The sequence below is a fragment of the Candidatus Vicinibacter affinis genome (assembly GCA_016714365.1).
In the GTDB taxonomy this organism is placed as follows: Bacteria; Bacteroidota; Bacteroidia; order Chitinophagales; family Saprospiraceae; genus Vicinibacter; species Vicinibacter affinis.
The window spans coordinates 2685656-2743326 of sequence record JADJNH010000005.1 but is presented as its reverse complement, the minus strand read 5'-3'; the positions used below and the strand labels follow the sequence as shown (position 1 = coordinate 2743326).

General features: G+C 35.6%; 40 protein-coding genes and 1 CRISPR repeat array (2 of these 41 running past the window's edge). Of the genes, 6 read left to right on the top strand and 34 right to left on the bottom strand.

The annotated features are described in order from the left end of the window. From IPJ53_10820 to IPJ53_10740, 17 genes are all read right to left on the bottom strand, one after another. On the bottom strand, positions 1-506 hold the start of the coding sequence (locus IPJ53_10820) for a hypothetical protein (protein MBK7799599.1). It extends 730 nt beyond the left edge of the window; the window shows 506 of its 1236 coding nt (coding positions 1-506); it begins with the start codon at positions 504-506; the stop codon falls past the left edge of the window. A gap of 2 nt (positions 507-508) precedes the next feature. Continuing rightward, complete coding sequence (locus IPJ53_10815) at positions 509-1564, bottom strand: hypothetical protein (protein ID MBK7799598.1); 1056 nt, start codon at positions 1562-1564, stop codon at positions 509-511. A 9-nt stretch (positions 1565-1573) separates the two neighbouring features. Beyond that, entirely contained in the window at positions 1574-1978 is a 405-nt protein-coding gene (locus tag IPJ53_10810) for a hypothetical protein (protein ID MBK7799597.1), read from the bottom strand. 51 nt (positions 1979-2029) lie between these two features. Beyond that, a complete protein-coding gene (locus IPJ53_10805) occupies positions 2030-3355 on the bottom strand; it encodes a hypothetical protein (protein ID MBK7799596.1) in 1326 nt (441 codons plus the stop codon). 11 nt (positions 3356-3366) lie between these two features. Beyond that, positions 3367-4110 carry a hypothetical protein gene (locus IPJ53_10800; GenBank protein MBK7799595.1) on the bottom strand — a complete coding sequence of 248 codons (744 nt, stop codon included), beginning with the start codon at positions 4108-4110 and terminating at the stop codon, positions 3367-3369. 11 nt (positions 4111-4121) lie between these two features. Further along, positions 4122-4766 carry a hypothetical protein gene (locus IPJ53_10795; protein ID MBK7799594.1) on the bottom strand — a complete coding sequence of 215 codons (645 nt, stop codon included), beginning with the start codon at positions 4764-4766 and terminating at the stop codon, positions 4122-4124. Positions 4767-5168: 402 nt separating this feature from the next. After that, positions 5169-6908: a CRISPR direct-repeat array (repeat unit 31 nt; unit sequence GTCTTAACGGATTATCAAATCCTTATCTATT). Between the two features lie 118 nt (positions 6909-7026). Continuing rightward, positions 7027-7668: a hypothetical protein gene (locus IPJ53_10790; protein MBK7799593.1), complete on the bottom strand. Its 642-nt coding sequence runs from the start codon at positions 7666-7668 to the stop codon at positions 7027-7029. Between the two features lie 45 nt (positions 7669-7713). Beyond that, on the bottom strand, positions 7714-8544 hold the full coding sequence (locus tag IPJ53_10785) for a hypothetical protein (GenBank protein ID MBK7799592.1): 831 nt from the start codon (positions 8542-8544) through the stop codon (positions 7714-7716). A gap of 50 nt (positions 8545-8594) precedes the next feature. Continuing rightward, the gene (csm5, locus tag IPJ53_10780; GenBank protein ID MBK7799591.1) at positions 8595-9941 is read right to left on the bottom strand and encodes a type III-A CRISPR-associated RAMP protein Csm5; all 1347 of its coding nucleotides are present in this window, start codon (positions 9939-9941) and stop codon (positions 8595-8597) included. Then, positions 9931-10953 (bottom strand): hypothetical protein, encoded by a 1023-nt coding sequence (locus IPJ53_10775; protein MBK7799590.1) that lies wholly within the window; start codon positions 10951-10953, stop codon positions 9931-9933. The genes csm5 and IPJ53_10775 overlap by 11 nt, the downstream gene beginning before the upstream one ends. A 2-nt stretch (positions 10954-10955) precedes the next feature. Further along, positions 10956-11678: a type III-A CRISPR-associated RAMP protein Csm3 gene (gene csm3, locus IPJ53_10770; GenBank protein MBK7799589.1), complete on the bottom strand. Its 723-nt coding sequence runs from the start codon at positions 11676-11678 to the stop codon at positions 10956-10958. Between the two features lie 2 nt (positions 11679-11680). Further along, positions 11681-12091 (bottom strand): type III-A CRISPR-associated protein Csm2, encoded by a 411-nt coding sequence (csm2, locus tag IPJ53_10765; GenBank protein MBK7799588.1) that lies wholly within the window; start codon positions 12089-12091, stop codon positions 11681-11683. A gap of 7 nt (positions 12092-12098) precedes the next feature. After that, entirely contained in the window at positions 12099-13568 is a 1470-nt protein-coding gene (locus IPJ53_10760) for a hypothetical protein (GenBank protein ID MBK7799587.1), read from the bottom strand. Between the two features lie 239 nt (positions 13569-13807). After that, positions 13808-14299 (bottom strand): UpxY family transcription antiterminator, encoded by a 492-nt coding sequence (locus tag IPJ53_10755; protein MBK7799586.1) that lies wholly within the window; start codon positions 14297-14299, stop codon positions 13808-13810. Positions 14300-14486: 187 nt separating this feature from the next. Next, complete coding sequence (locus IPJ53_10750) at positions 14487-15944, bottom strand: DUF692 family protein (GenBank protein MBK7799585.1); 1458 nt, start codon at positions 15942-15944, stop codon at positions 14487-14489. 434 nt (positions 15945-16378) lie between these two features. Next, entirely contained in the window at positions 16379-18247 is a 1869-nt protein-coding gene (locus tag IPJ53_10745; protein ID MBK7799584.1) for a hypothetical protein, read from the bottom strand. Positions 18248-18604: 357 nt separating this feature from the next. Next, positions 18605-19096 carry a UpxY family transcription antiterminator gene (locus IPJ53_10740; GenBank protein MBK7799583.1) on the bottom strand — a complete coding sequence of 164 codons (492 nt, stop codon included), beginning with the start codon at positions 19094-19096 and terminating at the stop codon, positions 18605-18607. 1011 nt (positions 19097-20107) lie between these two features. Between IPJ53_10740 and IPJ53_10735 the strand changes: the two genes are divergently transcribed. From IPJ53_10735 to IPJ53_10725, 3 genes are all read left to right on the top strand, one after another. After that, positions 20108-20470, top strand: coding sequence for a hypothetical protein (locus IPJ53_10735; protein ID MBK7799582.1), 363 nt, complete (start codon positions 20108-20110; stop codon positions 20468-20470). A gap of 93 nt (positions 20471-20563) precedes the next feature. Then, positions 20564-21400 carry an AAA family ATPase gene (locus IPJ53_10730; GenBank protein ID MBK7799581.1) on the top strand — a complete coding sequence of 279 codons (837 nt, stop codon included), beginning with the start codon at positions 20564-20566 and terminating at the stop codon, positions 21398-21400. Continuing rightward, entirely contained in the window at positions 21381-22307 is a 927-nt protein-coding gene (locus tag IPJ53_10725; GenBank protein ID MBK7799580.1) for a DUF3871 family protein, read from the top strand. The genes IPJ53_10730 and IPJ53_10725 overlap by 20 nt, the downstream gene beginning before the upstream one ends. 178 nt (positions 22308-22485) lie before the next feature. On the opposite strand, the gene IPJ53_10720 is transcribed toward IPJ53_10725, so the two are convergent. The 3 genes from IPJ53_10720 to IPJ53_10710 form a co-directional block, all read right to left on the bottom strand. Continuing rightward, positions 22486-22968, bottom strand: coding sequence for a hypothetical protein (locus tag IPJ53_10720; GenBank protein MBK7799579.1), 483 nt, complete (start codon positions 22966-22968; stop codon positions 22486-22488). Positions 22969-23166: 198 nt separating this feature from the next. Beyond that, the gene (locus tag IPJ53_10715; protein ID MBK7799578.1) at positions 23167-24006 is read right to left on the bottom strand and encodes an IS3 family transposase; all 840 of its coding nucleotides are present in this window, start codon (positions 24004-24006) and stop codon (positions 23167-23169) included. Beyond that, positions 24003-24296: a transposase gene (locus IPJ53_10710; GenBank protein ID MBK7799577.1), complete on the bottom strand. Its 294-nt coding sequence runs from the start codon at positions 24294-24296 to the stop codon at positions 24003-24005. Before IPJ53_10710 ends, IPJ53_10715 begins: the two co-directional genes overlap by 4 nt. Before the next feature lie 480 nt (positions 24297-24776). Between IPJ53_10710 and IPJ53_10705 the strand changes: the two genes are divergently transcribed. Then, entirely contained in the window at positions 24777-26204 is a 1428-nt protein-coding gene (locus IPJ53_10705; GenBank protein MBK7799576.1) for a hypothetical protein, read from the top strand. Positions 26205-26665: 461 nt separating this feature from the next. Here the strand turns inward: IPJ53_10705 and IPJ53_10700 are convergent, their stop codons facing one another. Both IPJ53_10700 and IPJ53_10695 read right to left on the bottom strand, forming a co-directional pair. After that, on the bottom strand, positions 26666-28150 hold the full coding sequence (locus tag IPJ53_10700; GenBank protein ID MBK7799575.1) for a T9SS type A sorting domain-containing protein: 1485 nt from the start codon (positions 28148-28150) through the stop codon (positions 26666-26668). 353 nt (positions 28151-28503) lie between these two features. After that, complete coding sequence (locus tag IPJ53_10695; GenBank protein MBK7799574.1) at positions 28504-28932, bottom strand: TonB family protein; 429 nt, start codon at positions 28930-28932, stop codon at positions 28504-28506. 263 nt (positions 28933-29195) lie between these two features. Between IPJ53_10695 and IPJ53_10690 the strand changes: the two genes are divergently transcribed. Beyond that, entirely contained in the window at positions 29196-32678 is a 3483-nt protein-coding gene (locus tag IPJ53_10690) for a tetratricopeptide repeat protein (GenBank protein ID MBK7799573.1), read from the top strand. A 3-nt stretch (positions 32679-32681) separates the two neighbouring features. Beyond that, positions 32682-34895, top strand: a complete 2214-nt coding sequence (locus IPJ53_10685) for a caspase family protein (protein MBK7799572.1) — start codon at positions 32682-32684, stop codon at positions 34893-34895. A gap of 21 nt (positions 34896-34916) precedes the next feature. On the opposite strand, the gene IPJ53_10680 is transcribed toward IPJ53_10685, so the two are convergent. From IPJ53_10680 to IPJ53_10625, 12 genes are all read right to left on the bottom strand, one after another. After that, the gene (locus IPJ53_10680) at positions 34917-36305 is read right to left on the bottom strand and encodes a hypothetical protein (GenBank protein ID MBK7799571.1); all 1389 of its coding nucleotides are present in this window, start codon (positions 36303-36305) and stop codon (positions 34917-34919) included. Between the two features lie 47 nt (positions 36306-36352). Continuing rightward, positions 36353-36595 (bottom strand): hypothetical protein, encoded by a 243-nt coding sequence (locus IPJ53_10675; GenBank protein MBK7799570.1) that lies wholly within the window; start codon positions 36593-36595, stop codon positions 36353-36355. Positions 36596-36696: 101 nt separating this feature from the next. Continuing rightward, on the bottom strand, positions 36697-38376 hold the full coding sequence (locus tag IPJ53_10670; protein ID MBK7799569.1) for a hypothetical protein: 1680 nt from the start codon (positions 38374-38376) through the stop codon (positions 36697-36699). Between the two features lie 201 nt (positions 38377-38577). After that, complete coding sequence (locus tag IPJ53_10665; protein ID MBK7799568.1) at positions 38578-40572, bottom strand: caspase family protein; 1995 nt, start codon at positions 40570-40572, stop codon at positions 38578-38580. 201 nt (positions 40573-40773) lie between these two features. Continuing rightward, positions 40774-41169 carry a hypothetical protein gene (locus IPJ53_10660; GenBank protein MBK7799567.1) on the bottom strand — a complete coding sequence of 132 codons (396 nt, stop codon included), beginning with the start codon at positions 41167-41169 and terminating at the stop codon, positions 40774-40776. Positions 41170-41404: 235 nt separating this feature from the next. Beyond that, positions 41405-44488 carry a CHAT domain-containing protein gene (locus IPJ53_10655; GenBank protein MBK7799566.1) on the bottom strand — a complete coding sequence of 1028 codons (3084 nt, stop codon included), beginning with the start codon at positions 44486-44488 and terminating at the stop codon, positions 41405-41407. 454 nt (positions 44489-44942) lie between these two features. Further along, positions 44943-47612 (bottom strand): tetratricopeptide repeat protein, encoded by a 2670-nt coding sequence (locus tag IPJ53_10650; protein MBK7799565.1) that lies wholly within the window; start codon positions 47610-47612, stop codon positions 44943-44945. A gap of 54 nt (positions 47613-47666) precedes the next feature. Continuing rightward, positions 47667-48839 (bottom strand): ATP-binding protein, encoded by a 1173-nt coding sequence (locus IPJ53_10645; GenBank protein MBK7799564.1) that lies wholly within the window; start codon positions 48837-48839, stop codon positions 47667-47669. 85 nt (positions 48840-48924) lie between these two features. After that, positions 48925-51873 carry a tetratricopeptide repeat protein gene (locus tag IPJ53_10640; protein ID MBK7799563.1) on the bottom strand — a complete coding sequence of 983 codons (2949 nt, stop codon included), beginning with the start codon at positions 51871-51873 and terminating at the stop codon, positions 48925-48927. 61 nt (positions 51874-51934) lie between these two features. Further along, positions 51935-54526 (bottom strand): tetratricopeptide repeat protein, encoded by a 2592-nt coding sequence (locus tag IPJ53_10635; protein MBK7799562.1) that lies wholly within the window; start codon positions 54524-54526, stop codon positions 51935-51937. Positions 54527-54582: 56 nt separating this feature from the next. After that, positions 54583-57171: a tetratricopeptide repeat protein gene (locus tag IPJ53_10630; GenBank protein MBK7799561.1), complete on the bottom strand. Its 2589-nt coding sequence runs from the start codon at positions 57169-57171 to the stop codon at positions 54583-54585. An 11-nt stretch (positions 57172-57182) separates the two neighbouring features. Next, a protein-coding gene (locus tag IPJ53_10625; protein MBK7799560.1) for a tetratricopeptide repeat protein crosses the window boundary here: on the bottom strand, positions 57183-57671 show its 3' end. Its footprint extends 2262 nt past the window's final position; the window shows 489 of its 2751 coding nt (coding positions 2263-2751); the start codon falls outside the window, past its right edge; its stop codon occupies positions 57183-57185.

Sequence of the window (57671 nt, the reverse complement as noted above, 5' to 3'; positions counted from 1 at the left end):
AGTTTATAAAATGCAACAACGGATACAATGAAAAAAAATAAGCGACTCCAAAGAGGACAACATGAAATAATCCAAGTAAACAGCCAATAGTAAAAGAAAATTATAATGGAAATTAATAATAGAAGGCCAATAGAGCTCCTTCTGATAATACTAATATACTTATTTAATCTTTCTGAAGGCTCTTTTTTCCAAATAAGTTTATACATCCAGGAAATTGTATCTGACACACTTGGTTCCTTAATAAGGTGCGCCCAATAGTATTCATAGCAATCATATTGAACATTATTATGAAAACCAATTAATTTCCGTTGATCAAAACTGCCGGTAATTCTCTCAGGAGCGGAGTAAATACTTTTTGGGTTATCATCTTTATCTTTATTCTCTTCTATCTTAAAAAGATTATCAACAAAATCGGTAATTGTTTCCATAGGGTACTGATTACCCATACCGTGGATGACTACTATGGCTGTTTTGGAGCTTATAGTACTATCATTTGTCTCATCCATTTTTATTTAATTTTAAATTGGATGGTATCTTGTGCAAATATTTTTCCCTGATCAATGACACTTGCAGAAATAAATAACGGAAGTTCTGAATTCCAAAGGGAATCCACAGGTGTTAAATATGTCGACTTTGCGTTCGCAGTATTAATTGCATTTCCAGTTGTAAATAGAAAAGGTGGAATGAAGTTTCCATATTTTACTTTATTTCCATTTTGCAACTGAAATGCGGAAAGCTGAATAGAGATTTCTTTACTTACACTACCTGGTGTTTTCTTATTAAAAAAAACATCTAAAGCAACAGTATCTTTTATTTCAACAAGTTGTTTATTAGCAACTAGCTTCATTTCATCCGGATAGGATTTTTGAATATAAAAAGTAGTGTCAACTGTATATATTTCCAAATTATACTTGATATTCACTAGTCCATCACTATCTGTAGTTTTAAATTTTACACTTGCTTTACCCAATACATCTAAAGGGATAGACATTTCTTTTAAGTCGGATGTCAAAAAAGCGATAGGACCAGAGATATTTACTTTAACGGACTTTCCTGCATAATTAAAGTTGTTAATGGAAATATCAGATTTAATGATGGTAAAGTTATCTCCGGTCAATTTAGTAATATCAAGATCGTAAACAACATCTAGAACTTTTACATCATTTTTCTTAAGTACAATATCCACATAGTCAACATAGGTTTTTTCCTGAAAAGTGACAGAAACTTTTGCCTTGTATGGACCAGCCAATGTCCCTATAGTTAGCCTTGCTGTTGCAGTCTTGTTGCCATTCAAATTTTTAGTAAGTGTTGTTGTTCCTCCTTCAGAAACAAAACTTCCCAGACCAGCAGGAACTTCAAAGGTTACATTTAAAATTCCATCATCTGACTTCTTAGGTATACAGGCAGTGAGAATAATATCTGTTGTGCCATCTGCAAAGGCTTCCAACTTGTCCGCGATTAAACAGATAGGATTATCACCAAAATCTGTGCAACAATCATATTCTATATCACTCGTGCATTGAAGGAGAAAACATACATTTAAAATAACAAATAAATTTTTCATTTCAGTGTTCTAATTTTTAATTAATGCAATTCCCATTCTTTTAGCCTCAGTTCTACCTTCAATGAAACAATAAATTATAAATATCTCAGCTTCAATAGAAATGCTTGATAATATTTTTATTTGAACAGGTTCCCTTATTTCTTTTGTTTCTTTAGTAATAATTTTAACAATTTTTTTTGTAAAGGCACCGTTAAAATCAAAATAAGTTCTACCTCTTTCTTCTATTTCCAAATTAAAAGATATTTCTTGATCACCTTCTATTTGGCTTATTTCAAAAATACAAATTAAAGTAGTTTCATAAACTGCATTAGGTTTAGCTATAAATTCATTTGGAGAAATTTCTGGATTTTTTGTTTCGACTAATTTTTCCTTGGAAATTTTAGGCTTTACTCTTTTAATTACAATTTTTACCATAGCTAATACATTTTTTATTTAATAATGGAATTATCATTAATATTTTAAGAATTAATTTTCTACTGCCTTCGATGCAGTACTACTTTTAATTTTATTATAACTTTTGTTAATTGTATCTCTTAAGACTAAGTCAAATGTGCAAGATATCGCTGGCATAATTCCAAATGTCTGTTTTGAAATCAATGGATGATCACTTTTTCTGTTGAACATATTTCCTGATATTGATAAGAATATTCCATCAAATAAGATGTAACCAAACCCAATATCTAGGCTGTTATTTGTATTCAATATCCCTTTTCTTTTTCCATTATTTAAATAACTGTCACCCGATAAGATTGTTGTTCCGACATATACAGTAAATCTTTCACATTTTTTATGCGTTAGCTTAATTGGAAAATTTGGACTTACTGATTTGGATATTGGAAAATGAGCGCCAACAGAACCATAAAATAATCCATACTCATGATTATTATTTTCTCTAAAATCAAACCCACAACCTATTCCAAAGCTACTAATTATTCTTTTTCCAACTCTTTCAGTGTATACATTTGAAAATGTGCCAATTGTTTTAATAACGATTACATTATTCGTGAGAATAACATTAACTTTTTCATGTAGACTGTTTTTAAATTTATTATAGTGATCAATAAAGCTATTACATTCTGCTTTTTTTACATATTTACAATTTTTAATCATTTTGATTAACTTATGTATTTCGTCATTATCATTTAATTTTACACCGTCAGATTCATTACTGCATTTTTCATCGAAAATATTTCCAATTGTTCCAAAAAGATTTGCTAATTCTCCTGCATTAGTTTTAATCAAATTTGCTTTTGATCCAATGTCAAAGTTTTTATTAAACTTTTGAATACTATTACTAAGTAAATCGGGCAACATTTTATTCAATGCTTTGGTGGCAAAATCCGAACTGAATTCTTCAGCTTTTAAACTTTTAAAGAATTCTGGTATAAATATTAAATCGACAAATCCAATATTATTCAAATGTTCTTTTACACTATTTAACTCGATCTCAGTAATTTTATCACTTTTTCTTATTAGTAAAAAACTATAAAATCTATTTTCCTTTAATGCATCAGCCTTATTTACAAAAATTCTATAATTTGGTCCATCGGGTGTGACCATTAACTTGCACTCAGTTGTTTTTTCTTCGGTTCTGTCTATAATTTTAAATTCATATTCTGACTCGGTTCCTTTAATAATTTGACTGTTTTTCAATATAAAATCAAAAGGGACATAATATGGCAATTCTATCTCTTGATCAAGATTTTGAAAATCTAAAACCACCTCAATGGAACTTGAAAATGCTGAAAAATTGCATAATAAAATACTAAATAATACAAAGTATTGTTTCATTGTCTACTATTTTAATTATTCCTAAATACCTCTGGAAAGCTTTTATCTTTCGATAGATCCATTTCCAACTTAGTCCCATCTTCTGTCAAAACACCCACTGTAAATGCCCCGTAAGCAATTAAATGGAGCTGAGCCACACCATTTTCCGCTTCAATAGTCCTGATGTAATTTAAAAAAGTAGGGTGGAGATGGAAAGTAACCTTTCCATTCAATGGTTTTGAAGAATTGATGGATGTTACATAAAGTGTTACTTTAAATAACTTTGGGTTATTTTCCATTGCAACTACAGATGCTGTAATTCTTTTGTCATTATTTATGGAAAGGTTTCCCCATTTACCTTTTTCCGGATCATCAGAATATTGCACGGTACTTCCAATATTATTATCCAGCATGGCCTCCATGCCCATCGTTTTGAGAACTGGTTCAAGTCTTTCCAGATAATCAGAAATCACTTTTTTAGGAAGTGCTTGAACAGCACCTTGGGTATAATCATTGAGCTCCTTTTTTAGGTCGTGTTTTTCCTTTTGTTGTTGTTCGATGGCTTGATTTTGCTTCTCTATAATCTTAGCGGCTTCTGCCTCCACAGTTACAGTTTTTCCATCCACCACCACTTTTGTAGTCCTGTTAAGTAAGCCATGGACACCTGAAAAGACCAATCCCAGGTGTTTTCTTACCATAAATATTATGATCAAGATGGTTGCTTGCCAATTCAATAGTGCCGTGATCTCTCGTAATGTATCTAATATATCCTTCATAACTATTCTGGTTATGGATTTTGTGAATTATTCGACGGTTGCCTTGTAGCAGCCTCTTCTTTGGTATTTTTATTCCATACATTGATTCCATAAGGGATAATACCTATGCCTAATCCTGCTAAAATTTTCCATAGACCATCCGCATCTATACCACCATTACATTGTGCAACCAAGAGGTACCCATTATACATCACCAAAGTAGTGGCTACAAAAATGGCGGTTAGGCCCGTTAATAAAGCTATGAATCGTGAAGTGCTTTGGGTTTCTATTTCTTTTTTCTCCTCAATACCGTTAGAAGGCGGCCTGTATATTTCAAAAAGTTTGACGACTTTAAACTCCTTAGATCTATATAAAACTATAAAAAGAGTTATTGCAAAAATCGTCATTATTACAGGCATAAAAAATATGATGCTCCAATGTTGCCATTTAAAATCATCATATTTTTTAGTACATTCAATCTTAGTCGATACAGTAATTTGTTTCTGTAGCTCTAGAATCTTGTATGATAAGCTATCAATTTTAGTTTTAAGCTTTTCTATGGAAATAGAATCTTTGTTCAAAGGAGCAGCTGAAGCTTGATCAGCAAATAAACTTATGCTTGAGGAAGCAATAAGTATAGAAACCAGTAGGGTGAGGTTAAAGTAATTGGCATTCATATTCTTCTATTTTTGTTCATTTTTTATTTTAGTCCTGATATTTTGAAAAAGTTATCAGTTAACTTAAAAGTATTTTGACAAAGTTATGTTATAGAAAATTACTTGCTAATATAACTTTTGTTAGATAACCGATTCGGAGATGCTAAACCCAATCCATTTTTAAATAATATTTGGAAAAATTTCTTAAGTTCACTGAATTCAAGTTCTTAATGCTCTGGCAAACTGACCATAATTGTTTGCAATGTTTATTGTAACAAATGGCTATTCTGAATCCTCGTTTTAATCATGCATTTGGCAGTCATAAAGTGAATCAACGAAAATAGAAATAGTAAACGGTGATCTGCAGGATTATTACTTCCCGAATTAATTATAAACGAACAAATACTTATTAATAAGCACAAAGTCTTAACGGATTATCAAATCCTTATCTATTCTGACAAAAATTGCTTAGAATTTTTTCAAAATTAAATGTCTTAACGGATTATCAAATCCTTATCTATTCTGACCAGTCAAAGCCCAACTGGGTTTAAAGTACAAGGTCTTAACGGATTATCAAATCCTTATCTATTCTGACAAACTGGCAAAAAGCTAACAGCATTAGAAGCATTGTCTTAACGGATTATCAAATCCTTATCTATTCTGACAAGTGGAACAGCGATCAAGATTTCAGCGTGTAAAGTCTTAACGGATTATCAAATCCTTATCTATTCTGACTAGCTGTGACAGAGGAACTTGAGAAAATATAGTCTTAACGGATTATCAAATCCTTATCTATTCTGACGGTAGTGATAACAGCGACAGAAGCCAAAATACTGTCTTAACGGATTATCAAATCCTTATCTATTCTGACACCACCTCCAGAAAAGATGGTCCTATCAAAAAAAAGTCTTAACGGATTATCAAATCCTTATCTATTCTGACATTGCAATTCCCAGCATAAAATTAAATTCAACGTCTTAACGGATTATCAAATCCTTATCTATTCTGACTTATTGATTGAGCTGTTGAAATTTGTAAATAAAAGTCTTAACGGATTATCAAATCCTTATCTATTCTGACTCCAACTGGGACAGCTATCACGTGGGTGATTCGAATGTCTTAACGGATTATCAAATCCTTATCTATTCTGACCTTTCAGAATCCAAAAAGACACAGGTTGAATTGTCTTAACGGATTATCAAATCCTTATCTATTCTGACTAGGCAGGGTTTTCAAACAATAACAAGAATTGTCTTAACGGATTATCAAAGCCTTATCTATTCTGACAATCGAATCGAATCGTCTTAACGTAATATCAAATCCTTATCTATTCTGACCATAACTTGCCTGGTGATATGTTGTGGTATTTAAAGTCTTAACGGATTATCAAATCCTTATCTATTCTGACGGTGTACTTGTGTGATTGCGTCAAGTGGCGGAGTCTTAACGGATTATCAAATCCTTATCTATTCTGACCACCTGGGAAAACGTGGGTGTCATCGGCAAGAAGTCTTAACGGATTATCAAATCCTTATCTATTCTGACATGAATTAAAATCTGACACTTTTCACTTGATAGTCTTAACGGATTATCAAATCCTTATCTATTCTGACATGAATTAAAATCTGACACTTTTCACTTGATAGTCTTAACGGATTATCAAATCCTTATCTATTCTGACAATTTTTTTTAAACCAAGAATCGAAAAAAGAAAAGTCTTAACGGATTATCAAATCCTTATCTATTCTGACGCAAATGCCCTGGTATGAACCAGCATATGAAATGGTCTTAACGGATTATCAAATCCTTATCTATTCTGACCCGCCTAGGTGGAATTTATAAGGAACATGTAGAGTCTTAACGGATTATCAAATCCTTATCTATTATGATCAGCAGCGAATTAAATTTTAATCCTGCCATATATAGTCTTAACGGATTATCAAATCCTTATCTGTTCTGACCGCCATACCTGTGTCGGTAGTCGTGCTTATGCTTGTCTTAACGGATTATCAAATCCTTATCTATTCTGACAAATCCGGACAATCAGTAAGATGTGTGTTCGAGTCTTAACGGATTATCAAATCCTTATCTATTCTGACTGGCTACCAAAATTCTCGTAAAACTGCTCTATCGTCTTAACGGATTATCAAATCCTTATCTATTATAATCTATCGCCAAATTGTTGAGCTTTCTCTTTTACTTCAGATGAAAAAAGTTTTTCATAAGGTAGAATTTGAAATTGCGTTCTATTCCACTCGATAAAAATCAATAATGAATAGAATCACACATGGTGTATTGGACCAAACCCAACAGCAGTTGATTGTCCTAGACGCATGGTCTGCGGCAGTCTAAAATTGCATTTAAATACAATCCTAAACGCTGTCTTTTTCTGGTCGTGATAAACAACCAATGCCTGTTGGTAAAAAGCAGCATCAATTATGCTTACCTTTAAATAATTGGCATCTTTGCTGTATTCGTAGTTGATGTGATGGAAGAAAGTCTGTAGGTTACCATAAAGGTATTTTTCCAATCGGTCCAAGCGCATAAACCGATCTTCCATCGAGTTTAATTCTTTAGCCACTTCGTCGCTAACAAGAAAAGGGTAGGTGGCGTATTTTTTCTGATAGGGCAGGAAAGATGGCGTATAACATTCACTGATACGAACCGTATTTTGAAGTAAGTGGGTATTCCCTGCCTGGAAGAGCCTGTACCATAACTCTAACGCCTTTACGGCTTCGTACCCTATGGCCGTCCATTCCGGAGATCCTTGAAAACGGCCTAGTTGGATTCCTGAATATTGCATCTCTTTGTTATGGAAAATCTGAATATCGACTTTTTCCAATGCGAGTTCATGTGGATGCTCTTTTAATAAGTCCTTGGCGCCTCCTAAGAACAGCCGAGTGGTGTCGGGATCGCTAGGCATTCGAATATCTAGGAGGCGGAGAGTAAGGATGGGGATAATCATCTTTTATACGATTCTAATTTCTTCAGCAACCCTAATGTATTTAAGTAGATGGTTTAAGTTGGCATACACTGAATAAGGTTGATTGGCAAAGGACAGATATGAAAGTTTGGCTTCTCTCAATTGTGTCTGGCCAAACAGTACAAGACCAATCCTATGAATTTCTAACTTGTCAAAAAAGGATTTTAAAACAGAATTATTAATATCAACTTTATCTTCAACTTTGAATTCATTAAAAAGTTCGTCATCCAATACAATGACTTTGATAGGACAATTTTCATCAATTCCTTTGTGGTAAAAAAGTTCAAATTCAAAATTATTTAAATTTTCCAAAGAATGGTGTACTGCGTGCTTATAATTATGACGGATGCTTTTTTCCAATGTTCTGAAAGCTGCATCCTCTTTTTCATGAGTGCTTTTATGTAAAATTAATATTCCACTGTTTTCTTTGAGGAAAATTGTTTCCTTCTCTGTTTTGGCCACTCTCTCCATTTCATTTTCATACTCGTTGATTTTTTTGGCAAGCGAATTTTGAAAATTGGATTTAAAAAAACTGTAAAATATACCCACCAAAGCACCTAAAAGGAGTCCGGCAACACCATAAATTACCTCGAGCATGGTTATGAAACTATCTGATAATTTATCGGCTTTTTCGCTGTATTCTTTTGAAATTTTTAAAGTCTCATTTCCATTGTCAATTCGATTTCCAATTTGATGCAAGCTATCTTTTATTTCTGTTCTGAATTCTTGAAATACTTTTTGGTTTACTCCTGGGTCTTTGGCCTGGATATTATTAATAAATGCAATTAAAAAACTGAATGCTATATAATACTTCATTGTTCCGAATTTAATAAAAATTAGAATGGTTTGCAAAAACTTTTTAATTTTCAGGTGTTAAATTTTACTTGAATGATTCTCCCATCTTTGCTCATTTGGTGGACCAACACATTAATGGTTTCTCCCTCTGTAAGCTTTTGATGCTTGAACATAAGTATTAAAGAAACGTTTGTCAATGGAGAACCATTAAGAATTAACCCCACCTTTTTTGGTCCTGTTATGATTGCTCTAAGCTGAGTACCAATATTGACCATCCCTTCCATTTGGTTGATGGGCAGTTTTAATTCTGGTCTTATTTCCTCAAGTTTCACCCAACCCATCATTTGCTTGTCCTGAACAGTAAGAACCCGAGTACGTGGGAATTCACCTGGTTCTTTTTTCAAAAGGTTCAAAATGGCATCCTGGACTTCCATTTTCAACAGTGGTATTATAGTCTGAAAGAAAATAGTCTTGCCCTTTCCCATTCTAGCTATAGCATAATCGTCATTGGCCGTTGATAACAAATCCTCGTACTGTTGCAGTTGAACTAACAGTGCCGACTTAATGGGTGGGAGTGGATTTGCGGTATTCACCAATTGGCGCTCTTGAATGATTAGTTTTTTTGTATATTCGTTTATACAATTGAACAAAGGTTTTAGGGTAGATGATTTGAGATATTTAAAATCCGCATTTTCAAAATCTGAACAAATAGTCATCTCTAAAGGCAATTCTACTCCTTTGTCAATACACTCTGAAAGCCAGTCAAGACCTTTGCTTGCATCCATCGATTCTTGTGATAAGCTTTGGCGATAGGTTTGTTCGATGACCAATTTGTCGTCGGACACACAGTCTGTATCGTATGGTCTTATGGACTGGAATACTTTTTCTGGCATCAGTTCACGTTCTTTTTTCTCCCAATAGTGCCTTACGGTGCGCAAGGTGTTTTTCTCAGAGAGCCGCTGCAAAATGTCAGACTCTATGGTTCTTAGTTCCTGGGGGTTTTCTTTAAGATACCTGAAAAGGATAGAAGTGCGTAGCATCCCTTTAATGGAACTGCCTGGCACGTAGGCTTCACCTTTGGTTTTGATGTGCAGATGGAGCTTGTTGTTCGAGTTTGTGTTAATATCTTTCTGATTTAACCTGAGGGTGCGTATTGCAAAGTCAGCTGGCGTGATGTCCCAATCTTTGAGCGTCTTAAAGAAGTCGAACCCTTGGTCATGTGTCAATATCCGCTCGACATAGTCATCGAAATGGTTATCTGTCTTTAGCTTTTCCATCAAATCTTCGTGGCGTAGAAAATAGACATTGTCGTTTGTTTGGAGAAACTCGCCTACAGAAGTAAGTTCCTCTCCGTTACCGATGTGGAGGGGGCTAAATGTGGTAAGTTTAATTTGGAATTGTTGATGATTAGTTGCCATAATTCACAGGGATTAGGAATGGAATGCCAAGCCTGTAGATCATGCGCTTGTCCTCGTCTGGACCTAGTTCGACCAGTCTGCCTTTGAGATCATTGGTGGCCACGAATGCACCTTCGTCAATCATTCTCACCACGTTCACACCTTCTTTACCTGTTCCGAGTAGGCGCCCTCCGCGCAATGAAGTCGAATAGTAAATAACCTTGGAAAATTCTGTGGCATCCGAAGGGTTCAACAGCGAAACGCAAACAAACTTGGAATCAGTGGACATTGGCCCAAAGTCGAAAATATCAAATTCCGGTTGGCTTCTAACTGTGCGTCCTGTGTTTTTGATTTCACCACCAATGCCTGTGTAAGCCATAATATTTGCGGCTATTTTTAATTCAGTTTCTGCCTGCCCCTCGGCTTCGTACAAAAAGTACATACCAATGATCAACTCATCGCTGCTTCCAATTTCCACATCAGCCTGATAATAAATGGCCTGATCTTCCAAGCCTCTTTTCGGGCTTTTTGGGCTTAGAACTGTCTTGGCGATGTGGTCGAGTGCCGGGCTACCTAGATTTTCGTGCTCCTTATTGGTCATCACGAACGTGCTTTGGAGAGTATGGTAGCTGGCGTTTTTCTCATCAAACCACTTTTCTGGTTCGAAGCCGTTCAGCCAAGTGCCCAATGAGACGAATTTGATTAGGTTACGTTTTTTGTGGTTACCATCGACGGTCTTTGGGCTTTCGATGTCGAGGAAAACGGGCTTGGGCAAAAAATAGACTCGCTCTTCATTGTTTTGGAGGTAGTAAAACAAGGAGGAGATTTTGATGCTGCCACCATCTGGCCTAAAACGCATTATGAAATCTTCTGCTCCATCAGCAAAGCTGGAATAAGCGTTTACCAAAGCCGAGAAGAGTGTGTCGGAATGGGCAAACAGGGAAGTGTCTGTCAAGGCCAGGTCGTGGTCGAGCTTCAGCTCACCAAAGTGGAACCTACTGCATGGCTGTAAAGGGATCCGGACTACCTTCATGGTTATGGGTTGTTAGATTTGAATTGGTATAGGTTGAACTCACTGGGTGTGATGCTGCCATCATCGTTGAAAATGATTTTCAATGCCTTAAGACCGGTGATTTCCACCTGCCCAGAACCACGTGTGCCACCGCCACCGAGGTAGTCTTTTTTCAAGAGTTGGAAACCGAGGTCGAGGGTTTCCAAGAGCTTATTACAGTCATCAACTATATAGACATCCATGACCATGTCCAAAGAAAATTTTGTGTCCTTCGTGACGCGTTCTAATTGTCTAGGTTTGGCCTCGCCTGTGGCCCTTGTAATGTTGTTTTCGGTTTTTTCTTCTAAGAAGTAATTGTTGGCATCTTTTAAGTAATTGTCCCTGACAATCAGCCTGCTAGGAATTATAGGTGTAATAACCTTATCTTTTTTATCCTTTCGCATCCACCCAATATATTTATTGCCTCTATCATCTTTAAATTCACCGTTTCCGGCAAAAAGTTTTAAGGTCTCATCTTTGTCTTCATCGAGACTTGTATAACCTTTCTGTTTTGCGATTAGGCTCCTCAATTTACCCTTTAGCGAACTGCCAGGTATAAAGGGCACTTTGCCACTTCCATGTTTTACTTTGATGACTTCCTTGTCAATGCCTCCAATATCGAGGTCCACTTCTGACCCACCAATGTGCAAACCAGTCTTGATAACGATGTCACCCGTTATGAGTAATTTGTAATCTAGTTTTGCCATAATTAATTAGTATTTTGTCCGTGAAGTTTATGGTATGCTACAAGTGCGTTCATGATTTCCTTGAAGGCTTCATATTCTGTAGATGTATTTAATTCCGAGGCCATTTCTCTGATAAAAGCAATGACCTTTCTGCCTTTCTCTTTCTGAAGACGTGCCTCCATGTATGCCAGTTTGGGAATGACCAGGTAGAACTTAGACAATTTATCCTTGAATTCGTCTTTTTTCACTTCTTGCAGTATGTTCCGTAGTTGCGTGTAGGTTATGTTCCGTGCTTGTTCACGCATCATCTGCTCAATGCAACCGATCGCCTCCCTTACACTTTCGGGAGCTGAGTCGGGCCCTATGGAGAGTAGGTCCTTAAAGGACTTTTTTGGAAAATATTGCTCTAGCAATGGGTTGGTATTGTTTGACATATTTGGATTAGTTTCTTCGTTTATCAAATTCCGCAAGCCGCGCTGCGACAGCAAAAATCAGTTTATAGGTCTTTTTTCTGACCGGGTTTGTTTCTGTGGTGGCTTTAGTAAGGTAGCTATTGTATTGGTTAAGTATTTTACTGCCGTTCCCTTGGAATTTCCGCATGTAATAGCCTAACTTCCAGAAATCTGATAGTTGAATTCCCTCGCCTTGAGCAATTTTGAGAGAAGTTAACCGAGCCTTGGTTAGTAGGCCAGAAGTGAATAATCCTGAATTCGTAATACTATTAAAAGAATTGCGCAACTGAATTATTTCTTTTTCCATTATTTCCCAATCTAAAACTTCTCCAAAAAGGCTGATATTACCCTTGTGGCCTTGGTGTTTGTACTTGGCATCCTTGATGGCGTCGTCTGCCATTGCAGCAAACCGGACAACGGGAAAGTTAATATCCACGATTACGAGGGCAGCGGAGATAGTCAGCTCTGGTTCTGGAAAATCCACCAAAAAATTCTTTTTAATCTCGATAGCTAGTTCAAGTAGAACATTCCATTTTCCAACAAAATAGCTGTCATCGCCACCGGCCGTAACCACGTAAATTTTATTCTGAAAATCTGGCATTCTGATGATTTTCCGCAACTTGTCGTTGAAGAATTGTTGAAGCCGCAGGTCAAATGCTCTATGAGCTTCGATAGACTTAACTGCTTCAAGCGTTACCCCAAGATTGTCAACGTCCATAGCAAGGACACCCAATTTTTGGATACCTTTTATAGTTTTGTCCTGTGCCAGCATTTCGAAGGTTGTGGGAACTGGAAAAAAGCTCTCCAGGTATTTGTTCAACAGGATGCCTTCATTGCCGAAATGGATTGTATAACCTCCTAATTTCATTTGGTTGCCTTCTATAGAGAGCACTCCATTAGTCATTTTTGCTCCAGACTTTTGGATGGAAAAATGGGTGACCTTCTTTAGCTGATCTGTTACTTTTACCCATTTATTGTTGTCGTTGATTGTGGAGGTAAAGCTTCTTTCAAACGGCTCGAAGAATTCATTTTTCCCCTGCAGCAGGTTGTACTTCCGCTCTCTTATTTTCTGGTTGAGTTCTTTGAGGGATTCTCCATAATTCTGCCCCATTGGGACATAAGCCAATAGCATGTTTAGTCCCGTAAACTGCAAGGCTTTGTTGAGAATTTCCTGCACTTCGTCAATATGGTTTTGGGAAGGCAGGTCAAGTAAAAGAATGAAATTACCCCCAGAGGTGGATACTTTCGCTTTTGTTTGGACTGCACCCTCTGTAATGGTATATTTATCAAAAATCATTTGCATGCCCAGCTCTAATAGAATCTTAATGAAGAATGAACGACCTTTAAGGGATTGGGCAGCGAGTTTAGAGTTCACATTGAAGATGAAGCTTTGTATGCCTGAAATATCACCTTTTATAAGAAAAGATGTAGTTGGTTGAAATGTAATGTTAGACTGCATTATTTTTAAACATATCTAATATATGAAAGAAGATAATTCAATAATCTTTGTGCCTTATGTAGGCTATTGTCAAAGAAACATCACAGTTCTAAGACCCATTGACCAAATGCTAAAGCACTAAATGGGATGGATCTAAAATTATTGGGTTTTTATTTAACCCTAAATACGGCTCCGCCGATACCACCCACAAAAAGTTGCAATGGTTAAATAAAAAACTCCGATTATCTTAATTTATCCTATCACCCAAACTGCAAATCATCCAGAGGCACATCAATCAGAAATCCCATTGACCATCGCTCTAATTTGAGTTGTACAGTTTTCTTGCCCAAAAAATCCATTAAAACTCCACTTCGACCCATAAGTAACCCGGAGCGGATTTTTACGATTTGTCCTTTAATTTTGACTAAGGGATGAAGAGAAGATGGGATAATGCTTAATTGATTTGTTTGCAACAATTTTATTTCTTCTTCATCCAGTACCGCATCCCTATTGTCATGCCGCACGTAATGTTTAACTCCTTTGACTTGGAAGACAGCATTGCGGTCTTTGTCTTCATTGTACACAAAGATATAACTTGGAAAGGCAGGAATCTTTATGTTTTTAATCCGGTCCGACCACACTCGCTTTATATTTATTTTAGGTAAAAAATGCCTGATTCCGAGCTTCTCCATTTGCTGCTCGACTTTAAATTCATACCGGCTTTGGATGTAAAGTACTCTCCAGATGGGCATAGAAGGGATGGTTGTTAAGCGAAGATAAAATTAAATTTTTAATTCTTAGGATATTTTAGGATTTTAGAATCACTATTTGTACAAGTTAAACTAATGGCCGAACGGTGGCATTTCAACATGCCAACGCCTTCGTTGGCTTTTAGTTTGGCTATGGAAAGATTAACGTGCGTGCACAGTTCAGAATTTTTCATGAGTGAAAAACAGTATTGATGCCGTCAATTTTTTTAAAATCTGGCTCAATTGTTACTAAATAATTGTTTTTTTTTAGGTTGTCAAAAAGTTCCAAATTTGCTAAACAATTTACCATTTCCTCCGGATGGTATATTAACTGCACCTCTATTGCAGATTCACTAACAATTGAATTGATTGACGCGATTTCATATTTTATAATAGTTTCCAAGTCTTCATCATCTTTGAATTCCGATGATGACATCAAATATTTTGCAAAATCTAATCCATTATCCGAAGCAAATAATTTAGATATTGAATTCTTCCAGTAAACCCGAAGGACATCATTAAATTCATTCATTCCATATTTTAAAGCAAAATACCTACAACTTAATTTTAGGGAACTTACTATCAATGAGCCTTTGAATTTTTCAACTAATTCTTTTATTATTATTAGTCCTTTATCAATTTTTAATTCTCTTGACAATTCAGTGTCACAAGTCAAATCTCTACCAATAGCTAACGTTCCTAATGTTAATTCCCACTCAGCTACAGTGGGGGGGGGGGAATTAATTTTTTTATTGGAAACAATTTTATTTCTTTTATGGTAAATTCCTCTCCTTTCCCATATTCGGTTCATTTTTTCCAATTGGATTGAAATTGCATTTTGGGGAATAAATGACAAGTACTCTGGAAGCATTTCAAATATTATCGCCTTTAAATTTGGCAATTGACATACTATGTTTTCAAAAACTTTAATTATCTCGTCACTGGATATATTTGAATGTGCGTCTAAATAGTATCCTTTATAATAAAACCCTCCTGCAAGATGAATTTGAGTTACACGTTCGTGAGAAATTTGTTTAAAAAAATTCCTCACTTTTTGTCTTCCATTTCTTTCGTTTGCAATAATGTTGTGTATGTCTAGTAATATATCACAATTGGAATTTTCAGCGACAGTGTTTATGAAAAGACCATCTTCTATTTCATAATTTTTAGGTGCCAAATAATTCACTCCTGTTTCAAACGAAAAAGGAATGTTAAAATAATTTTTGTATTTTAAAATTGAATTAACAGCAATTTCAAGTCCTTCTGGTGATTGAAGCGGAGGTAATAAAAAATTTGTATTCAAAATATGATTATCTATTTTGATGTTGTTGAAACTTAAATGTTCACTCATTCCAACAGGATTTAATTCAAGTTCCATTTGCTTTAAGCATCCCAAGTGGTTAATATTTGGTTGTAAGATTCCACCGATTGGATATCCTACGCCGTGAAACAATTTTGTTTTTTGGGATGATTTTAGATAATCAACTTTTTCTTTGTCAAATGTAAAAGAATCTAATCCAGAGTTTGACCGATACCAAAAGGTTTGTGGCTCGATTTCAATTACCTGAATCAAATCTGGATTAGACTCTAAAATTTGTTCAAATCCAGAAAAATAAATAATTCCAACGCCTGATTCTGGAATACTCATTTTTCATTTTTTTAATACTAATCACATACCTTTAACGATTTCTAACCGTTCGTTAAAAATGAAGTCCCGTTCGATGTCAAAGCGAATATCGAAGCCCGAATGGCATCCCGGGCACCCAAGTTTTCCGAGAATACTCTCAGTGATTTTAGTCATTTTCCCGAAATCATAAGCGACAGATGCGGGAACTTTAACTCGAATGGGCCTAGTTTTTAAGCCGACAAACTTACTCGAAATCTCTTTCATTTTATAAAAATTTTGAATGTTATAGCCATGTTTCGTAATGGCAAGATGACGTCTAATCAATCTTTATAGATTAGATATTTTATTTTTTTGGTAGTACCATGGTACTTAAACACACCCGCCGCAGTCGAGCCATTGCGGAGAGAGTATGATGCGGGTTGACGGTGAGCGAATTGTTGGGTGCATTTATTTAATCAGCTTATTGGTGGAGTTAATTTTGACTGCCTTCCAAATAAAACATAATAAGGGTCAAATCGATGATTCGCTCCTGCTGGAGTTGATGTATCAATAATTACGAACCCAAACCCTGCAAAAAATCTTGAATCTGGTGCCGCCTGTCTAACTGTAACATAATCGCCCCAGCGGTTATGTGTCCACGTACTTCCATCTCTGTACCAAACTACGTAGTCTCCCATAATGCCTACTGCGCTATTTGCATTTAGGCTACCTCCTCCTCCCCATCCAAGGCAAATACCGACTTCATTATCTGAATTTGTTGCAAGGCTTGGATAACCAAAAGCGTGATCTGGATTCCAAATTTGCATTTGTTCTATTAAGGTATATGCTCCAATATTTATTTTAATGAGTTGAACATGAGGATGTGGAAAATTGAATCCTCCAAAACCACCGTCCCCATTACTTGCGGTCCAAGATAGCCACAATTCATTTTGCCTTCGTGTGATACCAATAATAGCATTGTTTGGAACCCCCCAAGCTAACCAATTATTCCCATTTGGACCAATTGAAGAGAGTGCGTTATTAGGCCAATTGTTTATATCAATGTCCCGCCAACCATAATTAGTAGAGGATTCATGAAAGTTGAAAATACGAATAGTGCTGTTATCCACATGCCCGGCCCAAAACACTTCATCACCTGTGTTTTGCGAAACATTACTGCCCCATGCTACAGCGGAATCCGCTGGATTTGTATAACGAAAGTTTATTGGCGCACTTTGTTGAATTTCTGACAAAGGAATTCTTACGACAACCAACCCATTATCGGCGCTAGAATCTACGGTTGAATCAAGAACATCAAAGCTGAAATACAAAGAGTTATTTCCATAGGACACACTTGGGTAATCCATCCAATCCGTTCCTATGTTAAAAGATGCAGAAGTTAGATCCCAATATGTCCATGCACTACAATTGCTTCTGATAATATCCTGAGGGCTTGCAGATGCCAATCTATAAGCATTGTTTCCTCCTGTTGCTTGCTGATATTGCAATAGCCAAATAAACCTATCAATATTTGGCACATATTGAATAATTTGATCGCAGCAGAAACCTCCTGCCAAAGTATTCGGAAAGATAGTTGTTGGATTCAAGGTAGTGAATGTTAGCCCTCCATCTGTTGAATATTGAACATACCAGTTACCCGTTAACATCACTACGTTCCCGTTATCTCCTCCACTAATATCTGCCGCATTGTTGCTGGCTGGTGATACACCATTATTTAATGTGTATTTTTCAAAAACAACAGGGTCTGGTGCATCATCCGCTGCACCCATTTGTTTTAAACCTGAGCTAGGTGTTTCCGAAACTAAACCTTTGAACTGACCTTTGGTCACAATTCTGTTAGGTCTAAAATTAGGTTGGCGGTTTGGAATATCCTGTTTAACAATTGGAGGATAAGGGGCACCTTCTACTTTCTTGGGCAAAGAAACACCTTCAAAAGATTTATTAAAACCTGGTGGCTGTTTGGAAGGTTTACGGCAAGGTTCATAACTGCAAAACGATGACTCATCCTTCTTACTTGGGCAGCACTCTTCAATTTTATTTTTAAGTTCTTCAAGTTCTTTAATTTTAAGAACTTCGCTTGGGTTTTGGTGCTTAAAAATTTCAAAAATGAAAGCAATATCCTTAAGTAATGCTTTTTGGATATTCGTCTGCAAGTGATGTTCACTTAATGAATGACAGGTCTGTTTTGAAATCTTTTCAAGTTGGCATACCATAATATCTAAATTGTTTATGATGCCACCGAGTAGTTGATTTTGGTATTTAGATTGCTCTAATAATATTTCAAGCAATTCAAATCCTTCCGGTTGATAATTTTTCTTTTTCATTTTACATTTAATTTAAAGTGTAAGTTGAATATTTACTGCTTTTTTGGTATGGTTCGACTAACTATTCAGCTTAAGGCATACCCAGCGACGAGGAATGTTATCAATTCCGACGAAAAAGAGCCAAACTTATAAAAAAGTAAAGCAATTAATGTGGTAAACAAAAGTCAGCAATTCTCTAGTCAAAATTTCTTTTGGTTTTGATTTTAGAATGTTGTGCATAATATTTGATTTAAAATGTTAAAAATGTGATTTTTTTTTGTTGTTCTAAATCAATCTTTACAAAAATCTACGGCTCCGCCCCAGTCACTCACAAAGAATGCAAAAGTTCAAGTAATAAGCAATATAACTATAGGTGCGTCAAATCATCTGTGGATATTCTAAGGGCATCTTTACCAGAAACCGCAAAGACATATTTTCCAGTTTTAACTGCACATTTTTTTTGCCAAAATAGTTCACCAAAATACCACTATACCCACCCAACAATCCTTCAATGATTTTTACCTTTTGTCCTTTTTGCCTAGGAATAGATTGCAAAGTCGAAGGCACAATCCAAGGGCCACTGGTTTGTATTAAATTCATTTCCGCATCACTCAATATGGCGTCCTGATTGTATTGACGAACATAATACATCACCCCCTTCGCTTGAAATACATCGTTACAGTCCCAGGTGTCATTGTGTACAGATATGTACGAAGGAAATGCAGATATCGTCTGTTTTTTGATACGATCAGACCAAACCTTGCTTACCTGAGTCGTATGCAAATAATAATTAATGCATAGTTTTTTAAACTGTTGCTCTGCCTTAAATTCATATCGGCTTTGGACGTATATGACTTTCCAGTTTAGCATTTCGAGTTTGTCGCTTGCTACGGCTAATATATTGCTATTTTGCAAATAATGGAAAAAATCGTTAGGATAATTTGGAATTTATTTCTATTGGACGACTATAATAGTCCAATCTTCCCTTTGTTCTAACTAAACCCTTGTTTTCAAAGGCAGTAACTATTGTAAATTACTAAATTGGTTTGGATAAATACCTTTCACATAAAATAATGAGCATAAAAAGTGCAAGTGATTCATTATTAGCTTATTAATGTATGTAAAATTTCAATATATAAATGAAACCTTCTGCAACCTTTGCATTTTTTAAATAATATTTATTATTGCCCAAATATGTAAGATTTCTCTTTTGATAAGGTGTGATTAATTATGTTCATAGGTCCCAAATCAATCAAATAAATAATTTACCTTTTGATTCTGCTGAGTTCTATTATTCGGAAATCATCAAGTTTAGCTTGGGAGTCTGAATGCTCTTGCTAAATATCCCCCTGCATCAATGTCTTTTTCCGCTATCTCCCTATAACGAATTTTGAAAGTGAATTTAGGAGAGATAGCATTCCTGTTTGGTCAAGGCACGAAATTCATTCTCCCTTCATACAGGCACTATTTTATATGCAATTGATATTTATTTTATTTATCAGGAATCAGCACTTAAGACAGCACCTAAGGTATTTATAAGGCATATGTAATTGATTAACAATATACAAAACGAGTCCCAAACAGATCACATAAAGCCCTTGTAAGTCAATGACTTGCAGGGGTTTTTTGTTTTTGGGTCTCATTAGGGTCTCACTTTTGAAGAACTTTAATGAACTTTAATAAACTGAAAATCAAAGGTAGTAATTGATTTTTTATTTTTTTTCTATATACTGCCAACCTCTTTTTTACCCCTCTTTTCAATGTCTCTTTGAGGGCCTCCCCCTTACTACCTGGCATCCCACCCCCCCTATAAACCTTGGTAGGGTAAAATATCCTCCCCCCTTCAAAATGGGGATTTTTTAATTTATTAATTTTTTTAAAATGGTAACAGTTAGTGGCTATGCCGTAAGGCAAAATCAGCAGGGTGAGGAATTTGTAGTACTTATTCTGCAAGGAGATCTGGAAATGGTCAGGTCTCAGGAAACAGGTAATTTCTATGCAACAGCAAAGAAGTGTACCATTACGTCAACTTTTAGTAAACAATTTGCAGCGGAAATGGTAGGAAAGCAACTTCCAGGCAGAATTGTAAAGGAGGATTGTGAAGCTTATGACTATATGGTTCCAGAAACAGGAGAAATTGTAGAGATGTCTCACAGATGGACTTATGTTCCAGAGGGAGAGGAAAGAAAAGTCAAGGCAGACATCAAGACTTTTAGTACCAATGGCATTGCAGTTGAAGCTTAACTGTTGCCTTGGTAAAGGGGTGTATACTTTTTGTATACATCCCTTACTTTTTTCTTTAAAAACGTATTCTTTCATATAACAAAACCATAAAAAATGAATATTCATAAAGCTGAGCGTCAACAAGCCAAAATTAAAATGGCATTACAAGGTCCTGCAGGATCAGGAAAAACATATTCTTCACTCCTTTTGGCTAAAGGTTTAGTGGGAGATTTTAACAAAGTATGTGTCATCGACACTGAAAATGGGTCATCAAATCTATATGCGCATCTGGGTACATATAATATTATAGCTATTTCTTCTCCTTATACACCAGAGAAGTATATCCAAGCTATTGAACTTGCAGAGTCAGAAGGCATGGAATTAATCATCATTGATTCCTTGTCTCATGGTTGGGAACACCTTGTAGAATCTCATGCAGGAATGGCTGGTAATTCTTTTACCAATTGGGCCAAAATTACCCCAAGACAAAATGCCTTATTTACTAAAATCCTTAATTCGCCGGTACACATAATTTCTACTCTTAGGGTAAAACAGGATTATGTACTTGCAGATAAGAATGGAAAGATGGTCCCTGAAAAAGTAGGCCTTAAAGCCATTCAAAGAGATGGGGTGGATTATGAGTTTACAATTGTTTTTGATGTTGATATTAGGCATCATGTTTCCTGCTCAAAAGACAGAACAGGAGTCTTTATAAACAAAACTGAATTTATTATTTCAGAGGAAACAGGAAGGCTTATTAAATCCTGGTGTAATCAAGGTGAAGAAAATCTAAAAGAAAGGATAAACCGGGCAACTTCCATACAAGAATTAACTGCCATTTATAGAGATCATATACAGCAACATCCTGAAATCTCTGCGCCACTTCTAGAGAGAAAATCCTTCTTATTATCAAACCTTAAATCTTCTCAAAATGGAACTTTTAACCGTTGATCAAATTACTGAAACCCCTTTTATTATCGCTAACACCCAAAGCTCTACTTACCAAGCATTGAAAGAGGAGCATATCATTCCTGTATTTTCTAAAGACAACCATCCACTTATTGCTCAATTTCAAATTATTGAAACCATGATGGATGTACTTTCTGGATTTAAGGATCTAAAACCACTGGATCCACAGATCAGGGTGTCACATCCTATTATGGGTAGAATTCCGGAAGCAAGGACCAAAAAGGCATTTGAATTACTTCCTCATGAAACTACTCTTTATTATGAGAGGATGATGTTTCTTATAAAGATACCTAACATCAGGTCTTTAATAGAAGGGAAGGAATTGTCTTTAGTAATAGGAGGCGTTAAATCATACTCCTGGGATAATTTAGGCAAAGACCAAAGAGCATCCCAACATTTTAAGTTCTTTATAGGCTTTCAGGTCAAAGTGTGTTCTAATTTATGTATTTCTACAGATGGGGCAATACTGGAATTTAAAACAAGTTCTATAGACCTTCTGGGGAAGCAAATAAGGCTTATGGTGGAAGGTTACAGTCCGGAACAGCATTTATCCTGGATGGAATCTTTAAGTAATTATAGCTTGTCAGAAGGCCAATTTGCTCACTTCCTGGGTAAATGTAGGATGTATCAACATCATCTTTATAAAGAGGAAATTCCAGAAATCTTGATTACTGACTCACAATTATCATCTGTAACAAAGGGTTATTATGCAGATCCTCATTTCTCCAATAATCAAGGGAACATCAGTCTGTGGAATCTTTATAACCTCCTGACAGAGGCAAATAAGAGTTCTTATATAGATGGGTTTCTAGATAGAGGAGTAAATGCTCAGCAGATCAGTAATGAGCTTATACATGGTTTAGAGAGTAATCAGAGTTGGTTTTTATAGGATATTAGCGCAGCGCAATTATCTAAATAGGGTAGTTGCGCTTTGCGCTCTTATGCTAAGAATGCCAAATTTTCTTATGTAGATAAAAACACAAAATTGTTATTGAAAATCAGAACAAAAATCTAATAAACTGATTTAATCAACCGGCTGCATTCTAATAATAAAAATTAATATTCTTTTATTTAATGTTACTAATTGAGCTTTTCACAGCATCATATTTAGCTTTAATGTCATTAGCTTCAGTGGCATACTTGCCAACTATAGATTTATACAATTCCTTTATAGAATTGTCCAAAGCAGCATCCGCCTTCCTTATAGCAGATATTGCTGAAATTTTCTTTTTTGGATCACTTTTTTCAAAGTTGTCAAGGGCCATAGAAAGTGTTTTAATTACTTTTTCAAGGCGGACTACTTTCACTGGTTGACCTTTTTCTGGATCAGTTGACCGAAGTTGTTTTCCAAATGCATCAATTGATAGGCTTAGATTCTTGATGTTAGATCTTGAAGTATTAACATTCCCTTGCATAGGATCACCAGTTTGATTTATAGATTCAATTTTCAGAACTTCTACAGAAGCAGCAGAGATAATATTGTTTTGCATTGTTAAAAACAATCCTGCAACTACCCAAGTCAAAAGATTTAATTGAATTGATTTTTTCATAATTTATAATTTTATGTAAGTAACCTTAAAAATATAAAGGTTATCAGTATTCTAAAGGATTTCTTGAAATTAAGGTTTTCCTATGTAAGACGCCAATAAGAAGTTGGGATACTGCCAAACCAAGCCTGGGAATGCCTATTGTAATACTCCCCATTTGTTGTACCAAAAGTTTATTAAGTTAAGTTAATAAAATTCATATTAAGCAGCCTGATTTTTAATTGATTCTTCATATCTTTTATTCGGTGATTGATGTGTAGTTTGATGTTTTTTCTGGTGGTAATAAGCAATATGTTTTTGAACTCCTGCAAAAAGATCAAAACCATTATCGCATGGGTTGAGATAAATATAATCGTACTTTAAAGTTTTCCAGAATCGCTCAATCCAGGTATTATCTGTGGCTCTTCCTTTTCCATCCATTGAGATTAATATATTCTCAGATTCCAAATATTGAGTCCACATAGCGCTTGTAAACTGAGATCCTTGATCCGAGTTTATAATTTTGGGTTTACCATTGGCAGCAATGGCTTCCTTTAATGCCGCAACACACCATTGTTTACTCATACTATTGCTTATGCTCCAGCCCATGATCTTGCGACTGTAAACATCAAGGAAGGCAATCATGTACATGAATCCTTTAGCCATTGGGATATAGGTAATATCTGTACACCACACATGATTGGAATGTGTGATTTCCAGATTTCTGAGTAAGTACGGTTTAATAAATTGCTTTAAGCCATATTTAGTTAGGTTTTTACGACGATATATTGTTTGCCATCCCATAACCTTAAACAACCTCCTTATTCTTTTTGGACCTACCGGATATCCCTTTTCCTTTAAAAAATTAACCATAGACACAACACCTTCTGTCGGGTGCTTTAACAAATGTTTATCCATGATATTCATCATTTTAACATTTTCAGGCTTTTCGGGTACCGGTTGATAATACAAATTACTCCTTGGTACATTCAATAAATCACACTGCTTACGAATACTCAGCTTTTGTGATTTCGTAGATACCATCTCTATTCGCTGCTTCATATTCCCAGTTTCTTGCAACTTTTTTTTAAAAAATCATTCTCAACCTTCAATTGGCCGATTTGTGCATAAAGCTTCTCGATTTCTACATTCTCTGAATTATCAGTTGTTGATTTTTCCTTTTCAAAGACAGATCCTAGATTCTCAAGACATTCTGTCTTCCATTTGGAAATCAGAACAGCATTGACATCAAATTGCTTACTTAATTCAGCCAATGTCTTTTTGTTTTTGATGGCTTCTAAAGCGACCTGGGCCTTAAAACCTGAAGTAAATTTGCGACGTGTTTGTTTCATATGGTTTAGTAAATTTAAGTGTTTTTTTTAAACTAAACCTCTGGTCTCAATTTTGGGGAGTATTACATATTAATATTTATATACCATTATGTTAGTAATATTTTGAAGTAGCCTTAGTTAGAACACTTAGAAATTCGTTATCCTTACAAGGTAAATCCAAATTATGTATTTTCAAACAACTTGCCCCTGAGTAACCCTTGCCCTGACTAATGATACATTTATGATTAAATGGCAATTCTATGCCGATAGGGCTAATATTTCCCTGCAATAGAAGCTTATTGTTTTAACAAGTGAGCGCAAACTCAAACTAATACCAAGGTTACTTTTATTTTTGATATTCAATTTTTATTAATTTGTTGTATTGTTATGGTTGTATATTTGAAGCATATTTATCTTGTATATATTTGCCACTTTCAGGATAAAAGATACCGTGACTAATTATCATGGCAAATTATTTTTAACTTTTTTAATAGTATTATAATGGGTAGTTCTAAATTATTATATGATTTTACAAAGGGGTTGATCATAGTTCTTTCTCTTTTTAATTCTGGAGAATGTTTTTCTCAAAAGCAAGGAAACATCTGGTATTTTGGTGGAAATTCTATTGAACCTGATTCTTTATGCACAGGATTAGATTTTAATAGTGGCAATCCTGTTTTATTGAATAATGGTGCTATGCTAACACCAGCTGGAAGTGCTAGTTATTGTAATTCTGCTGGTGAATTATTATTTTATTCTAATGGTGCACAAGTTTATGATAGAACTCATCATGTAATGCAAAATGGTGATAAATTAGGAGGTGACATTTACACTCAACAATCAGTTTTGATTGTTCCTTTTGCTAAAGATACAAATAGGTATTATATTTTTACAAATGACAGATTTTCTCCTTCAGATAAAGCTGCAACTGGATTGCATTATTCTATAATTGATATGCAACTTAGCAATGGAAATGGCTCTGTTCTTAATCCTAAAGCTGTGAGCTTGCTAAAGAAAAATAGTACTCATCTTACTGGCTGTAAACATTATAATGGTAATGATTTTTGGGTTATTACTTCCACTGAAGATTCTTGTCAATTAATTGCATTCCAAATCACAGATGTAGGAATTAAAGCACCAATAATATCATACTTAAATTTAAGCTCCCCTCCACCTATGAATATTGAAATTAGTCCTAAAGGAAACAAAATCGCCTTAAAAGCTAAAGGTATTAATGGTCGTTATTATAGATATATTATTGATTTTAATTCAAGTACAGGCCAGTTTTCAAATCCTTATCCTATTTTTATGGAACTAGGGAGTGGAACGTATAACAGTGGTTGTTCTTTCTCTCCCAATGGTGATTTGTTTTATGACATTGAAGTAGATACCAGTAGAAAGTATTTATTGCATCAATATGATTTAAAAGCTGCTAATATTAAATCTTCAAGAGTATTGATTTCTGATTTTGGATCTAAATGGAGATTTGATATGCAAATTGGTCCTGATAATAAAATTTACATTGGTGGTTTTTCCACGACATATCTTGATCAAATAGCAAAACCCAATGAAATTGGTCAAAATTGTTTGTTTAAGAAAAATTATATTTTTTTAGGAGAAAATAAAGAAGGTATTTTATTACCTAATGAAACATTATTCGTTAGTGGTTTTACCAATCTTATATCTACTTCAAAAAACCAATTATTTGATTTCTCCTTTAATCATGATTCAAATAGTTTTACATTTAAAGCTCCAGATAGTAGGAAATATAAGTGTATGCTCTATTCTCTTCAGGGTCAACTACTTTTAAACAATGAGGTTGAAGATAATTCCCAATTCAATGCCTCTAATATACCTACTGGATTAATTATTTACTCTATTGTATCAGGTCTTAACGTAATTCAAACAGGAAAAGTATTAATATACTAATACCTGACACAATCATTTAATTACAATTCAATAGAGTATTTACATGCAATTGAAGTTGTCTTAGCGCAAGTCTATATATAGGGTAGTTATGTCTTGGGTTTTGCGCTGGGTATCCCAAATTTACATATTTACCCTATAGGTAGAATGTAAATTTGGAACACTTTAGGAGCGCAAGCACAAATTACAATAATTGGATTGCGCTGTTTTAGAAGAGAAATATTTTCTTTGATATCCTTCTAGTTAAATTGTTTAAAGATGAAAACTTTATTTTTGTAAATCAAAAGGTAATCAAAGATAATTTAATCTATAAGTTTAAGCCGATTAAGTGAATCGATAAGTTTCACTAGATATTACCAACTGTAATTACTTCACGTGTAAGAGAACGACCAAAGATTACTTTAAATAGTTCCTCACTATACTAATGTAATTTCTGCTATGCAGTAATTGAGAGCAATTTGAATCTATTTATAAAACTTATGTACGTATGACGAATTATCTGCAAATTCCAAATGAAGGAAGTAAATACCTGAATTCAATGAATGAATTTCTATAGCATCAGCGATCTCCTCTTTATTATTGATCTGAACTACTGAACGTCCTTGAAAATCATAAATAGTCAAAGATCGAATGTTTTTATGTGTGTTTGAAATCTGGATAATAGCATTTTTTACATTTATATTGACTGGAGCATTCAAGGAAGAGTAATTCGTTGTTGCATTTGCTAATTCTGTATAATTCAACTTATAAATAGTAGAACTATCCTTGTAATTCATACCTAATAAAAATCCACCAGAATCTAATGCCAAGAAAGAAAATACTTTTCCAGTAAATGTTAGAGGTTTATTTGGTAAATATTGATCAAGTAATTTCCCATCCTTGCTAATGCTATGTAATGTAGACTCATTTAGTTGGTCGTCATAAGTTACAAAGTACAATATAGCTTTTTTATTATCAAAGCATGAAGCAAATTCAGCGCTAAATTTTCTAAATTGTATAATATTTTTGTTTGCATTGAATCTGTAATTGGAATCTTCAATTCCATTGCTATCGAATTTTCTGCATTCTAAAGGTGTTGAAGGACTAGTTCCATTGTAATAAATCAAATATAAATTGTTAAGCTCATCTATTGCAACTCTATTGTCAATATATGCATAGACAGGTGGTTTGCAAAAAGTATCAATTATTTGCAAAAATCCATTATTTCCAAAAGTACTGTCTATTCTAAATTTCGAATTAAGCTTGATAAGGTAGTCAGCTAGATTTTGGTCACAGAAATAAGATATTCTGAAATAAATATTATTATTTAAATCTACGATTGGAGTTGAAATATCATAATAATTGACTAGTTGATTACAAGATGTAGGTTTATTGAACTTTAGTGAGCCGTTTATTCCAGTCTGATCAACTGACACTAAGTTGAAGTCATAATTATTTATTCCTGCACTAAAATTTGGGAATACGAAAAATAAATTCTGTTTTAAATCTGTTGTTAAAGGTCTCTTATTTGAATTAATTTCATTAATTCTTAATAAGCCTTTATCCCAGGAACTCGAATCTAATGGATTGTTGAGGTTGATCTGTCTAACATAGGTTGCAAAGTTACCAGTTACTAGTTTAATGTATGAAATAATTAAAAGGCTATCTTGAAGAATAGTTAACATGTTTCCACCATAGAAACTTTCTCTGTTGACATAAGTTTCCGGAGAAGAATGAAGTAAATCTTTTCTTGTATTTCCATGACTGTCAAAATAATAAATTTGATTATCATCTATGAAATATATATTGTTTAATAAATCAGTATTTAGTAATTTGTCAAAATATACAGATGTGCGCTGTTCAATTAATCCATTCGTTCCGAAACTTGAATCAATGACTAATGTTTGAGCTATCGCTGAATTGCAAAGGATGATTGATAAAAATAAAAAGAGACTTTTAGTTATTTTCATATTTATGCTATATTATTTGTTCAAAATTAATATATACTTATTTAATCTTATAATTTATTTCTAAGTAACGAGGAGAGATAGAAGCTGTCAATGTGTTTCTCTGGATTTTATTTATTTGTACTCCAATCGAAATTCATCCTTAAAATCTCCAAGGTCTACCCATCACAGACCTACACACGCCTTATTATATATATCAGGGCATCTTCTATATACCGGTTCAAAAAGCCAACCTATAGCTTCCTAACACGCTTATGGCTAATATATAATTGCGATACACCTTGGAGATTTTCCAATTGTAGCAAAAAAAATCGAAAAGTTTTAACTGTAGCCCATTGATGGGCAATCGGCATTATTTAAATCTGAATTTTATAAGAATAAGTTACTGGAGGCTTATCGGATTTATTTTCTTTCTTTTCTTCAGGTAAGATTTGGTAATTTAATGTCATTTCTTTTTGCTTAGGCAATTGAAAGCCAATGTTTATGGTTTTGAAAAAACTTACTTTGAGTTGATGGATTTTTGCAATATTGAATTTTAATAATTTTACGACCCTGACCGCTTCCTGATCACAGCCGTGGCCAAGTCCACTTATGATGTGCGCATCTACAACATCTCCAAGGTAATTGATTTCAATTTTTACAACTACTGTTCCTTCAATCTGATGTTTGATCGCCTCATCGGGATATTTAAGTTGTTCCTCTACGAACTTACTCATTGCTTTAGGTCCACCCGGATATTGAGGTTGGGGGATGAAATTCTTTTCTTTTAAGTGTTTCTTAGACATTTGACATAGATTCTGTATTAGTGGAATTCAAATACAAGATAGTACGATTTAGAGAAGTCGGGTGATATTAATTTGTCTACTTGGTTATTAATATTGAATCCAACTAAAATAGAATTAAAACAAATGAGAAAATAAAGTAACTCAATTCTTGTGTAAAGTCCAAGAGTATTATCTAGTAATTCATTTCTCACTGATATTCCGAATTAGAATTGTTATAATAAATTCTCCTTTTTAACTATATTTGAACGATTTAAGAAAAGTTTATGACAGTTACAAATGTTAAATTAATATATTGTTTTTTTAGTTTTTTCGTTTTTTTTCAAACTTACATATTTGCTCAGAAGTCCATTGCTAAAGGTAAGATCTACGCATTGGTTATTGGGATTTCAGAATACAAAGATGAGGATTTTACGGATCTAAAATTTGCCCATAGAGATGCTGAATTGTTTGCAGATTTTCTATATTCTCCGGCCGGGGGATCCGTGCCTAAATCTCAGGTAAAACTTTTGGTGAATAAGCAAGCTACAGTTTCAAATATATATTTGGCGAAAAGGTGGTTAGAAACAGAAGCCAAGAAAAATGACCTGGTTTACTTTTATTTTGCTGGTCACGGAGATGTGGAAGGTAGCATTTATAAATTGGGATATTTACTAGCCTACGATACACCTTTTGGAAATTACCTGAATAATGCCGTAAGAATTGAGGATTTCAATATCATGGCCAACACACTTTCTGTTGAAAAAAATGCCAATGTAATTCTCATCACAGATGCTTGCAGATCGGGGAAGTTGGCAGGAAGTGACAACAGAGGGAAAGCCTTAATAGGTGAACAACTTAACAAAGTAGAAAAAAATGAAATTAGAATGGCTTCCTGTGAAGCGGACCAGGATTCGGAAGAGAACGAAGTGTGGGGAAATGGGAGAGGGGCTTTTTCCTATTTTTTATTGAATGGATTAAAAGGATTGGCAGATGATGGCGAAAAGGATGGAGTCATTACCTTGCAGGAATTGAGTGCATACCTTGCCAAGAAAGTTCCAGATGAAGTCTCCAAAATTACCCAGAAGGATCAAAATCCGGTTTCACTTGGAAAGCCAAACAAATTAATGGCCATTGTCAATGATTCAATTCTTAAATCCCTTGCTACGCAATCGGTCATTTCTACAACAAGTGGGGATCTGTCCATTTCCAGATCCATTTCTTCAGAAGGGGCCATAGAAAGGACTTCAATGCAAAAGTTTTTAGGTCTTATGAAGAATAGGGATTTGGAAACTGCAATAGATTTTAGTCAATTGCTTACCATGTCGGCAGATGAAGCAAGCGACTTTATATTTAATCATTTTAGGGGAGGAATGGACTCACTGGAAGCTGAAGAACTTTATCTTCAAAGGAGTTTAAATCCGAAGGTCAACCAACAATTCAAACAACACCTTGCTGCAACAATTCATGATCGAATTCAACTTCTAATTAATCTTTATTTAAAGGGAGATGAAGAAGAATTGGAAAGACGACAATATTACAATAGTGGGTCTGATGTGTATGACAAGTATCCCATCATGATTGAGACAGCTTTGAAATTTTTGAACAAAGATCAGCCACTGTATCATATTTTGGAAGTTAAGAAATATTATTTTGCGGGAATTGCTTTGAAATTGAAAATTCCATTATCCACCAATCCGGATAGTTTGGTTGATTTGGCACTTGGTCAGCAGCTCAAGGCTTATCAACTGGAAGCAAATGCGGCCTACATTCACAATGAATTAGGTAACTTATATAGAAATAAAAAAGAGTATGATGTTTCCTTAGAGCATTATCAAAAAGCGACAGAAATTGCGCCAAGTTGGTCCATTCCCTGGTCAAATATGAGCAGTCTATATGCCTTTCAAAAAAAGATTAATTTGGGAATTGAGGCAGGTAAAAGGGCTGTATTACTCCAGGATCGGATGCAAGGCGCACATACTAATCTCGGCAGAAACTATGAGGTCTCAGAAAATCTATTGTTTGCAGAGGAACAATACCGTAAGGCTATTCAATTAGATACCAATCATTTTCTTCCTATAGAACGATTGGGCTGTATTAAGTTAAAAGCAATGAACTACGAATATGCAGAGGAGTGTTTAAAAAAGGCAGACGAAAAGAAAGAAGGATTTTTTCCTGATGTAAATGGAATTGAAATGAATACTGAGGCTGGAATTATGGTTGATACTCGTGGTATGGCACTAGAAGATTCATATTCACCTACCAGGCATATTGAATGGCCTGAACCAAAAGATCCTTTGGTTTTTTTCTATATGGGGATGCAGAATTTGGATCAATCAAATTTCCAGGTTGCTGAACGATATTTTAATAAGTTGGTTCAGGTGTGTCCAAAAGATCCTTTGGTCTTTAAGTATTTAACAAAGTTAATGTATGCTCAGAACCGATACCTTGAAGCTGAACTCATGATTAAAAAGGCAAGAGAAAATTATTTAATGCAAGGAACATTTAATAAGTATTCTGATAGTTTAGTCAATGCCCATATAGCGACAGCTACTGATAGAGCTTTGTTTAAACCAAAAGTGGATATGGTTGTATTTTATAAGAATCAACAATTTGATCAGCTAGATTTAGATTACTATGCCGGTAAGTTATATGAAAAGTGGGGGTATTATGATGATGCCCAGAACTATTATCGTCGTATAATACAGGCAGACAAAAGTCAGATGAAAGGATATTATCATCTTTGGAATATGTTGGAATCACAAGGGAGGTATGATGCCAGTGAACAGGTGATACAAGAATTTAAATATGAAAATAAAATACAAGGAGAAAAGGAATTGTATGCATTTTATGTCAGAATGCTTGCTTCTCATCCGAAGGAAGAGTATTATTATAATGCCGGATCGTTAATGTATAATTATGCAGAATCTCACCCTGATATGCACCAAAGAATTGCTTACAGTGTGTACCCATGGAATGAACCTGTAGCCGAAGATTTACCTTTTGGCATTATTGGGCAACCCGTTGATCTTATGACGTTGCAAACTGAAATCAATGGTGCGATTGAATATGATCTTATGATCAATCCTGCCAAAAGCATTAAATCACCTATCCAAGATGGAATTCATCATTTGGAACAATTTAGTACGCTTTCAAAGGATTCTAGCCTGTTGTCTGAAGTACATTCAAAGACAGGGGATTTATATTATTGGTCGGGCAGCGAAAATGAAGCTTTGAAATCCTATCAAACATCATTAAGTTATTCTGACAAGCAAGCAAAAGTCAGAATGAAATTAGCAGATGGATTAGAGCGTCAGTACCAGTATGAGAACTCATTGTCCAATTTAATTCTTCTTCAAAAATATGATCAGATTAACTATGAATCCAGTTTAAAACTTGCAAACTTTCAAATACTCTCCGGTCAATTTGAATCAGCGCGTAATTTGCTTTTAAAATGCGATACCATAATTGGTGTTAAAGATCATAGAATAGAAGAGTTAATGGCTAAGCTAAATTTTATATCCGGTAATTATCAACTTGCATTGCCATATTATCTAGAAGAATGGAAGTATAATTCGAAAGATTTGAGAACAAACTACACTTTATGCAGACTGTATGCGAAAATGAATGATCGCCAAGAAGCGTTTAAATTTTTAAAACTTGCGTTTGACAATGGTTTTAATTTGAATTTCGTTTTAAATAATGATGAAATGATATCAGATTTACGAAACGATCAACGTTGGGATGAATTTAAGAATAGATTGAATTAGATTATGAGATTATTATTTCTTTCGGTATGTTCTATTTTGGCTTTCGGAATTGTAAGAGGGCAAGAAAAAGGTATGACTCCTGTTGTGCCAAATGGGGTTAAAGAGACTGGTGTTACGCGCGCAGTTATTGTAGGAATTTCCGATTACCAAAATGTAAAAATTACTGATTTGCAGTTTGCTGATCGGGATGCTCTCGCATTTGCAAATTATTTAAAAAGTGAAGCCGGGGGAAAAGTTGACAGCTCACACATTACTTTATTGCTCAATGAAAAGGCGACTGCAGGACAATTTGTATCCGCTCTTTATGGACTGATGGAAGAAAGTAAAGAGGGAGATTTGGTGATTATATATTTTTCCGGTCATGGTGATGTGGAAAGTACAACGATCAGCCAACCAGGATTTCTTCTGTGCTGGGATGCACCAGCCAGGGTGTATATGGGGGGAGGAACATTTGGACTAAGCTATTTGCAGGAAGTTATATCAACGCTGGCTCTAGCCACTAAAGCAAAAGTGTTGGTCATTACTGATGCCTGCAGGGCAGGAAAACTTGCCGGAAGTTCAATAGGAGGATCACAAGCCACAGCGGCTAATCTGTCCAAACAATATGCAAATGAAGTAAAGATCATGTCGTGTCAACCGGATGAATTGTCATTGGAAGGAAAATCCTGGGGAGGCGGTCGAGGTGTTTTTTCTTATTATTTTCTTGCTGGGGTGCAGGGATTGGCCGATAAAAATAATGATGGGGCAGTAAATCTGGCAGAAATTGAGCGGTATCTTGGGGATAAAGTTCCGACTGCAGTCGCTCCACATAGTCAGATTCCAATGACCATTGGGAATAAGAATACTGTACTTTCGAAAGTGGATCCTAAGATTTTAGAGGAATTAAAAAAGCTTGATGTAGACGGAGGGTTTTATGAGTCAGGCAACCGATCCCTGGGAATAAATTGGATTTTATCAGAAGATACCATACTGCTAAAAAAGGTAGAATTATTTAATGCTGCACTGTCTAGTGGTCATCTTGATTTTCCCTTAAAGAATTCAGCATGGAGTATTTTTCAGGAAATAAAAGATAGAGAAGAGCTTAATAAAAATATTGGATTGATGAAACGCAATCTGGCTGCTGCGTTGCAAGATGGTGCGCAACAAGCCATTAATGATTATTTGATGGCGGATCCTAAAGAGTTAAAAAGCAGATGGGGTTTCGACCCAAAATATGATCGGTATCCGGAACAATTGGAGAAATCTGCTGAATTGCTCGGAGATAAACATTTTTTCTATAATACTCTGATCTCAAGAATGCACTATTTTAAAGGATTAAACCTTCGATTAAAGGGACAAAGAGAAAATTTAGATACATTTTATTTGATGGCATTGGAAGAACAACAAAAAGCACTAAAACTGGAACCTAAATCGGCCCATATTTTAAATGAAATAGGATATATAAATTTTCTAAAGGAAGATTACAAGGAATCTGTGCTTATGTATAAAGAGGCCTTGCAATATGCCCCTTCCTGGCCATTGTTGTGGTCAAATTTGTGCGGAAGTTATAATTGGATGGGGGATTACGAAAACGGATTGATTAGTGGTGAAAAAGCGGTAGAGCTGGACAGTATGTTTGTTTTAGGGATTTATAATTTAGGACACACTTACCAACATACTGGAAATTTCTCAAAAGCTAATGAACTATATTTAAGAGCAATAAACATTGACTCGAGTTTTTCAGATGCATATTTTAGATTGGGTAGCAATTATGTTTACGATAAAAAATATGATTTAGCGGTCAAAATGAAGAAGTTGGGTTTAATTTTTGAACCCAATAATGTTCCGGAATTGAATGCATTAGGTTACACGCTTCTTCAACTGAACGAACTTGAGGAGGCAAAGACTTATTATGAGAAAGGTAGATCTATTTTGCCAGTATCTGAATACACTTTTCAGGGGATGATAGAGTATTACATGTATACGAACGACATAGTAAATGCTGAAAATGAATTGACAAACTACGTCATTAAATTTCCAAAGGATAATTTCGCCCATTACCTTTTGGCGTCCATTTATGCCCAAACGGGTAGAAATGTCTTATGTTGTGAATCTCTAGAAAAAGCCTTTAAAGCAGGTTTCAAGGATCTGGACAGTATATTGACCGATGATAATTTTAAGAAAGTCATCCAAATGAAGGAATTCAAAATATTGAAAAATCAATATTTTTCAAAGTGAATCCTACAAGGATTTTATTTCTTATTTTTCCATGATCATTTTTGCTTTGGCGTATTGTCCCATTCTTACACAAAATGCAGCATAAAGCATTCTGAGCAGTTTGTTTTCAGGATATTGCGATAAAGTTTTGTCGTACGTATTTAATGCCTCCATATTCATTTTATTGCTTTCCAATGCAACGGCTTCCATCATTCCTTTAACGACCGTGTCTGTGTTTGAATAGATGTCTGAATTTTTTGGCGTTTCCAGGATTTCATTTTGATCTTCCATAGGTAGGATAACAAAAGTTACCGGTGGAGAGACCAGCTTTTGTCCATAGGCTATTATTTGCCAATAATATGTCTTTTGGGGATCCAAATTAAACTTACTCAGATCTAGCCAAACGAATGTATCCTGAACGACATAATTGGTAATTAAATTTACTTCTTCATCAAAAATACAAATCATATAGTGCTCTACATCTTTGGCTTTTAACCATCGCAAAAGAGTTGCTCCATTTTTATAAATTCCTCCCGGACATGCAGGTTCAATATTCATGTCGTTGATTCCCCAACCACCTTTTTCTTTAGGGTCGGTCGTACCCCAACCACCTTTTTCTTTAGGGTCGGTCGTACCCCAACCACCTTTTTCTTTAGGGTCGGTTGTGCCCCAGCCACCTTTTTCTTTAGGATCGGTAGTCCCCCAACCGCCTTTTTCTTTAGGGTTGGTAGTCCCCCAGCCACCTTTTTCTTTAGGATCGGTAGTCCCCCAGCCACTTTTTTCTTTAGGATCGGTAGTACCCCAACCGCCTTTTTCTTTAGGGTTGGTAGTCCCCCAGCCGCCTTTTTCTTTAGGGTTGGTAGTCCCCCAACCGCCTTTTTCTTTAGGATCGGTAGTCCCCCAGCCACCTTTTTCTTTAGGACCGGTCGTACCCCAACCACCTTTTTCTTTAGGGTTGGTAGTACCCCAGCCACCTTTTTCTTTAGGGTTGGTGGGGCCCCAACCACCATTTTCCATTTTGGATATTTCATTCCAGCCATCACCGTTGGATTTGTTGGTTTTAATGTTCCATTGGGATTGTCCGGTGATTAGTACAGCGGATTTTATGTATTCTCCAAATAAAGGATCAAAATTTAGTTTTGCGTTTCGGGTGCTTTTCTCGGCCAAGTTTTCTAATGGATACTTCCCTTTATTGGAAAAGGTGATGAATCTATTGTTGGCATAAACGAGTGCATCTGAATTTTTCTTAAGTTTAATCGTTCCTTCTTTTTTCAAGAGTGTTCCTGCAACGGGTTTGATGCATTTACCAGATTCCAATTTGCTTTTTACTTTACCATGCGTGGTCACTACCACAACCGGTAAGACAGCTTGTGCAGAAATCAGTTGAAGAAATTGCACTGCCAGGCATAAAGAAATTAATATTCTTGACATAATTGATTAATTTAAAATGGATAAAATTCCAAGGTTTTCACATTGATTCATTGTACTGTTTTTTTTCTTTTGACAAAGAAGAAATGACCACCTTCATCACGGGTGTCAAAAAACACGCCAAAAACCGGGGTTGTAGAAGAATTTCTTCTGATGGGTTCTATAATATCATTATAAAGGGTGTATTCAAAAGTGATGTCGGTTATAAGTGGGTAAACGGAAGTGAAGCTGCCTTTTCCAAGATAGTCTAGCGTGGTGTAATTTCCGAATACTTTATTTTTAAAGATTTCCATGACTTCTTAATCAACAGTACTTAAATTGTTTCAGTTGGTTATCTGTTATAATCTTATATTTAATAGTTTTTATTTAAAAAATGCCGCGATAGTATGCAGTCCTAAAAATATTTGTTATTGTAAGAATAATTTCCCCACCTTTCCACTTTATCCTCTTCATTCAGTATAAATATAGTATTGTTGTAAATAAGTATGCTTCCAAGTGGTGTTTCCAAAGTCTGTTTAGCCGGGCCATAGGTTTGCGTAATTAAAGAGAGAGGACTTCCCAGCCCAATTTTTTTGGAGTTTTTAACTTCGCTACCCGGCTTGGTCAGCATTATGAAATTTCTATTTTTTGGTTCACTGATGCGATTAAAATAAATTTTAAAATTCAAGGTATCCTCAGTCCATTGAAAAAAGATATTTGAATTGTTAATCTGGAGCACTTTTTCTGTATCAAAATCTGGACTTCTGCTTTTAGCTACGGATTTTAAATTAAAGCTCTGGATGGTGTCAAATATCTCATTGGCTTGGTTGGGTAAGACCTCTATAGGTATGATGCCGGTAGTTATTATATCCAAATTTATTTTTGCCAGTTTGCTTTTACCGTTATTTGCCAGGTCTGTTAAAATTTTTTTTGCGTCTGCTTCTTTTTTGGTTTTAGCAAAAATGATGGCCTTAAGGATCTTGGCGTCGGTGGTAAGTTTTGTGAGTTTCTTTTTGCCGGCAAGTTCTAAGGCCTCTTTATCACATAAAAAAAGTGCACGATCAAATTCCCCAAGTATTGTCAGGGCTATCGCTTTGTTCAAATAAGCAGGTGCATATTCAGCATCCATCCCAATGGCGTAATTGAAATGTTTTATGGCTTCACGCAAAAGAGATTCACGCTTTTCTTTAACCGATACATTCCTTGCGCCCTGAGTCTTTAGATCCAGTTGTACCGGGTATTTATATTTTAAATCTTTTTGATCAAAATAGCTGAGCGCTTCATATAAGTTTGCGGCACCTACATTATTGTATATTTCTCTACTCTGATAGTGCATCAGAATGTATTTGTAATAGTATTTGGCTTCTTCAAATTTACCTGTGGCATTAAGCATATTGGCCATTTCGAAGGCATCAATTAAAGATTCTAGTTTGGAGGCGCTTCTTTTGGATAATTCCACACGATCTTGCAAAGATGGATATCCATCGATATCATCTTTCATTTTATAATCTTTGTAAACACTTTTTATGATTTCTCCTCCTTTGTCAAATAATCCAAAACCGGCGGAATATGCTAAAAAGCCACCCAAATAATCTGCCTCGATTTCGTTAGATACCATATCATTGTTATCTACTTTTAGACTGCGGCTTGCTTTTAGATCATTATTGTTTCCTGCAAAACCACTTCGCCACGCATGTTTTTCATAATAATGAGTGAGTTCATGCCCCAGCAAAAATGCAATTGCAGCATCCCCATAAGGAAGGCACGCATCATAAGCTTTTTTCTCCAGGACGATTTCCAGTTTTTCATAATCAATGGATGCAGCTCGTGCTACTTCATTCCGTAAAAAAACCTCCGGGATTTGGAATCTGTAATCACCTCTTGCTTTTACCAGTTTATCATATATTGTCTTGACGCGCTCTTCTTCTGTAGTTCCTGCGATGTCGTTTACTCCTGAAGTTGGAGGGGCTTCCGGATCACTAACAATGGCAGGTGTAGAAATTGGGATAGGATCCTGTGCAATTAGCTGGCTGTGTGTGAAATTTAAAAGAAATATAACTACGCAAATCGATCTTTGAAATATTGAAATGGTCATAAAAATCTATATGTATTAAATTAAATTCAAATGTTATTTGAAGAATGCATTATGGTATTGCAAATGTACCCTTTAAAATGAATGCGTTAACTATTCCAGTAAAGAGCAAATTACCCACATAAATATAGTAATTTAGACTAAGGTTATCAGTTTTGTGGCTTATTTATTTACAAATAAACTAAGTTTATTGAAATATAAGGCTTAATCGATAATCCTGAATTGGGTGGAAGATATATTTAGTTGTCCCGGCGGGAGGGAGGAAGTGGTTCCACCCCGGGTGGATATCTTATCCAATTGGTAGGTCTCCAGAAATAATTGTTCGAAGGGATCTTTTTTATTTGTTGGCGTGTCATTAATGCCTCTTCTTTGGTCAAGGGGTCTTAAGTTGATTGGATTTCTGCTTGCAATGACCCTGAATAGCTCAAGTCCAAGTGGTGGGCTGATTCTAAAGTTAATGGGAATAATTTCCGATTTACCGGCGGCTAGTTTTATAGAAGATTCTTCAGCCTTTGGATAAAGAATGTTCATTTTATTGTCCGGTTGAATATCAATGATGGTATAAAATGCCTCTTCCTTCCCATAGTTGCTTATTTTAAGTCTGATGGTATCCCCGTTTTGTAAAGTTATTTCTCCCTGTTCATTCTTTAAACTGTCCGATGAGTAGTTTGGCGGAATTTTTTTTCCTTTTCGGCTCATTAAAATAAAATCCAGTCTTAAATCAATTTTTCTGTTTTGTTGATTCAATTTTCTTAAATACTGGGCTTGTGCGTATTTGGTGATACTTTTTTTGATGGAATCAAACAAACTTAGTTTGTTGGCAGAGTTTTTCCAAGTATCAATTTCTAGTCCGAATTTATTGGAAAGTAAAATTTTTAATCCGGATTCTTCCAGGATAAGATCAGCATCGGCATCCGTTATTTTAATGAAAGGTATTTTAGCTAAATTTTGAAAAATTTCATTAACCTCATTGCTCAAAGTGCCTTGCTTACGTAAGTTTATTTGAATGTTGCCAAAATTTTCTTCCACTACAATTCCCCAGGAATGGTCAAGGAGTTTCTTATCGAATCCATCTTTTAGTTCTACCAAACTGGTATGTGAACCTGCATCTATTAGGGTTCCTGTAGCAAGCGGTTTTATGCTATTCATATTTCTAGTGTCCGGTGGGAAGAATCCAATCACCGTGCCCACATTCAAGCCATTAAGAAAACCACCCTCTATTTCCAATTGATTTTCAGTGATGAATTCTTTGGCCAAATAATACTCTGGCGTGGGTTGGAATTTTCCACCCAGGACTTTTTGTGTGAGGATTCCGGAAGCTTCAGGTGTTTGATTGCTGATTGAATTTCCAATGGTTAGTCTGATTCGGTCAAATAATTGTAAATAGCTAGCATCTTTTGAAAGATTGTTCACTGCTTTACTAAAAGCATAACTGAGCGAACCATAATACTTGCCATCTTCTGCGGTTATTTCATAATTTTTTTGGTTTGCCATAGAAGCAAAAAATGCTACCATGGTAGCCAAAGAATTCTCTTTATTTTCCATGACATCCGATGGGCTAAAATCTTTGGGATTATTTTCCGATCGTGCTCTATATTCCGGTGGGGCCATTGGGATGTCCGTTCCTCTTGCCAGACCGAATCCCCTGGTAGATGTGCCGGAATGGCAAGCGTCCATAGTTACTAAAAAATGTCCTTCTGGTCCAAGTTTATCTAAAATTCTAAGATAAATTTTGTTTAACGAATCATCGGTAAGGTGTTTTTCGCCTTGATATTTCCCAGCTTGGTACTCCATAAGCGCGTCATATGGGACTAATGCTTCATCGTACCCATCCGATTCGTCTCCATTGAAATCCTGTACTTGTTGACCGTGGCCAGAAAAATGAAAATAGCATATATCACCCTGCTTCAAATTATTGTACAATTGTGACTCAAGTGCCTTTACAATATTTTCTTTGGTTGCTTTTCCATCTTTTAGAATAAGGATGTTCTTTTCCTCAAATCCAAGTTTTGATAAGGCACTTTGAATCAGAGGTATGTCATTCAAGGAATGAAGCGAGGTGATATTTGAAGAAGCAGGGTAGGTGCCTATGGCGACGATTAAGGCTTTTTTTGTTTGTGCTTGGATTACAATAGCAGAGATTGCCAATAAAATAAAAACACAAAATCTAATTGTTGTATGGTTAGCAGGTAAGGTCATTATTGGATTAATATTTTTTCACCGCCCTTGTCAGAGCCTCCGGGATCAAAGATAGTCCACAACATGTAAAAGTTTAGTTTTGATAATCTAAAAGTAAGTTATTTCGTTGGTTCTTCAAACAGCTATACAGTAAGGACTGCATATTTGTTCAAAGTTAAGGTTTATTTATGGCAAGTGATATCCTTCATTTTTATTATATATTTAATAAAAAATGAATTCTTTTCTTTTTACTTGAGCGTTAGATTTCAATTGTTGGTTAATGGTATTAACCTTTTGAAGGTTTATACTGTCTGCATTATCCATCAAAATTTGTTTAAACAATTGACTTGCGAGACTATTGTTTGGTGTTTCGACGAATTGGCCTTCTGTATTTGAGGAACTGTTTATTTCATTATTAGAGGTTGTTTCGGCATCGAGGGGGACAATCAATTTATTTGATTTAGGTGTTTCTGCTGATTTTAGAACAACTTTAGTGGTTTTAAAGCCTAAGTTTTGTGGTGCAATTTGGTTCTTTGGAAACGCAGCAATAGGTTTAAATTGAGCATAGGTTCCTGTTGCACAGATTAAACACATCAGGATTAAATTCATTCGTAACATAAAGTAAGATTAATTTAAAAAGTTAAACCAATTGATTGCACAACAATGATGTCATGTCTCATAGTAGGAATAACCTAACATAAGTTATCAGTAGATTGAGTAATTTTTTTACTGTATCTATTCAACTAATACAAATGCTGACGAAGCTGAATAGCTTGTCAGCATGCCGACCGCCAGCGTCGGCATCCCGCCAAAGAAGAAGAGCGTGAACAAATGTGAGAGCGCATGATAATTACTATTCTACCAATACAAATCCAGCCCATTGATATGGGTCTAGTCCCAAATCACGCAATTCCTTCTGCGCTGCATGAAATGCGACGGGGATAGTCATTTTTTCGTCAAGCCACTTTTTATAAAATGTAATCATCAGAATGGAGGTTTGTTTATCAGGGACTTGCCATAAACTCATGATGAGGTATTTAACACCTGCAATTTTAAAAGCTCTTTGTAAACCGTAAACTCCTTCATTGCCCTCAATGTCACCCAATCCTGTTTCACAAGCTGAAAGAACAACCAGTTCTGTGTTTGATAAATTCATTTGGCTAATCTCATATGCGGTAAGAACTCCATCCTCCTCTCCGACAGGTGTAGGCTCTCCTTTCCAGGCGTTATTGCCACCCGCCATTATAAGTCCTGATCTCAGCATAGGGTGGTCTGATGTTTTAAAAACAGGTTCTTCTGTTTCTGCTTCAATTAGTTCTTTTATTGAAGTGGCTTTTGCGCCAACCTGCTGTATGCTATCAGTTAGGTTTCCTTCAATCGCCGCATTATCTTGGGGCTTTTTGCCGTTGGCAGAAATCGTTCGGTCATCTTTAAAAAAATAGCCATGGGTCGCCAAATGTATATTCCTCGGTGATTGATTTCCAAATTTTCCAAGAATCTTAAATTTTTCTTCAGTAGAAGCAGTTCCTGACATAAAAATGCAATCATATCCATTTGTTTTCATAATGCGCTCTATCGCCATTCCTTCTTTTTCAGTTCCAGGAAGAAACTCCCAATTATTTATTTTATTTATGGAAGGGTTGGTCGGTGTTAATATTTCTTCATTTGAGCGGTTTGTTAATTGGTCATTTTGACTATTCATTGTCAAACTTTTATCAAAATTAATGCCTCCAAAAATTATGGATTTGTTGTTATTGATTTCAATAGTATTGGGTAAGGCAATCTGGCGTGTACTGTTTAGTGCAACCAGTTCAAATTTATCTGCCAATGTTTCTGATTCATTGATGGGAATAGCATCCAAATTTAATCTGTGTAAAATTCCGGTTGTCGAATAATAAATGGTTTTTATATCCATTAAATTAGGAGACAAAGGTGACCAGAGAAGATCAGCAAGACTTTTACCAACTGCATTTCGCAAATTAGCACCCCGAACATGAATAGAATAAAGCGAATTTACATATTCTGATCTTCGATCTGCATTGTTCATCAATAAGGCATTTAATTCCTTTTCTTCAAAGAGTTTTACATAAATCGGCTCCTCAAGTTCAGGTTTGATAATTAAGGCGGCATAAATTATGGAATCTGTTTGATGTGGATGAGTGTAGTTAAAATGAATAAATTCTATCGCTGCTTCACCTTGTTTTAGTTTGTTTCTAATATCCAAAAAGGTCGGATTTTTTCTGGAGTCGGATAATCCTTTTATCTTGCCAGTTAACTCTTTCTCCAATATATTGGCTTTGGATTCCATTGTTCGAATAGTTTCATTGGATCGTTCATTTTTAGGTAATGAAAGTTCCCGTGCTATTTTTGTATGGTATAGTTTTAGTTGATTGAATTTTTCAATATGTGCAGTATCTTCCTTGGCTAATTTATTAAAATTGGATACGGCATTTAAGAGATATCCTTTATAGAATAGGGCGTTGTCATAACTCATTCCACATAATTTACCTGTGATGTGCTGTAATGAATAAAGTCCATCCAGATTAGAAGCGAAAGTTTTAATGTAAGATGAAAGTTCATTTTCAGATAAATGTTTAGAGGCTCTGAGAACAAGTTTTTGTTCAAGATTGATGGATTCCACCATGTTGTTGTGCAATTTATCAAGCCTATTGGTGAGCCAGTAGATCCTATTTAAATTATTCAGGCCTAATAAATAGTCAGGGTGCTCTTTACCAAAGATTTTTTCCCAGACATTTTTTGCTTGAGATAGGAAGTTTTCCGCTTCTTTCAATTGGTTATTATTGCTGTAGTAACTTCCAAGATTGTTAAGACTCATTGCGTATTCAGGATGAGCTGTTCCAAAGATATTTTCCCGAATTTTTAGTCCTTCTTTGTAAAGGCTTTCAGCCTTGATTTTGTTTTTCATCCTGGCATACATGTTAGCCATGTTATCCAGATTCATGGCATAGTCAGGATTTTCCGGTCCAGTGGTTTTTAAGTAAATATTTTGTGATCTTATATAATACGCTTCAGCCTGCTTGAATTGGTTTAATTCACAGTAGATGTTTGCAATGTTATTTAAAGGTCCCGCTGTATTGATATGGTTTTCTCCAATTGTTTTCTCATAAATTGATAAAGCTTCTAAGTAAATATTTAAAGCCTTTTCCGGGAGCCCCATGCTGGAATAAAGGTTGCCTAAACAATTTAGGCTTGCAGCACAGGTTGGATTTAATCTGCCAAATAGTTTTTCGCGTATAAGTAATGCTTCAGAGTAAAAAGATTCTGCCTGACCATACTCTCCGGTATCATAGTATATATTTCCAAGATTGTGCAGACACATGGCGTATTTAACGCTTTCTGTTCCAGCATTTGATCTGTAAATATTTTTGGCTTGTTCGATTAACTTTATTGCTTTTGTATAGTCACCTTTGAAATGGGCAATTCCACCAATATTGTTAAGGACACTGGCATAATCAGGATGATTTTTACCCAAAAGTTTTTCCCTGATACCCAATGCAATTAGATACAATTCTTCTGATTCGTTCGCACGACCAAGGTCAATGTAAATTCCTGCCAGCGAGTTTAAGGCTTTGGCCATTGGCAATCCATTATTTTCTTTTAACCCTTTGTAAATTTCAATGGACGCTTTAAACCGGTGTTCTGCTTTTGCAAAATCACCATCATTTTCATAGTATTGACCATAGGTTTGGCTGAGCCTTGCGTATTCCATTGAATTTGGCCCAAGTAATGGAAGAATTAAAGGTTCGACTTTTTGAATAATTTGCAATGCTTCCTTCGGATTTTCTTTTTCTATAAGTGTGCCGGCGGAATCTAATAGGTTATTTATTAGTTGAATTTGAAATGAAGAATCTATGTTTTGGGAAAGCCCCACGAGTGTTATTGATAAAAAAACTATCGTGAATAACCGGATTTTCATTTTATTGCATTAAGCATCAAATATAGCGATAGTATTGATTTATGCCAATTAAACGGTTGGTCTTTATACGGTAAAGTACATTATGGCATATGCGAAACATTTGAATCCTTTGATAAATCTAATATCCATCTGCGGTAATTTATCAATCTCTGTATTCCTTACTTACATTGATTTTGGAGAGGATCTAAAAAATGAGATTTAAACGCCACAATTTTTTCAAAGAATGAAAAAATGCTTTTATTTTACTTGGTTCAACCATTTTGACGATATATTCTTGGAAAATCTTGATTTGTAGTTTACTTATAATTTTAATATTAAACGGAATTGGGCTAATATTAAATTAGGTTTTTATTACTCCTCGATGATGTAGATTTTGTACGAGTAATCTGTACTCACAGATTTCTTTCGAATGAAATGTTCCTGATCAACAAATGCGAGGTTTAGTTAAATTAGTTTATTTGAATTTTTCAGGAAAATATTTTTTCATCAATGCATTCCATTTTTCTTTTTGATTTCGCAAAATCAATAAATCATCATCCTTTTCCAACTGCTCAATATTATTCCATCCTTGCTCCAAAGCTAGGTTCAAATATGTAAATGCCTTATCTACTTGATTGAGAAGGCCGTATAAACACGCAAGACAATTCAGTACATAATTATCAGTTGGATCAATTTTATATGCCAATTGGAAAAATACCTCTGATTCCTTTAACCTACCGGTTATGTAGTAAAGATATCCAAGTTGAATAATAGAACGTTGATGTAATGAATCAAGTTGAATAGCTCTCTTCAAAACCATTTCTGCTTCATTGAATTGTTGATATATTATGTACAATGATCCTAAACCATTATAATTGTCTGAATTAGGGTCGAGTTCAATAGCTCTTTTAAAATTTAGCTCTGCTTCATTAAACCGTTTGGTATCCTTTTGCATCCAGCCTAAATTTAAATAAGCAATTGCAAGATTTGGATCAAGTTGAATTGCTGTTTTCAAATTTTGTTCTGCTTCATTAAACCGATTGGTTTCCTTTTGAATATACCCAAGATTTGAAAAAGCAATAGCAAGACTTGAATCAAGTTGTATTGCTTTAATAAAATATTGTTCCGCTTGCTTATACTTTTTAGTTTTAACATAGAAAAAACCTAAATTATTAAAATTAATGGCACTTGAATCAATTTTTAGAGCTTTAACATAATATGTTTCAGATTTGGTATATTGATTTGTTTTTAAATATAAAGTTGCAAGTGATGAAATTGAATACTCATTCATTGAGTCTAATTTAAGGACAATCTTAAACATTTCTTCAGATTCAATAAATCTTTTACTTCCCAAATATAAATCACCGAGGTTTCTATAAGGGTATTGAAACAATGGAGCTTTCAGTAAAGCTTTTTTATAATACTCTTCAGCTTTTATATATTCATTTTGTTCTAAATAATAAACACCTCTGGCATTTAAAATGACCGCTGAATTGGAATCAATTTGGTTAGCTAATTCAAAATATTGATCAGCAGCTTCAAATTGTTTGAATGATTTGTGCATGATTGTGGTCAATGACACATATGGAAGAAGCCAGTTTGGTTGTAGATCCATAGCCCGTTTTGCATAATATTTTGTAGAATCCAATTTATTAAAAATTCGACCATATACATAACTTAATTGCCAATAAGGCAATGGAAAATCTGCTTGAAATAGAATAGCTTTATTAAAATATTCAATGGATTGAAGTCCTATATTCTTATTAAAATTGACATTTGATAATTGTAACAAATATCCTTTAAAAAAATTCATTCTTGCCTTTAAAATGAAGTACAAGTAGTGTTTTTCTCCAAGCAATTCTGCAGATCTCTCCAAATACTTAGGAAATAGTTCATATCTATTTGCTTGCAATTTAACAGACAAACCATATATTGTCGGATCAGAAATTAATAACCTATTCAATACTTGTTGTGCATCATCCTGTAAAGCAGCCGCATAATTTCTTCTCATCGTCGAATGCAATTGCTCTAATTTGGGCTCATTTATTAATTGAGAATAATATTTTTCCGCACAAGCATTCACGGGTTCTAAAAACATTTTATCCTTGAGTGCTTGTTTAAATAGTTTGTAGGTCAAGCGCACTGAAGAGTCCACAGTAGCCATAACTTCGTCCTCCATTCCTCTTGAATCTATGGAAGATATAGAACTCATTTGAGTTGACTTGCCTGATTTTATAGAAGCCAACATTTTTGAATCCACTTTCGAAAGAGCGCCAGCTCTATTTCCCAAAACCATGGGTAACTGACTGATGGGCGCGACCTCGGCGCTTACATGATCCTCAATGTATCTGCCGGCTTCCTGTAGATTTACTATCAGGTCATTGTTGTTGTCTGCCAAGCCATACAGCGCATCAATAAGGTGATAGCTAAATGCACCTCTACCGCCGCCCCATTGTTCCCCTTCAATACTGTATTCATTAGGCTGACAAGAGAGTATTTTTATTTCATTGGCGTATTGTTTAGCCAGATTGGCTCCTGTAATTTGTGAACCTCCTACTGAACTTCCTGCCAGTTTCCCTGAACGGCATGCATCGGTAATGACAACAACTTTTGCTTTGTTTTGCGTAGATAGGGTAGAGATGATGTCCTGGAACATAGGAAGTGCTAATGCACCTCCTGCCAAATAAACTCTGGATGGAGCATCCCAACACAACAAATATCCGGGTTGTGTTATGGTTTTTTTCTCTACATCTCCATGTCCCGAAAAATAAAGTATGACCTGATCATTTTCCTTTACCACTTCCATGAGCCAATCCAATGCCATCGCAAATTGAGCGACCGTAGCCTTTTCATTTAATAAAACTTTTAAATGATCATTGTCTAATTTACCACCTGCATTTGATCTCAAATAATTTGCAAAAGCTTCGGCATCTTTATCTGCAAAGCGGAGATCGGTAATGCCAGGGTCTTGGTAGTCAGAGATTCCGACGACGACGGCGTAGGTGCTATTGACCACCGACCGCTGACCGCTGACCACCGAAATTGGTGTAGCTCCTTTTTCCGAATTCAAGTTGGGGACAGTTTGTTGTGCGAAAATTGCTTCAACTAAAAAAACAATTGCAAAAATTAAAATTTGGTTTTTCATTTTTTTATCATTGACGTAATAAAGTGATACCAGTTTACAGTGATTGGTAATCAATTATTTAGCTATATATTCAAATATTTTATTGAGTTCATTGTGACTTAATACTGTAATATCCTTTGTCAATAGATAACTTCTTGACACCGGGCAAATAATAAAGTTTTTGCTTATTGAAAGATCGTTTTGGGCAATGAAAAATCCCTTACTTGGTTTCGGAGTTGTTGAATATTTTATTTCAATCAATATTTCTGGAATTCCCTGAAGAGTGATAACCACATCTGCTTCTGTACCTTCATGTGTTCTGTAAAAATAAATATCACTGCGAGGAGGTAAGCGTGTAATTATTTCCTGAAGAATATACGCTTCCCAGGAAGAACCTAAAGCCGGATGGCCCTGCAATTGAGAAATGGTTTCAATGCGCAGTAATGCATGAAGCAAACCGGTATCACGCAAATAAACTTTAGGAGTTTTAATTAAGCGTTTTTTTGTATTTGAAAACCAGGGTGTCAATTGTCGTATTAGGAAGGCAGATTCTAAAAAATCTAAATAACGCCTTACAGTCGGTGCACTGATGTCAAGTGAATTTGCGAGTGAAGTCAGATTGAGCAATTGGCCATTGAGATGGGCAATCATACTCCATAACCTTCGGATGAGCATAGGATCGGCCCGTAAACCCAGCAATGGCAAATCCCTTTCAAGATAACTTCTTATAAAATTTTCACGCCAGTTAAGGCTAATAGCATCATCTTTAGCCAGGAGCGATTCCGGAAAACCGCCTCTAAGCCAATGTTGTTGATAATCGGAAGAAGCAGGCAATTCAACAGAAGAAAATGGTTGTAACTCAAAATACGCTACTCTTCCTGCTAATGATTCTGAAGTATCCCGGATGAGTTCCGGAGATGCGGAACCTAATAAAATAAATCGGCCAGGTTGGCGATGAAGATCTATCAAACTCCGCAAAATGGGAAACAGACCGGGCACTCTCTGCACCTCATCTAATATAACGGTATGATCCTTAAGGGTAGTTAGAAAAAGGCCAGGGTTGGTCAGTTTATTAAAATCATCCGGATTTTCGAGATCTAAATAATCAACTGGTTTTGTCAGGCTTCCTGTAAGGTGTTTTACCAGAGATGTTTTACCTACCTGCCTTGGTCCAACTATCGCAACTGCTGGAAAATTTTCCACCAAATGCAAGATTTCTTTTTCCGCAGATCTTCCAATGTAATTCATAATTTATACCGTAAATTGAAAATTTAATTTTTGATTTACGTGGTAAATATAACTAGTCTTTTCCTAATGTCCTCATTTTCAATGATTAAAATTTATCCGGAAAATATTTTTTCATCACCTCATTCCACTCTGACAGGTCGCGCAGCGGAGCGAGGTCTTCGTCTTTCTCCAATTGTTTTAAAGTACTTCCCTTTGCAATTGCCTGCTCCACGTAGGCGATTGCTTGCCTAGGATTATTTTCTAAAGTGAATACATATGCTAAACCAAGATAAGCAAGCATATAATCCTGTTCAAGTTCAATTGCTTTTAGTAAATATTGCTTAGCCAATTTATAATCGCCTTTTCTATAATATAGAATGCCCAGATGCTTTTTTGGATTGGCAAATTTTGGATTGCAACTAATAGCCTTTAAAAACAATGGTTCTGCTTTATCATATGAACCTGAATTCAAATAAATAAAGCCAAGATTATTTAGCGCATTAGATTCTGTAGAATCTAATGCCAAAACTTCATTTAAATCTTTTATTGCTCTGTCAGATTGATTTAACTCATCAAAACAAAATGCTCGGTTTATTTTTACAATAACTTGCGTCGAATCTAAGTTGAGCGATCCATTGTAATAATAAATTGCTTTATTATAGTCTTCCATCTCTCTGTAACCATCTCCTGCAGAATTCCAATATATGGTTTTAGTAGAGTCGTATGCTAGCATCTGGAGACCATATTTGATGCGAGCATTCTTATTATTATAAATTTGTTCAAAATCTATTTTGTACAGCTTTGTTTCATTGCTATTTGAATCCAATTTAAAAAATTTATCTAAAATTTCTCTTGCTCGATCCAAAGAATACTTTTTAATAAATCCAACATGAGATTTTTTATAATTTGAAATTGCTAATTCTTTTCTTCCAGTAGCCAATAAAATATCCGCATAGTTTTCTAAAATATCCGGTTCATTTGGATCTATTGTTAAAGCCTCAAGGCATGCATCTTCACCCAATTGATATTCTTTTTGAAGGTAATAGGTATGTGTTAGGTTAGCCCATAAAGGAAATTTTTTTGAGTCAATTTTTAAACTTCTTTTACAATAATATATTGCCTCATTGTACTGTCCTTTTAATTTGAAAGTATGAGCAAGGTTATTCATTAAAGTAGTATTTAGACTATCCTTTTTCAATCCTTCTTTCCAAAGTGACAAACTCTTCAATGTATCTCCTTTTTTCTCATATATTGACCCCAAGTTTATATAAATACAAGAAAAACAAAGGCCATCAGAATTAACCGATGATAGCGCTTTTTCATAATTAAAAATTGCTTTATCGGGTTGGTTGAGCCATTGATGATAAAATAGAGCTTTTGTATACCACAGGACGGCTGAAGTGGAATCTATTTCATATGCCTTTGAAAATTTTATTTCAGCAAGGGAATCTCTTTTTTCAACTTCTCTTACTCCACAATAATACCAGGCGAGGTCACAATAGGGTCTTACCCAGCCTGGTGCAGCAGCGATGGCTTTCCTTAGATAGAAGACGGCGGAATCACATGTTCCTTCTCCTTCACGCCCTTGGATATAGGCCATTCGCCAATATGCCAATGGAAAATCATTTAATAAATTTAAGGACATTCTGCATTTTTCCATCTTTAAATCTCTGGATTTTTCCAAATAAGATTCAAAAAAGTATTTTCTCGCAAGCAGACTTTTGTAGAAATAATGATCCTTACCTAAGAGTTCTGCTGCACGGTCCAGTAATTTTGGATATTTAAAGTATGTTAAACTGAGATTATCAGCATTCGTCAATGCTTTGTCAATGCCTTTGACCAATAATGAATTTAATATGAATTGGGCATCATCCTGTAATGCTGCAGCATAATTCCGTTTCAAGGTAGTATGCAATCTTGCTAATTTTGGTTCTTGTATCAATTGATTGTAATAGTTGTCAGCACATGCCGTTACTGGCTCTAAAAATATTTTATCTTTCAAAGCTTTTTTAAATAATTTATAGGTCAATCTAATTGATGAATCAACATTTGCTATGATTTCCTCTTCCATTCCCCTTGAATCAATAGAAGATAAAAACGTCGTCTGATTTGATTTGCCGGATTTTAAGGAAGCTAATATTTTAGAATCCACAAATGATAATGCATCCGTTCTATTGCCTAAGACCATTGGTACCTGACTTACCGGCGCAACCTCTGCGCTGACATGATCTTCAATATATCTTCCAGCCTCCTGGAGGTTCACAATGAGGTCATTGTTGTTGTCTGCCATACCATAAAGCGCATCGATAAGGTGATAACTAAATGCGCCACGCCCACCTCCCCATTGTTCCCCTTCGATGCTGTATTCATTTGGTTGACAGGAGAGTATTTTTATTTCGTTGGCGTATTGTTTAGCAAGATTGGCTCCGGTAATTTGTGAACCTCCTACTGAACTTCCTGCCAATTTTCCTGACCGGCATGCATCGGTTATGACGACCACTTTAGCTTTATTTTGTGCCGATAGGGTAGTGATGATGTCCTGAAACATGGGGAGCGCCAACGCACCTCCTGCCAAATAAACTCTGGATGGAGCATCCCAGCATAAGAGATAACCAGGCTGGGTAATAGTTTTCTTTTCTACATCTCCATGTCCCGAAAAATAAAGTATGACCTGATCATTTTCTTCCACCACTTCCATGAGCCAATCCAATGCCATTGCAAATTGAGCGACCGTAGCTTTCTCATTGAGTAAAACTTTCAGATGGTCCGCATCTAAATTTCCACCAGCTTTTGATTTAAGATAGTTTGCAAAAGCTTCTGCGTCTTTATCCGCAAAACGGAGATCTGGAATACCGGGATCCTGGTAGTCGGAGATACCGACTACGACGGCATAGGTGTTTTTACTTTGGTTCTCATTTATCTGTATTTTTGAGATTGGCGTTGCTCCTTTTTGTTGACTAAAAATGTAAAATGGAAATATGAAGATTCCAAGTATGGTATAAAAAAACATTATTTTACTTTGGTTAGGAAGTCTAGTATATATTGCAAATTTCATTTTCATTATTCCCAATTTATTTAGATTTTTTTTTATTATAGCATTATACCATAATAGGATTTTAATATTTGACTTTATCGGGAAAATATTTTCTCATCAAGGCATTCCATTGTTCTATTTTCTCCCGCAGCGGAGTGAGGTCTGTATCTTTTTGTAAAAAATTATAGTTGTTGTAGGTTTCGTTCTGATATGGATCTAAAAGAAGTGATTTTTCCAAAATATCAAATACATTGTCAAGTTTTTTTTGAAGACTTTGATTACAGGCAAGATTATACCATGCAAGAGCATTGATAGAATCTAATTGAATCGCTCTAAGTAATTCTTTTTCTGCATCATTGTATCGCCCCGTTTCATCATAAAAAAATCCTAATTGGGTACTGTTAGTTGCAGATGTGGAATCCATTTGAACTCCTTTTTCCAAATATTTTTGAGCATCATCACGGCGCTGAATAGTTAAATAAAACACACCTAAATTTGAGTAAATCGTTGCATCTTTCGAATCTAGATGCAAAGCCTTAATATAACTCTGTTCAGCTTCCACATTTTGTCGTTTGGCTTTATAAAGGTGGCCGAGATGTAAGTGTGGTTGCGCTTGTGTAGAATCAAGTACTATTGCTTTTTTAAACAGCTGTTCTGCCTCTATAAATTTGCGTTTACCAATGTAAAAACTACCTAAATCAATATGCGCTTTAAAATTCGTTGAATCGAGAAGTATTGCTTTTATATAATACTGCTCAGCTTCAATAGAGCGCTGTGTTTTTTTAAAAATAGTACCTAGATTATTGTAAGCTATGGCAAAAGTAGAATCGCGATGGATGGCTTTTTTGAAATATTGCTCTGCTTGATCTAGTCGCTTTTTCTTATAGTATATTGTGCCGATGGCATTGTAAGCACAAGGAAAACAAATTTCACCGCTATCAGCTGATAACAACTTTAAGTACCAATATTCGGCTTTGTTAAAATCCTCCATTTCACTATACAAATGGCCTTTGAAATACCATACCAGCAATGAATTTGAATCCAACTTGCCTGCTTTGTTGAGTGCAGCTATTGCTTTTTCATACATTTCATAATTACTATATAAAAGAGCAAGATCAACATAGGGTTTTACCCAGGAAGGTACAATCTCCATTGCCTTAAAAGCATAATATTCAGCAGAATCAAGTTTAGATAATCTATACTGATTGATCAAACCGGCATATGCATGAGGCATTTCAGATTGCCATTGTAAAGCTTGAAAATAATTTTGCTTGGCTTTTTTTGGATCTTTTTGGATACTCCCCTCAAAATAATGTTTCCTTGCTTGTAAAATTGGATACATATAATGTTCTTTTCCCAATAATTGGGCTGCGCGATCCAGATATAACGGGTAGTTTCGATAGATTACACTGGCTTTAGCTGCTGAAAGCACCTCTGACGTAAGTCCTGTTTTTAGCATTGTGTTTAGCACTTGCTGGGCATCGTCCTGCAGTGCGGCGGCGTAGTTGCGTTTCATGATGCCCTGAAGCGGTGCCAAAACTTCCACCTCGTTGAGTTGGGTGAAATATTCATCTGCCGAGTTTCCGGCAGGCGCAAAGAAACGCTTGTCCTGCACAGCCAGCTTAAAGGCCTGGTAAATTTTCTTGATGCTGGTGTCTACTTTGGCTAATATTTCCTCTTCAAATCCACGGCTTTCGGTAGCTGCAAAGACAGCCATATTTCCAGATTTATTCTTCTTCAAATCTGCCAAAATGTTTGCATTAACTGTAGCTATTCTATCGGTCTTATTGCCCAAAAGTATCGGAGCCTGGCTTTGCGGTGCGGCTTCACCGGTCAAGTGATCTTCGAGATAGCGGTCTATTTCACCCAAGGTGATCAGACCGTCGTTGTTGCGGTCAGCGAGGCCGAATAGGCCGTCTACCAGGTGATAACTAAAGACACCGCGACCGCCGCCCCATTGTTCTCCTTCAAGAGAAAATTCATTGGGTTGGCAGGAGAGGATTTTGACCTCATTGGCATATTGTTTGGCAAGACTCGCAGCAGTCAATTGGCTGCCCCCGATTTGGTTACCAGATAGTTTTCCGGCATGACAAGCATCCGTGATGACGATTACTTTAGCGAGATTCTGCGTGGATAGTGTCGTGACTACTTCCTGTAAAAAGGCCAGTGAATAGGTACCGCCTCCCATGTAAACGCGGGAAGGTGCATCCCATGCCAGCAAGAATCCAGGTTGGGAGACTGTTTTTCGCTCTACGTCGCCGTGACCGGAGAAGTAAATGATGACTTGATCATCTTTTTTTACCTTCTCGATAAGGGCATCCAAGGCTTCAGCAATACGACCAGCGGTGGCCTGAGTATTTGTCAACAATTGAAGATGATCGCCATCGAGAGCTCCACCAGCAGGAGATCGCAGAAAATTAGCAAATGCCTCCGCGTCTTTATCTGCGAAGCGCAGATCGGGAATGTCTTTGTCCTGATAGTCAGAGATACCGACGACGACGGCGTAGGTGTTTTTGAAAGCTAGCGCTGTATTGTTTTTTTCTGAGCTATTTTTTACACCTTTTTGCTGCGCAAAAACAAAAAATGGAAATATGAAGATTCCAAGTATGGTATAAAAAGACATTATTCTACTTTGGTTAGGAAGTCTATTGTTTATTACAAATTTCATTTTCATTATTCCCAATTTATTTAGATATTTTTTTTATTTTAACATTACACCATTATAGAATTTTAATATTTGACTTTATCCCCCAAAGGGGCAATAGGGAAGTATTTTTTCATCAATTCTTTCCATTTCATTTCTTTACGCAAACCATTAAGGTCATCATCATTTGAAAGTGCTTCAAAAGTTGCTCCTTTCTGAATAGCATATTCAACTTTTGCCAAAGTTCCATTTACATCACCTTGTAAAAGTAAAATGTAGGCTTGACCAAGATATCCACCGTTATAGTTTTGATCAAGGGCAATTGCATGTTCAAATCCTATTCGTGCTTCTTCCAAATGTCCTGTTCGTAAATTTAGTGTTCCCAAATGTTTTATTGAATTTGCTGCAGTAGAGTCTAAAGCAATTGCTTTTGCCAAAGCCAATCTTGCCTCATCGTACTGATGCATTTGGAGCAATGCTAAACCAAGATTATTCCATGATATAGCATTAAGCGAATCCATTTCAATAACTTTTCTGGAAATGTTAGCTGCTTCTTTATACTGAAAAATTTTCAGTTTTACCAAACCGATTTCATTCCATGGATTTACATTTGCAGAATCTAGTTCGACAACTTTTAACCAATATTTCTCTGATTTACTAAATCGATTTTGATCACGAAGTATTGCGCCGATACCGACTAAAGCATCAAGATATTTTGGATATATATTTAGACTCTTTTGGTAAGCGGATTTTGCAGGTTCATACTTTCTTTGTTGATAAAGTGAGACGCCCAAACCATACCAACCTTGAACATCCAATGAGTCAAGTTTTAGAAAAGCTTCAAACTCATGCTCGGCTTCCTCATATCGTTGCAAATTTAATAAAGAATTTCCAAGGTCAAAAGATTCTCTTAAATATGTTCCTGATTGCATCAAAGCCTTTTTTTCATGCGACTTCTGAACGTGCAGGCTCCACCATTTCCTCGCTTGTTGATGATCCCCTAGTGTTGCAAAAGAAACACCCATCCAAAAATATGTTGGCAATATTGTTGAATCAACTGCTATGGACTTCTTGTAATATTCAATACATGAAGAAACTTCTCCTCTTAAATAGTAACCATAGCCTATATCACCTAAAGCGATAGCCCAATTTGGACATAGTTCTTCAAGCCGATCTGCCATAATCCGGAAACTATCTAATTCGTAAAAAGCAAGTAAACGGTTCATTATATAGGGTGCATGCGCATCATAACTTAATCCATCCAGCAATAGTTTTCTTTGTAAATTAGCTAGTGAATCTTTTAAAATCCCTGAATAGTATTCGATTGGAAAAATTCCTGCTTTGAAATAGTTTTCTTTAGCTTTAAGTGTATTGTAAATGTAATGTTTTGGACCTAGTAATTCTGCTGCGCGTCTGAGTTTTAAGTGAATCCCTTTGACATCAATTTGACCTTGCGAATACAAGTAATCGTTCACTTTAGGATCACTTTTCAAGAGTAAGTTAATAAACTGCTGACCTTCATCCATTAGAGCTGCAGCATAATTTCTTTTTAGTGTGGAATGCAATCGCTCTAATTTGGGCTCATTTATTAATTGAGAATAATATTTTTCCGCACAAGCATTCACGGGTTCTAAAAATACTTTTTCCTTTAGTGCTTGTTTAAATAGTTTATATGTCAAGCGCACAGATGTGTCTACACTGACTAGAATATCGTCTTCCATTCCTTTTGAATCAATGGAAGATAAAAAACTCATTTGATTTGACTTTCCTGATTTTATTGAAGCCAACATTTTTGAATCCACTTTCGAAAGAGCATCAGCTCTATTTCCCAAAACCATGGGTAACTGACTGATAGGCGCAACCTCTGCGCTGACATGATCTTCAATATATCTTCCAGCCTCCTGGAGGTTAACAATGAGGTCATTGTTGTTATCTGCCAAGCCATAGAGTGCATCAATCAGGTGATAACTAAAGGCGCCTCTTCCTCCTCCCCATTGTTCTCCTTCGATAGAATATTCATTGGGTTGACAAGAGAGTATTTTTATTTCATTGGCATATTGTTTGGCAAGATTGGCTCCGGTAATTTGAGAACCTCCAACAGAACTGCCTGCCAGTTTTCCTGACCGGCAGGCATCAGTGATGACGATCACTTTAGCTTTATTTTGTGCCGATAGTGTAGTGATGATGTCCTGAAACATTGGAAGAGCTAATGCTCCACCTGCCAGATAAACCCTTGCCGGTGCATCCCAACACAACAGATAACCAGGTTGTGTAATGGTTTTCTTTTCTACATCTCCATGTCCCGAAAAATAAAGAATGACCTGATCATTTTCCTTTACCACTTCCATCAACCAATCCAATGCCATCGCAAATTGAGCGACCGTAGCTTTCTCATTGAGTAAAACTTTCAGATGGTCCGCATCTAAATTTCCACCAGCTTTTGATTTAAGATAGTTTGCAAAAGCTTCGGCATCTTTATCTGCAAAGCGAAGATCTGGAATACCGGGATCTTGATAGTCGGAGATACCGACGACGACAGCGTAGGTATTTTTAACAGTACTTGGCTGTTCGCGATTAGTCGTTAATGGTGAAGCTCCTTTATTACCATCTGTATACTGTTGCGCCTTTGCCAATAAGCAACTCAGCATTATTAAGATCAAAAAACTATATTTCATAGCTTACTTTATTAGTCTTTGAATTTATCAAGGAAGTATTTTTTCATCAATTCCTTCCACCTTTCCTCCTTCCGCATGCCTTCAAAATCGTCCCCCCCCAGTAAATAATCCAGCATAAACTCCCCGTTGTCGATGCCTTTTTCCAGGCCTTGTTCAAAGTACTTCCAGGCCAGATCTGCCTGCTTGTTTTTTAAAGCCAATTGGGCAAGGTAGATATAAGTATCCGAGTCAGCGGGTTCCATTTTCAGCGCCTTTTGGAGCGTTGTTTCGGCATCTTGAAAACGGGCGGGTATATGGGTATAAGCATTTCCTAGGATAGCTGTTAAAATCGCTATTTTAGGTCCATAAAGTATTGATTTCTGGATCATGGCCACCGATTCTTCCCAACGAAGCAGTTTTTGGTAGAGTTGTGCCAGATTTGCATAAGCCATCCAGGCGGTCGAATCAATTTTAATGATTTTTATATATTCCTGCTCTGCCTCGACATAACGGCGGGTGGC

Bases quoted from the DNA above. Each gene is read 5' to 3' on its own strand.
- IPJ53_10670 (MBK7799569.1), bottom strand. From the start codon at position 38,376: ATGACCATTTCAATATTTCAAAGATCGATTTGCGTAGTTATATTTCTT.
- IPJ53_10785 (MBK7799592.1), bottom strand. From the start codon at position 8,544: ATGAAGTATTATATAGCATTCAGTTTTTTAATTGCATTTATTAATAAT.
- IPJ53_10725 (MBK7799580.1), top strand. From the start codon at position 21,381: ATGGAACTTTTAACCGTTGATCAAATTACTGAAACCCCTTTTATTATC.
- IPJ53_10665 (MBK7799568.1), bottom strand. From the start codon at position 40,572: ATGACCTTACCTGCTAACCATACAACAATTAGATTTTGTGTTTTTATT.
- IPJ53_10795 (MBK7799594.1), bottom strand. From the start codon at position 4,766: ATGAATGCCAATTACTTTAACCTCACCCTACTGGTTTCTATACTTATT.
- IPJ53_10805 (MBK7799596.1), bottom strand. From the start codon at position 3,355: ATGAAACAATACTTTGTATTATTTAGTATTTTATTATGCAATTTTTCA.
- IPJ53_10790 (MBK7799593.1), bottom strand. From the start codon at position 7,668: ATGCCTAGCGATCCCGACACCACTCGGCTGTTCTTAGGAGGCGCCAAG.
- IPJ53_10720 (MBK7799579.1), bottom strand. From the start codon at position 22,968: ATGAAAAAATCAATTCAATTAAATCTTTTGACTTGGGTAGTTGCAGGA.
- IPJ53_10705 (MBK7799576.1), top strand. From the start codon at position 24,777: ATGGGTAGTTCTAAATTATTATATGATTTTACAAAGGGGTTGATCATA.
- IPJ53_10760 (MBK7799587.1), bottom strand. From the start codon at position 13,568: ATGCAGTCTAACATTACATTTCAACCAACTACATCTTTTCTTATAAAA.
- IPJ53_10630 (MBK7799561.1), bottom strand. From the start codon at position 57,171: ATGAAATATAGTTTTTTGATCTTAATAATGCTGAGTTGCTTATTGGCA.
- csm5 (MBK7799591.1), bottom strand. From the start codon at position 9,941: ATGGCAACTAATCATCAACAATTCCAAATTAAACTTACCACATTTAGC.
- IPJ53_10710 (MBK7799577.1), bottom strand. From the start codon at position 24,296: ATGAAACAAACACGTCGCAAATTTACTTCAGGTTTTAAGGCCCAGGTC.
- IPJ53_10800 (MBK7799595.1), bottom strand. From the start codon at position 4,110: ATGAAGGATATATTAGATACATTACGAGAGATCACGGCACTATTGAAT.
- IPJ53_10730 (MBK7799581.1), top strand. From the start codon at position 20,564: ATGAATATTCATAAAGCTGAGCGTCAACAAGCCAAAATTAAAATGGCA.
- IPJ53_10750 (MBK7799585.1), bottom strand. From the start codon at position 15,944: ATGAGTATTCCAGAATCAGGCGTTGGAATTATTTATTTTTCTGGATTT.
- IPJ53_10660 (MBK7799567.1), bottom strand. From the start codon at position 41,169: ATGTTACGAATGAATTTAATCCTGATGTGTTTAATCTGTGCAACAGGA.
- IPJ53_10700 (MBK7799575.1), bottom strand. From the start codon at position 28,150: ATGAAAATAACTAAAAGTCTCTTTTTATTTTTATCAATCATCCTTTGC.
- IPJ53_10655 (MBK7799566.1), bottom strand. From the start codon at position 44,488: ATGAAAATCCGGTTATTCACGATAGTTTTTTTATCAATAACACTCGTG.
- IPJ53_10635 (MBK7799562.1), bottom strand. From the start codon at position 54,526: ATGAAAATGAAATTTGTAATAAACAATAGACTTCCTAACCAAAGTAGA.
- IPJ53_10815 (MBK7799598.1), bottom strand. From the start codon at position 1,564: ATGAAAAATTTATTTGTTATTTTAAATGTATGTTTTCTCCTTCAATGC.
- IPJ53_10640 (MBK7799563.1), bottom strand. From the start codon at position 51,873: ATGAAATTTGCAATATATACTAGACTTCCTAACCAAAGTAAAATAATG.
- IPJ53_10645 (MBK7799564.1), bottom strand. From the start codon at position 48,839: ATGAATTACATTGGAAGATCTGCGGAAAAAGAAATCTTGCATTTGGTG.
- csm3 (MBK7799589.1), bottom strand. From the start codon at position 11,678: ATGGCAAAACTAGATTACAAATTACTCATAACGGGTGACATCGTTATC.
- IPJ53_10740 (MBK7799583.1), bottom strand. From the start codon at position 19,096: ATGCTAAACTGGAAAGTCATATACGTCCAAAGCCGATATGAATTTAAG.
- IPJ53_10775 (MBK7799590.1), bottom strand. From the start codon at position 10,953: ATGAAGGTAGTCCGGATCCCTTTACAGCCATGCAGTAGGTTCCACTTT.
- IPJ53_10810 (MBK7799597.1), bottom strand. From the start codon at position 1,978: ATGGTAAAAATTGTAATTAAAAGAGTAAAGCCTAAAATTTCCAAGGAA.
- IPJ53_10715 (MBK7799578.1), bottom strand. From the start codon at position 24,006: ATGAAGCAGCGAATAGAGATGGTATCTACGAAATCACAAAAGCTGAGT.
- IPJ53_10695 (MBK7799574.1), bottom strand. From the start codon at position 28,932: ATGTCTAAGAAACACTTAAAAGAAAAGAATTTCATCCCCCAACCTCAA.
- IPJ53_10675 (MBK7799570.1), bottom strand. From the start codon at position 36,595: ATGGAAATCTTTAAAAATAAAGTATTCGGAAATTACACCACGCTAGAC.
- csm2 (MBK7799588.1), bottom strand. From the start codon at position 12,091: ATGTCAAACAATACCAACCCATTGCTAGAGCAATATTTTCCAAAAAAG.
- IPJ53_10680 (MBK7799571.1), bottom strand. From the start codon at position 36,305: ATGTCAAGAATATTAATTTCTTTATGCCTGGCAGTGCAATTTCTTCAA.
- IPJ53_10650 (MBK7799565.1), bottom strand. From the start codon at position 47,612: ATGAAAAACCAAATTTTAATTTTTGCAATTGTTTTTTTAGTTGAAGCA.
- IPJ53_10755 (MBK7799586.1), bottom strand. From the start codon at position 14,299: ATGCCCATCTGGAGAGTACTTTACATCCAAAGCCGGTATGAATTTAAA.
- IPJ53_10735 (MBK7799582.1), top strand. From the start codon at position 20,108: ATGGTAACAGTTAGTGGCTATGCCGTAAGGCAAAATCAGCAGGGTGAG.
- IPJ53_10745 (MBK7799584.1), bottom strand. From the start codon at position 18,247: ATGAAAAAGAAAAATTATCAACCGGAAGGATTTGAATTGCTTGAAATA.
- IPJ53_10685 (MBK7799572.1), top strand. From the start codon at position 32,682: ATGAGATTATTATTTCTTTCGGTATGTTCTATTTTGGCTTTCGGAATT.
- IPJ53_10690 (MBK7799573.1), top strand. From the start codon at position 29,196: ATGACAGTTACAAATGTTAAATTAATATATTGTTTTTTTAGTTTTTTC.